Source organism: Xanthomonas sp. XNM01 (assembly GCF_014851915.1).
GTDB lineage: Bacteria > Pseudomonadota > Gammaproteobacteria > Xanthomonadales > Xanthomonadaceae > Pseudoxanthomonas.
The window spans coordinates 447516-505186 of record NZ_JACVAP010000002.1; the positions used below are offsets into that span (position 1 = coordinate 447516).

Consider the following 57671-nt stretch of genomic DNA (forward strand, 5'->3'; position numbering starts at 1 on the left):
GCCCATCGTGCCGCCCTCGTACATGCCGGAATCGACCGTGGCGGTGACTTCGACATGCGGGCGCGGGTTGCGCTTGTAGTTGTAGATCTCGTCGCGGATCGGCCAGGACGCGCCGCTGCGCCGGCCGTCGCGCTCGGGCCGTATCACGGTGGACTGCAGGCCCGGTGGATGCTTGTGGAACCATGCGCCGACCAGCTCGCCGTACCACGGCCAGCCATGTTCGGTATCGGCCGCCGAATGCACGCCGACGAAGCCGCCACCGCCCCGGATGAAGTCCTGCAGCGCCTGCTGCTGGGCCTCGTCGAGCACGTCGCCGGTGGTGTTGGCGAACACCACCGCCCGATAGCCGGCCAGGCGCCCGGCCTCGAACACGCCGGCATCCTCGCTGGCATCGGCCTGCATCCCCTGTTCGTGGGCCACGCGGACCAGCGTCTCCACCGCTACCGGGATCGAGTCGTGCCGGAACTTGGCGGTCTTGCTGAAGACCAGCACGCGCGCGTGGTCCTGGTGGGCGACCGGCGCTGCGATGGTCTGGGACGAGGGCGCCAGCACCAGGGCGGCGGCGAGGAGAAGGGAAAGCGGGGCGATTGTCATCCGGCGATGATGCCAGCCGCGCATGGCGATCGCGCCCTGCATCGCAGCATCGTCGCGGTCAACGCGTGCGTTCGGCGAGAAAGGCGTGCAGGTCGTCGATGTCTTCGCGCAGCAGTTCCGGCAGCGTCGGCAGTGCGGGAGGCGGACGCAGCTGCAGCCAGGCCAGCGCGAGCGCCCGCAGCGGACCCGCGGCACCGGCGATGGCGCCCGGGTCCGGACGCGCGCGCGACGGGCCCGGCATGCCGGCCGGATCGCGTTCGGCATCCCAGCAGGCGGCCAGCACGCGATACGCCAGGCGCTGGCAGGTGGCGACCGCCGGCCACCACGTGGCCGCATCGCGGCGTTCGCCTGCCGAGCCGGCCACCGCATCGTCGACCGCCTGCGCCAGCTGGAAACAGCGATGCTGGAGGTCGCGGCGCGCCTGGCGCGCGGGCGGCCGGGTGACGTCGCCATCGGCCAGCATCAGGCAGGCCTGGCGGATCGCCAGCAGGCAGTGGCCGATGCCGGCGCTGAGCGTGCGCGCGTCGTTGCGCGGCCGCAGCCAGCGGAAGGCGAGCAGCGCGCAGGCGCAGCCGAGCAACGTATCCACGCCGCGCTCCAGCAGCAGTCCGCCGAGGTCGTCCACCGCGTGGCCGCCGCTGGCGATGGTCAGGGCGATGCCGGTGATGAACACCACCGCGATCGCGTAGTTGCGGACCACGGCGATCTCGATCGCGAACTGCAGCGCCATGATCGTCACCACCAGCCAGAGGCCGTCCGGATGCAGCCACAGGATCGCGCCGGCCAGCAGCAGCCCGACCCAGGTGCCCAGCGTGCGTTCCAGGCTGCGCTGCAGCGTGCGCGGCCAGTCCAGGCCCTGGTGCAGCATCAGCAGCGCGGCGGCGATCGCCCAGTACGCGCGGTGCAGGTCCAGCAGGCCGGCCAGCACACCGGCCAGCAGCGTGGCCAGCCCGACGCGCAGCACGGTGCGCAGCGCGTTCGAGCCCCACGCCAGCCCTTCGCGCAGCCGCGTCCACGAATGCGGGTAGCCGTGGGGAATGGCCGAGGCCGGCAGGTCCGGTGGCCGCTGCACAGGCGGTTGCGTGGCCGCCGCGATCAGCGCGCCGGCCTGCGCGCGCCACTGTGCGAGGGTGGTGGCATCGGGCGTGGCGTCGATCGTCGCGGCGAACAGCAGATGCAGGTCGCGGTTCAGCCCGCGCAGCCGCGCCAGTTCGCCCCGTGGCCGGGCCGGGATCGGCTGGAAGCCGACCAGGGTCTGCCAGCTCTCGTGCAGCGCCTGCGCGGCGGTGCGCCTGGCGCTGTCGGCATCGGGCGAGGCGAGGGCGTCGATGCAGGCGATGACGGCCCGTCCTGCGCGCACCACCGCGCTGCGCTCCGGCCCACGCGGCCACAGCAGCGCGCCGGCCATGTGCAGCAGCCAGGCGAAGCCGCCGCCGGCCAGCACCAGCAGGCCGGCGTGCCAGGCGGAAAGATGCTGCGCGGGCATCGCGGTGCCCGCGGCGCAGGCCAGCACGAACAGATAGGCGCCGGGCGGGCCGAGGCGGCAGGCGTTGCTGAGCCAGGTCGCGGTCATCGCCACCAGCGCCAGGGCCGGCACCACCAGCCAGGGCAGCCGTTCCAGCCACAGGCCGAGGATCACCGCCGCCGCCAGCGCGACGGCGATGGCGGCCAGGACCAGGCCGCGCGACGGGTAAGGGCGGCTGCCCGCGTACAGCGCGGTGAATCCGCCGATCGTGGCCATCATGCCGGCGGGCAGGTCGCCGGCCAGCCACCCGCACAGTACGGGCACCCCCATGGCCAGCGCCGCGCGCAGGGCGAAGGCCCAGCGCAGCGGCGGCGCCTGGCCGATCCGGCCGATCTCGGTCAGCAGCCGGCGTGGCGAGGAGGGAGGCGGGGACGGCGGCGCGGGCGGCAGCGATCGGACCATCGCCGCATGGTAGGCGACCGCAGGTCGCCGGCGCCTTCATGCCGCTCATGCGGGATGACCGAACTGCTAGGCTGCGCGCTCCGCAGACAAGGAGCACGTCGCATGACGATCGAACTGCAGTACCTCGCCTGGGCCGTCGTGCTCGGGTTCGCCCAGTTGCTGCTGGCCGACCTGCTGATGACCCGGCAGCGCGGCATGGCCTGGAACACCAGCGCACGCGATGGCGAACCCAAGCCGCTGACCGGCGCGGCCGGGCGCGCCGACCGCGCGTTCCGCAACTTCCTCGAGACCTTCCCGTTCTTCGCCGCCGTGGTCCTGGCCGCGGTCGTGGCCGACCGTACCGACGCGCTGACCGCGCTCGGCGTGCAGCTCTACCTGTGGGCCCGCGTGGTCTACGTGCCGCTGTATGTAGCCGGCATCCCGTACCTGCGCTCGCTGGCATGGATGGTGGCGGTGGTCGGCGGCGGACTGGTGCTGCAGGCGCTGTTCTAGGAGCGTGCGCCGCAGGCGCTGGCGCCCACGTTCATTCGACATTGATCCAGCCGGCGGCACAGGCCCTAGACTGGGGACGCCCCCGTCACCGCGCCCTGCCCAGGGTTTCCGAGTCGATGCTGCGTTCCCTGCTGATCCCGCTCTGCCTTGTCGTGTCGCTGGCCGCCTGCCAGCGTGATCCGGCGACCACACTGACGGTCATCGAGACCCAGGAAGTCGCCAGTCCCGAGGAGGGCGGCGCGGTCAGTACCGCGCCGGTGCAGCCGGCGCCGGCACCGCCCCAGGCCGCGCCGGCGCCCGTGCCGGCCGCACCGGACTGGTCGCCGCTGGAGCTCGCGGCGGACCACGCCTGGCTGGGCTGCACGCTGGACTATGTCGACGGCGACGGCGAACCGTTGACCGACCTGGGGCGCGAGTCGCTGCAGTCCGCGCTCGCACCCTGCGTCGCCGCCGACGTGGTCCGGCTGCGTTACCGCGGCAAGATCAACAGCGACCTGGTGGCGCTGGTCGAGCGGGTGACCCGGACCGCCGACGCGCTGGGCATCGACAGCCGCGTGCTGGACATCGATTCGGCCGGCGGCCAGGTCGAGGATGCGATCCGCGTCGGCGACTGGATCGGCGGCTCGCACTGGACGATCTGGATCCGCGAGGACTCGGTCTGCCACAGCGCCTGCGTGTTCGTGCTCGGCGCCGGCGACGTGCGCGTGGTAGGTGGCCGGGTCGGCATCCACCGCATCATCCGCCTCAGTTCCACCGCCACCACCCGCGCCCAGCTCAATGCCGAGCTGACCGCCGTCTACGGGCGCGTGCGCGAGTATCTGGAGCGCAACGGCGTCTCCACGGTGCTGGCCGACCTGATGAAGTCCGTGCCCAACCGCAGCCTGCGCCTGCTGACCCACGACGAGCTGCGCCAGTACGGGCTCGATGGCGTCAATCCGGCGCAGGACGACCTGGACCGCGTGCGCCTGCTGGCCAAGTGCGGCGACGACTTCATGCGTCGGCGCGACGCCTACGTGCGTGCGTTCGACGACCGCTGCCGCGCGCCGGGGCGCGAGGTCGCGGCCCTGAACACCTGTGGGCTGGAACTGCGCGGCAGCTTCGGCTTCCCGGATGAGACATGCCCGATCGAGAGCCCGTTGTCCGAGTTCAATGCGCTGGCCGCGGCCGGCAAGGACGCCGGGGACGATGCCGCGGACGCCGGCGCCGACGCGGCCACCGGGGCGTCGGGCAGCGGCGGCGACCGCAGCCTGGCCCAGGACCGCGCCCGCACGCCGCGGCCCGATGATGGCGGCTGAGCCCGTCGCGGCCGCGGACGGCCCCGTCGCCGCCGACTGCGGCGCCGCGCTGGACGCGTTGCGCGGATTCGTCGCTGCGCATCGCCGCCTGTTCGTACTGACCGGCGCCGGCTGCAGCACCGGCTCGGGCATCCCCGACTACCGCGACGAGGCCGGCGCCTGGAAGCGGCCGCAGCCGGTGACCTTCCAGGCCTTCACCGGCGAGGACGCGGTGCGTCGCCGCTACTGGGCGCGCAGCCTGGTCGGCTGGCCGCGTTTCGCTGCCGCCCTGCCCAACGACACCCACCACGCGCTGGCGGCACTGGAAGCGCAGGGCAGGGTCGAACTGCTGCTGACCCAGAACGTCGACCGCCTGCACCAGGCCGCCGGCAGCCGCGCGGTGATCGACCTGCATGGCCGCCTGGACCGGGTCCGCTGCCTGGCCTGCGGCGACGACAGCGCCCGCGCCGACCTGCAGCAGCGGCTGCTGGCCGCCAATCCCGGCTGGGCGGAACTGCCGGCCGGCGTCGCCCCGGACGGCGATGCCGATCTGGAGGGCGTGGACTTCTCCGGGTTCGCGGTGCCGGCCTGCCTGCGCTGCGGCGGCATGCTCAAGCCAGACGTGGTGTTCTTCGGCGAGAGCGTGCCGCGCGATCGGGTGCAGCAGGCGCTGGACCGCCTGCAGGCGGCCGATGCGGTCCTGGTGGTCGGCTCCTCGCTGATGGTGTGGTCCGGCTACCGGTTCGTGCGCCAGGCCGCGCTGGCCGGGCTGCCGGTGGCGGCGGTCAATCTCGGCCGCACCCGCGCCGACGCGCTGCTCGCGCTGAAGGTTGCATGGCCGTGCGGGCCGGCGCTGGCGGCGCTGCTGCCGGCCCCCGGGCGGGCGGTCCCGGCTCCGGCCGGCGGCGCGTGAAGCGGGCGCGGGGCTGAATCGCGGCTACGCGCGTGCCGGCGGAAGGCGCGACAAGCGGCCCGCAACAGCGCACAATACGCGATTCTTCCGCCGCGCCGTCCTGGCGCGCGCCGCCGGAGCACCGGATGTCCGCCCCAGATCAAACTCCCCCCGCCGCGCCGCGTTTCGGCGATCTCGGCCTGCCCGAACCGTTGCTCGCCGCCCTGAGCGCGGTCGGCTACGAATCCCCGTCGCCGATCCAGGCGGCCACCATCCCGGCGCTGCTGTCGGGCCGCGACGTGCTGGGCACCGCCCAGACCGGCACCGGCAAGACCGCTGCGTTCGCGCTGCCGGTGCTGGCACGGCTGCAGACCAACCGGACCAAGCCGCAGGCGCTGGTATTGGCGCCCACGCGCGAACTGGCCATCCAGGTCGCCGAGGCGTTCCAGCGCTATGCGGTCAACATTCCCGGCTTCCACGTGCTGCCGATCTACGGCGGCCAGGGCTATGGTCCGCAGCTGGCGGCGCTGCGCCGCGGCGTGCACGTCGTGGTCGGTACCCCGGGCCGTGTCATCGACCATCTGAACCGCGGCACCCTGGACCTGTCCGAACTGGACTGCCTGGTCCTGGACGAGGCCGACGAGATGCTGCGCATGGGCTTCATCGACGACGTCGAGGCCGTGCTGAAGAAGCTGCCGGAGAAGCGTCAGGTGGCGCTGTTCTCGGCGACGATGCCGCCGCCGATCCGGCGCATCGCCCAGACCTACCTGAACGACCCGGCCGAAGTCACCATCGCGGCCAAGACCACCACGTCGGCCAACATCCGCCAGCGCTACTGGTTCGTCAGCGGCATGCACAAGCTGGACGCGCTGACCCGGATCATCGAGGCCGAGCCGTTCGACGCGATGATCGTGTTCGCGCGGACCAAGGCCGGCACCGAGGAACTGGCGCAGAAGCTGCAGGCCCGTGGCCAGGCAGCCGCCGCGATCAACGGCGACATCCAGCAGCAGCAGCGCGAGCGCACCATCCAGCAGCTGAAGGACGGCAAGCTGGACGTGCTGGTGGCCACCGACGTGGCCGCCCGCGGCCTGGACGTGGAGCGGATCAGCCACGTGCTGAACTACGACATCCCGTACGACACCGAGAGCTACGTGCACCGGATCGGCCGTACCGGCCGTGCCGGCCGCAGCGGCGAGGCGATCCTGTTCGTCACCCCGCGCGAGAAGGGCATGCTGCGCGCGATCGAGCGCGCCACCCGGCAGCCGATCGAGGAGATGCGCCTGCCGTCGGTCGAGGCGGTCAACGACCGTCGCGTCGCCCGCTTCTTCGAGAAGATCTCCGGCGCGCTGGAAGCCGGCGGCCTGGAGCCGTACCGCGACCTGGTCGCCCGCTACGCCGGCGAGCATGGTCTGCCCGAGTCCGAGGTGGCCGCCGCGCTGGCCAGGCTGCTGCAGGGCGACACGCCGCTGTTCCTGGAAGCCAACGATCCGCCGCCGCGTGCGCCGCGCTTCGAGCGCGAGGCGCGTGAACCGCGTGAGGGTGGTCGCGAGCGCGACGAGCGCCGTGGTCCGCGCCCGCCGCGCGAGCACGACGACGGCTTCGCCCCGCGTCCGCCGCGTGCGCCCAAGCCGCCGCGCGAGGCGCCGTCCGCCGGCATGGAGACCTACCGGGTCGAGGTCGGCCACATGCATGGCGTGAAGCCGGGCAACATCGTCGGCGCGATCGCCAACGAGGCCGGGCTGGAGAGCCGCTTCATCGGCCGCATCGACATCCACGACGACCACTCGATCCTGGACCTGCCTGAAGGCATGCCGCAGGAGATCATGTCGCACCTGCAGAAGGCCTGGGTGGTCGGCCAGCAGCTGCGGATCAGCCGCTGGGACGGCACCACGCCGCCGCCGTCCAATGCGGGCCCGCGCCCGCCACGTCCGCCGCGCCCGGGTGGCTTCGCCGGCCGTGGTCCGGGCAAGCCGCCGCACCGGAAGGGACCGCCGCGCTGAATGCGGCCGACCCCGCCCGTTCCGTCGCCGGAACGCTGCGGGGTCCGTGACCGGCGTCGCTGGCACGGTACTTGCAGAGCGTCATGGAGATGCGGCCGCCACGCGGCCGCACCGGTGGTTCCGTGACGGAGTGCGAGGGCGTGATCGGGTCGGTCTGGAAACAGTGGAAAGCCGTATTGCTGCTGGGCCTTCTGGGTCTGGCCGCTGACGCGTCCGCGCACCATGGTGACCGCGACCACGCCTATCTGGTGACCGGCGAGGCGACCACCGAGCAGACGCCCGCGCGCCGCTGCGCACCGGAGATGCTGGCCGGGCTCGACCAGCACGCGCAGATCCCGGCACCGGCCGAGGGCTGGTCCGGTGCGCCGCAGGCGGTGGACGTGTTCAACGTCTTCGCCGGCGAAGTGATGCTGCGCCAGGGCGACCGCCAGATCTGCGGGCGGATGCACGACGCGCGCACCCGCGATTCGCGGTTCCGCGCCGGCATCGGCCTGGTGGTGGTGCCCGAGGCGGGCAGCCGTGAGCCGATCCATGTCGCGTGGCGCACGCCGCTGCGCGAGCGCTGGATCCCGACCCTCCGCCTGGGCGGGCCGAGCCCGGTCCAGCAGGCCGATACGTTCCGGCTGATCGTGCGCACCGCCTGCATGGCGATCGCGCTGGCGCTGGCGTTCTCCGCGCTGATGGGCTTCGTCGGCGCGCGCGACCGCGCCTTCCTCAACCACACCGTGATCTGCCTGATGCTGCTGCTGTGGCAGGCGGTGCTCAGTGGCCTGTCCGGCTATCCCGAGCCCTGGCTGCCGGTGGGCGATGCCGAAGCCTGGTGGCTGCTGGGCCTGTCCTTCACCGGCAGCGCCGCGTTGCTGTACGGCCTGTGGGCGCTCTCCGGCGGCGTGCAGCTGTGGCCCAGGCTGCGCCATCTGTCGCGCTGGGTCACCCGGGTGCTGCTCGCGCTGGCGGTGGTGACGCCGCTGCTGCCCTATGCGTATCTGCCGTTCATGGCGGCGTTGCTGGACCTGGGCTTCGCCATCGCCTGCGTCGCGATCCTCGTGGTGGCCTGCGTGGCGCTATGGCGCCGCGATTCCGGCGCGCTGCGCGTGGTGGTCGCGCTGGTACCGTTCCTGGCGATGACGGTCGGCGATCTGTGCGACAGCCATCTGCTGCTCGAATACCGGGTCGAGGCGATCCAGCTGTCGATCACCTGGTTCCTGATCGTGATGGCCTATGCGCTCAAGCGCCGCTACGGGCAACTGCGCGAGCAGCGCGACGCGATGCAGCTGCTGGCCGACACCGATGCGCTGACCGGGCTGCCCAACCGGCGTGCCGGCCTGGCCCGGCTCGAGCGCCTGCTGCGTCAGGCCCGCAGCAGCCAGCGCGAGCTGGCGGTGGGTTTCGTCGACATCGACCTGTTCAAGCGGATCAACGACGTCTACGGGCATGCGGTCGGCGACCGGGTGCTGGTGGCGGTGGCCGACGCGCTGGGCGCGTCGGTGCGCGAACGCCGCGATGTGGTCCGGATGGGCGGCGAGGAGTTCCTGGTGCTGCTGCCGGGCATCGGCGGCGCCACCGCGCAGGCGCGCCTGGAATCGATGCGCCGGCGCGTGGGCGAGGCGGGCGCGCGGCTGGGCGTGGCCGGCCTGGACGTCACCGCGAGCATCGGCCTGGCCACCCTGCGCGCCGAGGACGCGGACAGCGCCGCGCTGCTGCGCCGTGCCGACGAGGCGATGTACCGCGCCAAGCAGGCCGGACGCGACCGCGTCGTCGACGCCGCTGCCGCCACCGCTGAGCGGTCCCCGGCGGCGTGAGCCGCACGTCGGGGCGGGCCGGTGCGCCCGCGTTGCCCGCTGGCTGCGGCGATCGCGGATAATCGCCGCCATGACGACCCGACTGAACAAACACATCGCCGAAACCGGCTTCTGCTCCCGCCGCGAGGCCGATCGCCTGATCGGCGAACGCCGGGTCACCGTCAACGGCATCGTCGCCGGCACCGGCGCGGTGGTCGGCGAGGACGACACCGTGCTGGTCGACGGCCAGCCGCTGCGCACGCGCGTGGCGAAGAAGCCCGGCGCGCGCCGCCATGTCTACATCGCGCTGAACAAGCCGGTCGGGATCACCTGCACCACCGAGAGCTCGGTCAAGGGCAACATCGTCGACTTCGTCGGCCACGAGCAGCGGATCTTTCCGGTCGGGCGCCTGGACAAGGATTCCGAAGGGCTGATCCTGATGACCAGCAACGGCGACATCGTCAACCAGATCCTGCGCGCGGAGAACCGGCACCAGAAGGAGTACCTGGTGGCGGTGAACAAGCCGGTGACCGACGAGTTCCTGCGCGGCATGGCCCGCGGCGTGCGCATCCACAACGAGACCACGCTGCCGTGCCGGACCTCGCGGATCGCCAAGCTCGGCTTCCGGATCGTGCTCGAGCAGGGCCTGAACCGGCAGATCCGCCTGATGGCCGCCGCGTTCGACTACCGCGTGACCCAGCTGCGCCGCGTGCGCATCGACAACATCAAGCTCGGCGCGCTCAAGCCCGGCCAGTGGCGCAACCTGACCGACGCCGAGCTGCGCGGCCTGCTGCCGGGGCGCGAGGACTGGTAAGTCCGCGGTCTTGATCGGGATCATGCCGGCGACTGGAGCCGGCGCTACCATCGGGGCGTGATGACCCCGATGGAGGCGTGGCGATGAGGATCCTGCTTGCGGTGGACGACAGTGCGGTCGGCGAGGCCGTGGTCAAGCGCGTGGCCAAGCTGGCGAAGAAGCTCAGGGACGCACCCGAACTGCACGTGCTCAGCGCGGTGCCGCGGCTGTCGAAGGCGGCCGAGAAGGAGTTCGGCAAGGCCGGCCCGGTGCGCTATTACGACGGCCAGTTCGAGGCGGCGCTGGCGCCGTTGCGGCCGCTGCTGGCGCGCACGAAGCTGAGCGTGGTCGAGCGCAAGGCGATCGGCGACATCGTGCCGACGATCCTGGACGAGGCGAAGAAGGCCAGGGCCGACATGATCGTGATCGGCAGCCACGGCAAGGGCGCGCTGAAGAGCCTGCTGGTCGGTTCGGTCACGCAGAAGGTGATCGCTCTGAGCCCGCTGCCGGTGCTGGTGGTGCGCTGAGGGCGCCACCGGTCACAGGACGGCGCATGACGCGCGGATGCCGGGCGTGCGCGCGACGCCTGGCGTCTGGCATCGCGCTTCGAAGGGACACCTAAGGAACGCCGGGGTGCGCTGCGCGAAGCGGACGCGTCGGATGAGGTCTTCCGCAGCGATGTCCAGCAGCATCCGGTGTCGGACGCGGTGTGCATGCCCTTGACGACGACGGTCGCTCCAGGGCGCGGCAGGCATCGCGCCGCCGGATGCCTCAATCCACCAGCTGCTTGGCTTCCGAGGTGCCGAGCACCTCCGGGTGCTGCACCGGCGTGCCGCGCCGGCGGCGCTGCAGCAGCGGATCCAGGCAGACCGCGGCCAGCAGGATAGCCACGCCGAGGTAGAACAGCGGCGTGAGTTCGCGCTGCTCACCCAGCAGCACGATCGCCAGCACGATCGCGTAGACCGGTTCCAGATTGGTCGCCAGCTGCACCGTGTAGGCGCTGATGTGGCGCAGCGCGACCAGCGACAGGGCGAACGGCAGCAGGGTGCAGGCCAGGGCGAGGGTGAGCAGCAGGACGCCGTCGCGCAGGTCCGGCAGCACGAACAGCGCACCGCCGAACGCGGGAAACAGCAGCGGCATCAGCGGCGCAAGCGCGGTCAGGGCCAGCGTGCCGGCGCCCAGCTCGACCGCGGTCACGGTCAGCGGGTCGGCGTGCTCGACCATGCGCTTGTTGAACGAGCCGAAGATCGCGACCAGGAAGGCCGACAGGGCGCCGACCGCGACGCCGATCCGCATGCCGTCCGGCACGCCACCCACGACCAGCGCCACGCCGGGCAGTGCGGCCAGGCCGAACACCAGCTCGCGCGGGCGGAACGGCCGCCGGGCGACCAGCGGTTCGATCAACGCGGTGAACACCGGCGCCAGCGCGATGCAGGTCGCCGCCACCGACGCGTTGGCCAGTTTGATCGCGCCATAGAAGGTTAGCCAGTGCAGGGCGACCACCACGCCGATGCCGGCGTAGGCGGCGGTCAGCCGCGGCGGCAGCGCACGCAGTCCGCGCCAGACCGCCGGCACCAGCGCCAGTGCCGCGACCACCAGCAGCATCCGCCACCACACCAGCGGCAGCGCCGCCAGCGTGATCAGCTTGCCGAGGATCGCGGTGATGCCCCAGAGCAGCACGCAGAAGTGGATTTGCAGGTGCGCCTTCGCGCTCGGGGTCATGGCCATGGCGCGGATTATCGCTGGCGCCATGGCTGCTCCGATAGCGGTCGGCCACGCATTCGGCCGCGCCGCCGGCATTGGCTCAGGCGGGGCTGCCGAGCCGTTCGATCAGCGCCATCGCCGCGGCCGGGTTGCGCTCCTTGGCCGCGGAAATGAAGAACACGAACACCTCGCGCTCCTTCGCCGGCACCGCGTCGCTCCGGCCGGCATGCGGCAGTGCGTCCGGGTCCTCGCCGCGCGCCCATGCCTGTGCGAGCGCGGCCCAGCGGTCCAGCGCCTGCGGCGCATATCCGGTCGCCCGCTCCGCCTGCGAGCGCATCAGCCGCGCATAGACGAAATCGGCGGTGAGGTCGGCGAACGACGGGTGTTCGTCCGAATCGGTGAACACGGTGGCCACGCCGTGGCGGCGGGCGAGGGCGAGCAGGTCCTCGCCGACCACGTCCGGGTCGCGGATCTCCAGCGCATGGCGCAGCCGGCGCCCGCGCACCGCATGCGGCAGCAGGGCAAGGAAATCGTCCAGTTCGGCCAGGTCCAGCCGCCGGGTGCGGTCGAACTGCCAGGACAGCACGGCCAGGCGGTCGCCCAGCTCGGTGATGCCGCCGACGAAGTCCTCGACCTGGTGGCCGGTGCCGGCCAGCCGGCGCGCGCCGACGATCCGCTTCGGCGCCTTGGCGGTGAACACGAAGCCCTCGGGTGTTTCGTCGCGCCACTTCGCGTAGGTCGCCGGCGACTGGGTGCCGTAGTAGGTGCCGTTGATCTCGATCGCGGTCAGCTGGCGACTGGCGTATTCCAGCTCACGGCGCTGGACCAGGCCGGCCGGATAGAAGTTGCTGCGCCAGGGCGCGTAGGTCCAGCCTCCAACGCCGACATGGATCGGGCTGGTGGCGGCGCGGGTGGCGAACAGGTCGGACATGCGGCGGAAGACGGAGCGGGCGTGATCACGATCATAGCGAGGCGCGGTGCAGGCCGGGTCCACGTCCGCACGCGCACCCGGCCGGCCGCATTGCCTACAATCGGCGCTCCTTCCGTTCCAGCAGGCCATCGCGCATGCCTCCGCGCCCGCTCCGTTCCTTCATGCAGGGCCTGGCCCTCAGCGGCCTGTGCGCGCTCGCGCCGGCCCATGCCGATGCCGGCAACGACGCGCCGCTGGACATCGCCGCGCTCGACGCGCATGTCGAGCGGGTCCGCGAACGCTTCGAGGTGCCGGGCATCGCGGTGGCGGTGATCCAGGACGGCAAGGTGGTGGTCGAGCGCGGCTGGGGCGTGCGCGAACTCGGCAAGCCCGAACCGGTGGACGCGCACACGCTGTTCGCGATCGCCTCCAACACCAAGGCCTTCACCGCGGCCGCGCTGTCGATGCTCGCCGACGAAGGCAGGCTGAAGATGGACGACCGGGTGATCGACCATCTGCCCTGGTTCCGGATGTCGGACGCCTACGTCACCCGCGAGATGCGCATCCGCGACCTGCTGACCCACCGCAGCGGCCTGGGCCTGGGCGCCGGCGACCTGCTGTTCTGGCCCGGCAGCGACTACAGCACCACCGAGGTCGTGCAGCGGCTGAAGGACGTGCCGCTGGCGCGCGGCTTCCGCGACAGCTACGCCTACGACAACATCCTGTATGCGGCCGCGACGCTGGTGATCGAGCAGGTCTCGGGCCAGTCCTACGCGCAGTTCGTGCAGCAGCGCATCCTCGACCCGCTGGGCATGGACGGCACCCGCGCCAACGCCGATGCGCTGCGCGCCGGCGACGCGGTCGCCATCGGCCATGCCAGGGCCGACTTCACCACGCTGCAGCCGACCTTCCCGCTGACCTGGCACAACGCGTCCGGCGCCGGCGGGATCTACTCCAGCGTGCACGACATGGGGCTGTGGGTCGCCGCGCAGCTGGCCAAAGGCGCCTACACCGACCGCGACGGACGCCTGCAGCGCCTGTTCTCGCCGGCGCGGCAGAAGGCGATGTGGTCGCTGCTGTCGCCGATGAACATCGCCGAGCCCGCGGTGCCGTCGCTGGCCGCCGCGCGCCCCGATTTCCAGGGCTACGGCGAGGGCTGGATCGTGTCGTCCTACCGCGGCGAGAAGCTGGTCTGGCACACCGGCGGCTGGCCGGGCATGGTCTCGCGCGTGACCCTGGTGCCGGGGCGCAACCTGGGCGTCGTGGTGCTGACCAACCAGGAATCGGGCGCGGCGTTCAACGCCATCACGATGGAACTGCTGGACAGCGTGCTGCGCCCGGCCGAGCGCACCGACTGGATCGGCGCGTACGCCGCCGCCAGCGACAAGGCCCGCGGCCAGGCCGAGCGCCACTGGCGCGAGCGCGAGCAGGCGCGCGCCACCGGCAGCCGGCCCTCGCTGCCCCTGGCCGGCTACGCAGGCACCTACCGCGATGCGTGGTACGGCGACGTCGAGGTCCGCGAGCAGCGCGGCCGGCTGGTGCTGCGCTTCACCCGTACGCCGTTGCTGGTCGGCGAGCTGCAGCACTGGCAGCACGACACCTTCCTGGTGAAGTGGAACGACCGTACCCTCAACGGCGATGCCTTCGTCAGCTTCGCGCTCGACCCGGACGGCGCCGTGCGCGAGGCGCGGATGGAGGCGGCCTCGGAGATGACCGATTTCAGCTTCGATTTCCAGGACCTGCTGCTGAAGCGGCAGTAGGAGCGGGCTCGACCGCGACCGTCGTGCCTGGTGACGTATTGGCCAGAACAGACGGATGGTGGTCGGCTTCGCGCGGCCTGCTGCATGCGGATCGTCTGCTGATGCAGGAGCGGGCTCGACCGCGACCGCCATGCCCGGTGACGCATCGGCCAGGACGGGTGGATGGCGGTCGGCCTCAAGCGGCCTCCTGCAGGCGGGGCCGTCGTTGTAGGAGCGGGCTCGACCGCGACCGCCATGACCCGGTGACGCATCGGCCAGGACGGGTGGATGGCGGTCGGCCTCGAGCGGCCTCCTACAGGCGGTGCCGTCGTTGCAGGAGCGGACTCGACCGCGACCGCCATGCCGGGCGCCGCATCGGCCAGAACGGATGGATGGTGGTTGGCCTCGAGCGGCCTCCTGCAGGCGGATCGTCCGCCGATGTAGGAGCGGACTCGACCGCGACCGCCATGCCGGGTGACGCATCGGCCAGGACGGATGGATGGCGGTCGGCCTCGCGCGGCCTTCTACAGGCGGTGCCGTCGTTGTAGGAGCGGGCTCGACCGCGAGCGCCATGCCCGGTGACGCATTGGCCAGGACGGATGGACGGCGGTCGGCCTCGAGCGGCCTCCTGCAGGTGGTGCCGTCGCTGTAGGACCGGGCTCGACCGCGAGCGCCATGCCCGGTGACGCATCGGCCAGGACGGATGGATGGCGGTCGGCCTCGCGCGGCCTTCTACAGGCGGTGCCGTCGTTGTAGGAGCGGGCTCGACCGCGAGCGCCATGCCCGGTGACGCATTGGCCAGGACGGATGGATGGCGGTCGGCCTCGCGCGGCCTCCTGCAGGCGGTGCCGTCGCTGCAGGAGCGGGCTCGACCGCGACCGCCATGCCGGTGATGCATCGGCCAGGACGGATGGATGGCGGTCGGCCTCAAGCGGCCTCCTACAGGCGGATCGTCTGCCGATGTAGGAGCGGTCGGCCTCAAGCGGCCTCCTGCAGGCGGATCGTCCGCCAATGTAGGAGCGGGCTCGACCGCGACCGCCATGCCGGGCGCCGCATCGGCCAGGACGGATGGATGGCGGTCGGCCTCGCGCGGCCTCCTGCAGGCGGATCGTCCGCCGATGTAGGAGCGGGCTCGACCGCGACCGCCATGCCGGGCGCCGCATCGGCCAGAACGGATGGATGGTGGTCGGCCTCAAGCGGCCTCCTACAGGCGGATCGTCCGCTGATGTAGGAGCGGACTCGACCGCGACCGCCATGCCGAGTGACGCATCGGCCAGGACGGATGAGTGGCGGTCGGCCTCAAGCGGCCTCCTGCAGGCGGGGCCGTCGCCACGACGGCCCCGCGCCGGCCTCACTCGATCGGCTGGTCCAGCATCAGCTGGCGCACGAAGCGCACCGGCGGTGCGCCGTAGGACAGGACCTGGTCGTGATAGGTCTTCAGGTCGAAGGCCTCGCCGCGTGCTTCCTCGACCGCCTTGCGCATGTCGAAGTGTTCCTGCACACCGACGAAGTAGGTCGGCAGCTGGGCGGAGCTGAGCTGGGCGCGGATCCACTTGCCCGACGCCTCGCTCTCCTGCTGGAAGGTGTCGTGGGTCATCAGCCGCATCGCCTGCTCGCGGCTCCAGCCGTCCACGTGCACGCCCTGGTCGAGGATCGCGTTGGCCACGCTGCGCAGATAGAACTTCAGCTGGACCAGGCGGAACAGCGGGTCGTTGTCGAGGTAACCGGCGTCGGCCATCATCTTCTCGGTGTAGACCGCCCAGCCCTCGGCGAACATGCCCGAGCGCAGCACCGCACGCAGCGTCGACGGGAACTTGCCCGAATGCCAGCCTTCCAGGTAATGGCCCGGCGTGCCCTCGTGGATGCTCAGCAGGTGGATCATCCGGCTGTTGTACTCGCGCAGGAACGAATCGACCTGCTGCTGGTTCCAGTCCTCCGGAATCGGCGAGACCGCGTAGAAGGTCTTCAGGTGCTTGTCCAGCGGGCCGGGCGAGTCGCAGTAGGCGACCGCGACGCCGCGCTGGAATTCCGGCATCAGGATGATCTCGACCTGGGTGTCGGGCAGGGTCATCAGGTCGTGCTGGCGGACGAACGCCGTCGCGTGGTCGAGCGCGACCTTTGCGTCCTCGACCACCTTGTCGCGCGCCGGGCGCTCGGCATACGCCAGTTCCAGCGCCGCTTCGATCGCGGCCTGGCGCTGGTCGTCGCTGGGGCTGTCGGGCAGCGCCGGCGCATCGGCGCGGTCCTTCAGCACGGTACGGGCGATGCCGTACATCTCGTCGCGCACCCGGGCCAGCTCGGCACGGGCGCGTTCGCCGATCTGCGCGCGCGACAGCGAGGAGTTCAGCGCGAACTGCAGCTTCTGGTCGTACAGCGTCGCGCCGATGCGAAAGTCGCCCTTCGCGTTCGGCACCAGGGTGCCGTCCAGCCAGGCCTGGTGCTCGTCGACCGCGGCCTTGAGGCCGTCGATCGCCGCCCGCAGCCGCTGCTGGCCGTCGGCCGGCAGTTCGCCGATGTGCGGGACGATGAAGCTGTCGACGATGCTCAGGATGCCGCGGTTCTGCCGGGCGACGGTCTCGGCGTGGATCTTCGGCACTCGGGCCGGATCGAGGTTGGCGCGGGCCTGCGCCAGCAGCGCCGGCAGCTTCTCCATGCGCGAGGTGGCCGACACCAGACGCTCGGGCAGCGGCGCGAAGTCGCGCGAGACCAGGTCGTACAGCGAGCCGCCGGCCATGCTGTTGTAGGACAGCGGATCCCAGGCCCAGGACTGCAGCACCTCGGCCGACCAGATGTCGGCTTCCAGCTTGTTGCGCAGGATCGATGCGTCGACCTGGTTCTCGCGCGACAGTGCCGCCACGTCGATCGCCTGCAGATCGGTCAGCAGGCCGCGGCGCGCATCGAGCGCACGCTGCCGGCCTTCGGCGCTGAGGTCGTCCAGCTCGGCGTCGAAGCGGTGGTCGCCGATGCCGGTGGCCCAGATCGGCGAGAGCTGGATCCAGGTGTCGACCGCGCGTGCGGACAGCGCGGAGAACGCCGCATCCGCTGCCGCGTCGCCGGCCTGGGCGGTGTCGGCGGTGCCGCCAGGCGCGGGCGGTGTGGACGGCTGGCAGGCGGCCAGGCCGGCAGCGAGCGAGAGGGCGAGCAGGGTGCGGCGCATGCGGTCATCCGGGAGCGAGGGAACAGCCGCGCAGGATAGGACGGAAGCGCGTGTGCCGCACCCGCTGGCGTGCGCCGCGTCGCATCCGTGCGGGCCGACGCGCCTGCGCGCGTGCCGGAAGTCATTTGACCGCGCCGCGGGCGGCTGGCATCAATGCGGTCCGCCCGGTGCATCCATCGCACCTGCTGCCGCCTGCGTCCATCGCCCCGCGCATGGCCGCCCGGATCCGGAGAATGCCGTGCACAGACGTGATTTCCTTGCCCTCGGCGGTGTCGCTGCCGGCGGCCTCCTGCTGCCGGCCTGGTTCGGCCGCGCGATCGCCGCCGAACAGCTGCAGTCCACGCTGGACATCGGGTTCAAGAAACGTCTGGCCGATGCGGCGCTGGCCGCGGCGACGGGCGCGGGCGCCAGCTACTGCGACGTGCGCATCGGCCGCTACCTGCGCCAGTTCATCAACACGCGCGAGGACAAGGTCCAGAACGTCGTCAACGCCGAGTCCACCGGCGCCGGCGTCCGCGTGATCGTCGGTGGCGCCTGGGGCTTCGCCGCGACCAACCAGCTGGACGAGGCCGGCATCGTCCGTGCCGCGCGCCAGGCCGCGGCGATCGCCCGCGCCAATGCGCGCCTGCAGCAGGTGCCGGTACAGCTGGCCGCAGTGAAGGGCGTCGGCGAGGTCAGCTGGAAGACGCCGATCCGGGTCAACGGCATGGCCGTGCCGGTCAAGGACAAGATCGACCTGCTGCTGGGCGTCAACGCGGCGGCGATCGAGGCCGGCGCCGATTTCGCTGCGTCCAACCTGTTCCTGGTCAACGAACAGAAATACTTCGCCAGCACCGATGGCTCCTACATCGACCAGGACGTGCACCGGATCTGGGCGCCGTTCACCGTCACCGCGATCGACAAGAGCAGCGGCAGGTTCCGCACCCGCGATGGCCTGTCCGCGCCGACGGGCATGGGCTACGAGTATCTCGACGGCGACCGTGCAGGGCGGTACGAGCTTCCGGGCGGCGTGGTCGCCTACGGCAGCTCCTACGACATGCGCGAGGACGTGGTCGCCGCGGCGAAGCAGGCGCGGGCCAAGCTGTCGGCGCCGTCGGTGAAACCCGGAAAGTACGATCTGGTGCTGGATCCGTCCAACCTGTTCCTGACCATCCACGAGAACGTCGGCCACCCGCTGGAGCTGGACCGCGTGCTCGGCTACGAGGCCAACTACGCCGGTACCAGCTTCGCCACGCTGGACAAGCGCGAGAGCGGCTACCGCTGGGGCAGCGACATCGTCAACTTCGTCGCCGAACGCACCCGGCCGGGCAGTCTCGGCGCGGTCGGCTACGACGATGAGGGCGTGAAGACGAAGGAATGGAACCTGGTCGAGAACGGCGTGCTGGTCGACTACCAGACCATCCGCGACCAGGCCCACATCCTCGGCAAGTCGGCATCCGATGGCTGCTGCTATGCAGACTCGTGGGACAGCGTGCAGTTTCAGCGCATGCCCAACGTATCGCTGGCCGCGGGCAAGGCGCCGCTGACGGTCGAGCAGATGATCGCCGGCGTGGACAACGGCATCTACATCCATGGCCGCGGCTCGTATTCGATCGACCAGCAGCGCTACAACGCGCAGTTCGGCGGCCAGCTGTACTACGAGATCAGGAACGGCAGGATCACCCTCCAGATCGAGGACGTGGCCTACCAGATCCGCACGCCGGAATTCTGGAATGCCTGCTCTGCGATCTGCGACGAGCGCGACTTCCGCCTCGGCGGTTCGTTCTTCGACGGCAAGGGCCAGCCCAGCCAGGTGTCGGCGGTATCGCATGGCTCGGCGACCACGCGCTTCGACGGCATCAACGTGATCAATACCGCGCGCAGCCTGGGATGACGGGCGCAATGCGATGCACCGCACCGGTGCTGCGGCGCCACAAAGCGGGGCGGCGATCGGGGTTCGGCGGATTTCTTCGCCACCCATGCCGAAAGTCATTTGACGCTCGCTCCGGGCGACGGCAAGAATCGGGCGGTTGCCTGTTCACCAGCACGTAACGCCCCATCCAACCCGCAGCAAGGGTCCACGTCCGCGCGTGGCCCGCATCCGGAGAACTGCCTTGCATAGACGCGACTTCCTGATCCTTGGCGGCCTTGGTCTCGGCGGTGCCGTGCTTCCGTCCTTCCTGGGGCGCGCGATCGCGGCCGAGCAGCTGCAGTCGGTGATCGACGTGGCCTTCAAGAAGCGCCTGGCCGATGTGGCGCTGAACGCGGCCACCGGCGCCGGCGCCAGCTACTGCGACGTGCGCATCGGCCGCTACCTGCGCCAGTTCGTGATGACGCGCGAGGACAAGGTCCAGAACGTGGTCAACGCCGAGTCCACCGGCGTCGGCGTGCGCGTGATCGTCAACGGTGCCTGGGGCTTCGCCGCCAGCAACCAGCTCGATGAGGCCAGCGTCGCCAAAGCCGCGCAGCAGGCCGCCGCGATCGCCCGCGCCAACGCGAAGATCCAGACCACGCCGGTGCAACTGGCGCCGGTGAAGGGCGTCGGCGAGGTCAGCTGGAAGACGCCGATCCGGACCAACGGCATGGCCGTGCCGATCAAGGACAAGGTCGACCTGCTGCTGGGCGTGAACGCCGCGGCAATCGAGGCCGGCGCGGACTTCGTCAATTCCACCCTGTTCCTGGTCAACGAACAGAAGTATTTCGCCAGCACCGACGGTTCCTACATCGACCAGGACGTGCACCGGATCTGGGCGCCGATGTCGGTGACCGCGATCGACAAGGCCAGTGGCAAGTTCCGCACCCGCGACGGCCTGTCCGCACCGATGGGCCTGGGCTACGAGTACCTGGAGGGCGACAGCCGGCAGAAGTTCGTCAGCCCGAACGGTGTGGTCAACTACGGCCTGTCCTACGACATGCGCGAGGACGCCATCGCCGCGGCGAAGCAGGCGCGCGCCAAGCTGTCTGCGCCGTCGGTCAAGCCGGGCAAGTACGACCTGGTGCTCGATCCCTCGCACACCTGGCTGACCATCCACGAGGCCATCGGCCATCCGCTGGAACTGGACCGCGTGCTCGGCTACGAGGCCAACTACGCCGGCACCAGCTTCGCCACGCTGGACAAGCGCGAGCAGCGTTTCCAGTACGGCAGCGACAAGGTCCAGGTGTTCGCCGACAAGATCCAGCCGGGCAGCCTGGGTGCGGTCGGTTACGACGACGAAGGCGTCAAGTGCAAGCGCTGGGACCTGATCAGCGACGGCAAGCTGGTCGACTACCAGACCATCCGCGACCAGGCCCACATCCTCGGCAAGACCGAGTCCGATGGCTGCTGCTATGCCGACTCGTGGTCGAAGGTGCAGTTCCAGCGCATGCCGAACGTGTCGCTGGCGGCGGGCAAGGACCCGCTGTCGGTCGAGCAGCTGATCGGCGGCGTCGAGAACGGCATCTACATCATCGGCGATGGTTCGTTCTCGATCGACCAGCAGCGCTACAACGCGCAGTTCGGCGGTCAGCTGTTCTACGAGATCAAGAACGGCAAGATCACGCGCCAGATCGAGGACGTGGCCTACCAGATCCGCACCCCGGAATTCTGGAACGCCTGCTCGGCCATCTGCGACCAGAGCGACTACCGCCTGGGCGGTTCGTTCTTCGACGGCAAGGGCCAGCCCAGCCAGGTTTCGGCCGTGTCGCACGGCTCGGCCACCGCCCGCTTCGACGGCATCAACGTCATCAACACCGCCCGTTCGCTCGGCTGATCCGGAGACACCATCGACATGAGCATCTTCACCGAAGCGCAGGCCAAGGCCATCCTCGACAAGGTCATCGCGCTGTCGACCGCCGACGAATGCACCGCCACGCTCACCGGCGCCATCGACGGCAACATCCGGTTCGCGCTGAACAACGTCTCCACCAGCGGCATCGTCGAGAACACCGAGCTGGGCGTGCAGGTCGCGTTCGGCAGGCGGGTCGGCACCGCGACCACCAACGCGTTCGACGACGCGGCGCTGGAGCGGGTGGTACGCCGCGCCGAGGAACTGGCGAAGCTAGCGCCGGAGAACCCCGAGTTCGTGCCGGCCATCGGCAAGCAGGAGTACCGCGCCAGCCCGACCTTCAGCGATTCGACCGCGGCGATCGATCCGGACTACCGCGCTACCGTGGCGGCCGACTCGATCCTGCCGTGCCGCGAGGGCGGGCTGATCGCGGCCGGCTTCCTGCGCGATGGCCAGAGCTTCGTCGCGATGGCCAACAGCAACGGCAACTTCGCCTACCAGCAGGCGACCAACTTCAACTACACCTGCACCGTGCGCACCGAGGACGGCCGCGGTTCGGGCTGGGTTGGCCGCAGCCTGCAGCACGCGAAGGACTTCAAGGCCGGCAGCGACATCCGCACCGCGATCCAGAAGGCCAGCGATTCGGCCGAAGCGCGCGCGCTGGAGCCGGGCAAGTACACGGTGATCCTGGAGCCGGCCGCAGCGGCGGGCCTGATCTCCTTCATGATGCGTTTCTTCGATGCGCGCACGGCGGACGAGGGGCGCAGCTTCCTGTCGAAGAAAGGCGGCGGCAACAAGCTGGGCGAGCAGGTCTACGACCCGCGCGTGAACATCGTCGCCGATCCCTGGCATCCGGACGCGGCGGTGCTGCCCTGGGACGGCGACGGCCTGCCGCGCGAGAAGATGGCCATCGTCGAGAACGGCAAGGTCGCCAACCTCAACTACTCGCGGTTCTGGGCGCAGAAGAACGGCAAGCGCGCGTCCGGCCAGCCCGGCAACCTGCTGATGGCCGGCGGCGACAAGTCCACCGCCGAGCTGGTACGCGGCACCCAGCGCGGCATCCTGGTCACCCGGACCTGGTACATCCGCATGGTCGACCCGCAGACCGTGCTGCTGACCGGCCTGACCCGCGACGGCACGTTCTACATCGAGAACGGCCAGATCAAGTACCCGGTGAAGAACTTCCGCTTCAACGAGTCGCCGGTGATCATGCTCAACAACATCGACGAGCTCGGCAGGCCCGAGCGCGTCGCCGGCGACGAGTCCAGCCTGGTGATGATGATCCCGCCGATGCGTCTGCGCGATTTCACCTTCACCTCGCTCTCGGACGCCGTCTGACCGCACGGGAGGGACGGTGCGGCGCATCCTCGTCGCGTCGCACCGTCCTTCCCGCTGCTTCGCCCGTCGTTCCCCCGTGCCGGACCTTCGATGATGAAACGCCGTGGCTTCCTGCAGCTCGGGCTCGGTGCCGCCGGCATCTCGCTGCTGCCGGAGCCGCTGCGCGCCGCGCCCGGCTACGACTTCTGGTTCACCCGGATCCGCTACGCCTCGGGCAACTGGGACGTGGACGCGCGGATGCCGTCCAACCTGATCACCTCGCTGATCGATTACACCAGCCTGCGGGTCGACCCGAAGGAGCATGTGATCGACCTGGCCGATCCGGCGATCCTGATGGCGCCGTTCTGTTACCTGTCCGGGCACAAGTTGGTCGAGTTCTCGCCCGATGAGCGCCGCAATTTCGAGCGTTACGTGCGCAACGGCGGCTTCGTCTTCGTCGACGACTGCAACCACGACATCGACGGCCTGTTCGCGAAATCCTTCGAGGCGCAGATGGCGGCGATCTTCGGCCGCAGCGCGCTGAAGAAGCTGCCCAACACGCATCCGCTTTACAGCAGCTTCTTCCGTTTTCCCGACGGCCCGCCGGCGACCAGCTTCGAGCTCAACGGCTGGGGCGACGATCTGGTCCACGATTACCTCAAGGGCATCGAGATCGACGGCCGCCTCGGCGTGCTCTACAGCAACAAGGATTACGGCTGCGAGTGGGATTACGACTGGCGCAACAAGCGCTTTCTCGCCGAGGACAACACGAAGTTCGGCGTCAACATCGTGATGTACGCGCTCAACGGCTAGCTTCTTCCCATCGACAGGTCACTGCCCCACGCATGGACACCATCACCGAAAGCGAGATCCAGTCGCGCATCGCGCGCCTGACCCAGTTGCGCCAGGCCATCGGCCAGGCCGTGGTCGGCCAGAATGCCGTGGTCGAACAACTGCTGGTCGCGCTGCTGGCCGGAGGCCACTGTCTTCTGGAGGGCGCGCCCGGCCTGGGCAAGACCCTGCTGGTGCGCTCGCTCGGGCAGGCGCTGGAACTGCCGTTCCGGCGCGTGCAGTTCACGCCCGACCTGATGCCCAGCGACATCCTCGGCACCGAGCTGCTGGAAGAGGACCACGGCACCGGCCGGCGTCACTTCCGCTTCCAGCCCGGGCCGGTGTTCACCAGCCTGCTGCTGGCCGACGAGCTCAACCGCACGCCGCCCAAGACCCAGGCCGCGCTGCTGGAGGCGATGCAGGAGCGCACCGTCAGCTACGCCGGCACCACCCATCCGCTGCCGGCGCCGTTCTTCGTGCTGGCCACCCAGAACCCGGTCGAACAGGCCGGCACCTATCCGCTGCCCGAGGCGCAGCTGGACCGCTTCCTGCTGCACGTGCGGGTCGACTACCCGGACGAGGCCGAGGAGCGCGCGATCCTGGTCCAGACCACCGGCCGTGGCGATGCCAGCGTGCCGGTGGTGATGCAGGGCGAGGATCTGCTGGCGCTGCAGGCGCTGGTGCGCGACGTGCATCTGGGCGACGACCTGCTGACCTGGATCACGCGGCTGGTGCGCGCCAGCCGCCCCGGCCCGGACGCGCCCGAGGTCGTGCGCCAGTACGTGCGCTGGGGCGCGGGGCCGCGCGCCGGCCAGTCGCTGGTGCTGGCGTCCAAGGCGCGTGCGTTGCTGCATGGCCGGCTCGCCGCCACCCGCGAGGATGTGCTGGCGCTCGCCGCGCCGGTGATGCGTCACCGGCTGCTGCTGTCGTTCGCCGCCGAAGCCGACCAGAAGAGCACCGACGACGTGATCGAGGCGCTGCTGCGCGCCGTGCCGCACACCGCCTGATCCGCATGGACGTGTCCGCCGACCCGCGCGTGGCCGAGCTCGTCGCGCGCCTGCGCGACCTGCGCCTGACGCCGCGCCGCGAGGCCGGCGGGCTCGGCGTCGGCCAGCACGCCAGCCGCAGCCGCGGCGCCGGGCTGGAGTTCTCGCAGTACCGCGCCTACGAGCAGGGCGACGAGCCGCGCCGGATCGACTGGCGCCTGTACGCGCGCAGCGACCGCTTCTTCGTCCGCGAGTCCGAGCGCGAGAGCCCGTTGACGCTGTGGCTGCTGCTCGACGCCAGCGCCTCGATGGCGCAGGCCGACGACGCGCGTCCGGGCTGGCGCCGCTTCGATGCGGCGCGGACCATCGCCGCGGCGCTGGCGGACCATGTGCAGCGGCAGGGCGACCGGGTCGGCCTGGCCGTGCTGCACGACGCGGGCCTGCGCCTGGTCGCGGCCGGGCAGGGGCCGCGCCAGCGCGACCGGATCCGCCTCGCACTACGCGCGCTGCAGGCCGGCGGTGGCGTTCCCGCCGAGCGCCAGCTGCTGCCGTTGTGGGAGCGGATCGGCCCGCGCGACATGGTGCTGCTGCTCAGCGACTGCTTCGATCCGCAACTGGTGGCGCTGGTCGAACGCCTGGCCCGGGCCGGGCGCGATGCGCTGGTGCTGCAGCTGCTGACCGTGGCCGAGCGCGATTTTCCGTTCGATGGCGGCCATGAGTTCCACGATCCGGAGAGTGGGCAGCGCCTGCTCGGCGACGGCGCGACGCTGCGCGACGACTACCTGCGCCGCTTCGGCGACGCCCAGCAGGCGCTGCGCTCGCGTCTGGCCGGCGCGGGCGCGCGCTACGCCTGCTGCTGCCTGGAAGAACCGCTGGACCGCGCCCTGCGGCGGTTGTTCGATCCCCGTGCGCTGGCGGGTGGCCGATGAACCTGGTGCTGCTGGCGCCGCTGGGACTGGCCGCGCTCGCTGCGCTGCTGGTGCCGTTGCTGCTGCACCTGCGCCGCCGCGACGAGCGCCGTCCGGTCGACTTCGCCGCGCTGCGCTGGCTGCGCCAGCACCCGCGGCCGCGCTTCCGCCTGCGCATGGAGGAGTGGCCGTTGCTGCTGCTGCGCCTGCTGCTGCTGGCCCTGCTGGCGCTGTGGCTGGCGCGGCCGGCGACGACGGCAGTGGAGGCGTCGCGGCACTGGACGCTGCTGGTGCCGGGCGTCGATCCCGCGCCGCTGCTGCCGCCACGCGAAGGCGAACAGCGGCGCTGGCTGGCGCCCGGGTTTCCGCCGCTGCAGCAGGCGCCCGCGCCGGCCGACGGACACGCCTCCCTTCCCAGCCTGCTGCGCCAGCTCGATGCCGATCTGCCTGCCGGCGATACCGTCAGCGTGTTGGTGCCCGCGCGGTTCGCCGCCGATGGCGGCCCGCTGCAGCTCTCGCGCGAGGTCGACTGGCGCGTCGTGCGCACGCCGGCGGTCCTGCCTGCCGCGGACCCGGCTGGTCCGGCCTCTGGACCCGCGCTGCGATTGGCCGTACGCCATGCCGGTGGAGTGCCCGGTGCGCACTATCTGCATGCCGCGGCGGCGGCCTGGTCGGATGAGGCCGCGTTGCCTGCCGCCACCGATGCGCCACCGACTGGAGCGGCGGTCAACGACGCGCAGTCCCCGTGGCCGGCCGATGCGCAGGTCCGCGCCTGGCTGGGCGAGGGGGCGATGCCGTCCGCACTACAGGACTGGGTCGCGCAGGGCGGGACAGCGCTGCTGGCCTCCGGTGTGGACCTGCCGTCGACCGATGCCGTGCCGCTGGTGCGCTGGCAGGACGCCGACGGCCTGCCGCTGATCGAGGAGCTGCCGACCGGCCGCGGCCGGATCCTGCGCTTCACCCGCGCGTTGACCGCGCAGGCGATGCCGGCACTGCTCGAAGCCGATTTCCCGCAGCACCTGCATGAGGCACTGGCACCGGCATCGCCTGCGGCGTCCATCGCCGATGCCGGGGCCTATCGGCCTGCCGCGGGTGCATCGGCGTTCGTGCCGCCGCCACGCGATCTGCGGCCGTGGTGGGCGCTGGCCATCGCCGCGATGTTCCTGCTCGAACGCTGGTTCGCCAGCACACGCCGGCGCGGAGGCGTGGCATGAGCACGCCACTGCATCGGCTCGCGGCACAGGCGCGCGCGCGTGCGTTGACCGGCGTCCTGCTGGCCGGCGTGCCCTGGGCGGCCGCATTGGCCGTGCTGGCCTGGCGGCTGCGCGGCATGCCGGCAGCGCTGCTGGTGGCCGCGGTCTGCGTGCCGGTGCTGCTGGTACTGGCGGCAGTGCGCGCCCGCCGCTTCGATCCGGCCTGGGCGGTGCGTCGCCTGGATGCGGCGCGGGCCGACCTGGAAGACAGCAGTGGCCTGCTGCTCGTGCCGGAGACGGACCTCGGCCCGCTGCAGCGGCTGCAGCAGGCACGCCTGCGCGAGCGGGTGCGGGTGCGGCCCGTGCAGGGGCTGGCGCCGGCGCTGCCGTGGCGACGGCTGCTGGCCGCCGGCGCCGCTGCGATGGCGCTGGGCGTGATCGTGCTGCTGTGGCCGGCACGGCCACCGGCGCCACGGCAACCCACGGCACAGCAGCGCAGCGCGCCGGTCGAGCGCGCACCGGGCGTGGTGGACCAGCGCCTGGCTTACCAGCCTCCGGCCTATACCCGCGTCGCCGCCGGCGAACAGGACGGCCTGGATGCCCGGCTGCCCGAGGGAACGCAACTGGACTGGCGGTTCCGGTTCGACCCTGCGCCCGCGTCGGCCGCGCTGGTGTTCGTCGACGGCAGCCGCCTGGAGCTGCAGCGCGGGGACGACGGCTGGCGCGCGCGCCATGCGCTGCGCGCGTCGGCGCTGTACCGGCTGGAGATCGATGGCGCCATCGCCGATCCGGCGGCCGCGCCGCATCGGCTGGAGGCCATCGCCGACGCGCCGCCGCAGGTGCAGGTGATCGAACCCGAGCGCAGCCCGGTCCTGGTCGAGGCCGGACAGCGGCGCTGGGCGCCGGTGTTCGAGGCCAGCGACGACTACGGCCTGGTCGGCAACGCGCGGCTGCGGATCACCCTGGCCCAGGGCAGCGGCGAAAACGTGACCTTCCACGAACGCAGCCTGGAGCTGGCCGGGCAGGGCGATGCGACGCGCCGCCGTTACCGCGCCGACCTCGACCTGGCCGCATTGGGCATGGGCGCCGGCGACGACCTGGTCGTGCAGCTGGAGGTGCGCGACAACCGCAGCCCGCAGCCGCAGTCCACGCGCAGCGCCAGCGTGATCCTGCGCTGGCCGGCGCATCTGGACGCGGCCGCCGAAGGCCTGGAGCTGCTCCAGCGCAGCGTGCTGCCGGCCTATTTCCGCAGCCAGCGCCAGATCATCATCGATGCCGAGGCGCTGCAGGCGCAGAAGCCGCGGCTGGAGGCGGAGCGCTTCGTCGCCCGCTCCGATGCGATCGGCGTCGACCAGCGCATCCTGCGGCTGCGCTACGGTCAGTTCCTCGGCGAGGAGGCGGAAGGCGCACCGAAGCCGCCGCCGCGCGCGGCCGATGCGGACGCCGACGCGCACGAGGCGCACGCCGGCCACGACGGCCATGACGACCATGCGCAGGGCGGCGCGCGTCCGTCCGCCGACGTCGCCGCGGCACCGGAGGCGCACGACCACGCGCACGCCGACGCGCCCGGGCAGGACGCCGCCGGCTTCGGCCGGGAAAGCGACGTGCTGGCCGAGTACGGCCACACCCACGACCACGCCGAGGCGGCGACCCTGCTCGACCCGGAAACGCGGGCCACGCTGAAGCAGGCGCTGGACCAGATGTGGCAGTCGGAGCTGCAGCTGCGCCAGGGACGTCCGGATGCGGCGCTGCCGTTCGCGCACCGCGCCCTGGCGTTCATCAAGCAGGTGCAGCAGGCCGAACGGGTGTTCCTGCCGCGGCTCGGTGCCGAGCTGCCACCGATCGACGAAAGCCGCCGCCTCGGCGGCAAGCGCGACGGCATCGCCCGCGCGGCCTGGAGGGTGCCCGCGCGCGATGACGCCGATGGCGCCGTGCTGCTCGCGGCCTGGCAGGCGCTGGCCACCGATGCGCCGCGCGAGGCGCTGGACCTGGAGGCGCTGCAGCGCTGGATCGACACGCACCGCGACCGCATCGAGCGCCCGCTGGACCTGCTCGCCGCGCTGGACAGCGTGCGTCTGCAGCCGGCCTGCGATCCGTGCCGGCGCGACCTGCGCGCGCGCCTGTGGAGCGTGCTGCAGCGTCCACCGGCGGGTGCCGCGGTGCGCGCCCCGCTCGATGCGCAGGGCGGGCGTTATCTGCGTGCACTGCAGGAGCAGGCACGATGAGCGCGGCGACGTGGACTCCCGATCTCTGGCTGGCCGGCGCGCTCGCCCTGGCGGCGCTGCTCGCGCTGCTGCGCCTGTGCCTCCGCCACCGGCGCGCGGTAGCGGGCACGCGTCTGCCGGCCTGGCGCCTGGGCCTGCTGCTGGCATTGCAGCCGCTGGCCGCCGGCCTGCTGTGGTTGACGCTGTCGCCGCCGCGCGTCGCGGTGCCGGCGGCCACGCTGACGGTGCTGACCGCGGGTGCCGACGCCGCTGCGGCCGCCGCGGAAGGCCTCGTCGTCGCCCTGCCGGGCGTCGATGCGGTCCCTGAACATGCCGAACGCGTGCCCGATCTCGGCACGGCGCTGCGCCGCCACCCGCAGGTACGGCAGCTGCAGGTGATCGGCCACGGGCTGGAGGCGCGCGACCGTGATGCGGTGCAGGGGCGGGCGCTGGCCTTCGTCCCGGCCGCGCTGCCCGTCGGCCTGGTCGAGCTGCACCTGCCGGACAGCGTGGTCGCCGGTGGCAGCCTGCGCATCGCCGGCCGCGGCCACGCGCTCGATGGCGGGCGTGCGCTGCTGCTCGATCCGGCCGGGCAGGTACAGGACGTCCGCCCGCTGGACGGGGACGGACGCTTCGCGCTGGCCACCAGCCTGCGCTTGCCGGGCGAGGCGCCGTTCGCGCTGCGGCTCGAGGATGCCGATGGCAACATGCGCGATACCGTGCAGCTGCCGCTGTGGGTCGAAGCGGCATCGCCGCTGCGGCTGGAGCTGCGCGCCGGCGCGCCGTCGCCCGAGGTGAAGCATCTGCGGCGCTGGGCGCAGGACGCCGGTCTGCGCATGCAGGCGCAGATCGCCACCGGCGCCGGCATGCAGTTCGGCGATGCGGTGATCCCGCTGGACGCGACGCGTCTGGCCGAGGTCGATCTGCTGATCGCCGACGAACGCAGCTGGGCCGGCTGGACCGCCGGGCAACGCCAGGCCGTGCTCGACGCGGTCGAACAGGGCATGGGCCTGCTGCTGCGGATGACCGCGCCACCGCCGGCAGCGGTGCGCACGCAGTGGCGCGCGCTGGGCTTCTCGCTCGACGGCAGCGGCGCGGCGGTCACCCTGCGCCTGCCCGCGCCGGCCGGCGTCGCCCGGAACGGGCAGGATGCCGGCACGGCCGACGCCGATGCGCTCGCGCTGCCCGCGCTGGGCCGCATCGGCGTGCGGGTCGACGCTGGCGATGCGCCGGCGCTGGCGCGCGATGCCGACGGCGCTCCGCTGGGCTGGTGGCAGGCGCGCGGTCTCGGCCGGATCGGGCTATGGCTGCCGGCCGACAGCTTCCGCCTGGTCCTCACCGGGCATGCCGACGTGCATGGCGCGCTGTGGGCGGACCTGGTGCAGCGGCTGGCGCGCGCGCCGGCCGACGCATCGCTGCCACGTCCGGACGCCGGCGATGCGCGCGTCGGCCAGCGGATGCAGTGGTGCGCGGCCGGCGAGGCGGTGCGCGTACTCGATCCGGCCGGCAACGCCTCGCCGCTGCTGGTCGATCCGGCCACCGGCGCGCGCCGCTGCGCGGGCTACTGGCCGACCGGCGCCGGCTGGCACCGTGTGGTCGATGCCGACGAGAACACGCGTCGCTTCCATGTCCGCGCGGCCGACGATGCGCCGCTGCTGGAGCTGGCCGGACGCCAGCGGGCGACGCAGGCCCTGGTCGGCCCCGGCACCGGCGCGGCGGCCGGCGATGCGCAGCGCGACGTCCCCGGTTCGCCGTGGCCGTGGGCGCTGGCCTGGTTGCTGGCGATGGCGGCCAGCTGGTGGCTGGAGCGGCGGCGTTCTCCGGCTGCGCCACGCGCCTGAACGCTTTTCCGGGCGCAGGCTCCAGCGACGCCGGGCCGACGAAGAGGTCGAAGTGGTGCAGTCGCGCGTGGCCGGTCACCACGACCGTGGCGAGCCGTGATGATGGATCGCCGTAAAAACAGGTGGTTACAGCGCCCGCGCTGCCGCGATGCGCAGGCGCGGCTGATCCGGCGGCGGTCACCGATTAAGCTGTGCGCCCCCAAGGATTGGACCAGAACCCATGCAGCAGCCCACCGACGACATCGTGCGCACCCCGCGCGGCTGGATGCCGCGGATCCCCGGATCGCTGGCCGTCGCCGCGTTGCTGGCGCTGCTGGCGGGCTGCGCGCCCGGGCCGGGCAGCGGTGTTGCGTCGGCCGGCGCAGGTGGCGCATCGCGCGGGGCGTTCCTCGCCTACGAGCACGATGTCCGGATCGAGCTGGAGGCGCAGGCCATTCCCGCGCGGCTGGCCGCCGCGCGCCAGGCCTGCGAACAGGGCAGCCACGGTCCCTGCGAGGTCCTGCAGGTGGAGCAGGCCGGAGGTGACCATCCGTCCGCGCTGCTCACGGTGCGCATCGTGCCCGACGGCGTCGAGCCGTTGATCGCGCTGGCCGGCGAGGACGCCAGGATCGGCAGCCGCAACACGCAGGCCGAGGATCTGGCGGCGGCGGTGCACGACACCGCGCGGCTGCAGGCGCGGCTGCAGCGCGAGCAGGCCAGGCTGCAGGAGTTCCAGCAGCGGCGCGACCTGTCGGTGGCCGACATGATCGCCCTGTCGCAGCAGCTGGCCCAGGTCGAGGCGCAGCTGGAAGAGGCCGCGCAGGTGTCGGCCCAGCAGCAGCGGCGGATCGACACCCAGAAGCTGACCCTGCGGTTCCGCGTGCCGGAGCGGGTCGGTGGCGGCGAGATCGGCCAGGCCGTGCGCGATTTCATCGGCACGCTGGCGATCGGCACCGCCTGGACCATCCGTGCGGTCGCCTTCGTGCTGCCGCTGGCGGGGCTGGTCGTGGCGGCGCTATGGCTGCGTCGCCGCCTGCGCCGGCGGCAGCGGGCCTGAGCCCGGCGGCTTACTCGTCCTCGGCCTCGAACTCGACCACCAGACCGAGCCGGATCGCCAGTTCCTCGACCGCCGCGCGCACCCGCCCGGCGGTGTAGTCGTTGGGGGCGTCCACTTCCAGCTCATGGGTGCCGGGGCCGATGTCGTCGGACAGGCCGGCCGAGCTGGAATCCTCGTCGTCCATGCGCGGCATCAGGTCGGCGACTTCTTCGACGTGCTCGATGCCTTCCACGCTCTGCAGCAGGTCGGCCACCGCACGCAGGTCGTCGCTGCTGCCGATGATGCGGATACGGAGCTGGGGCATGGCGTGGTCTCGTTCGGGAACAGGCATCCAGACTGGCCGCTGGCCGATCAACGAGGGGTGAGGGCGCGCGCGGCGTCGACGCCGGCGCACTCGCGATGCGCGTTGTTGCGTGGCAACATCGATCCCGCCTTCGCCCCCGCCGACCCCGCCACGCCGTGCCGCGCATCCTGCTGGTCAACGACACCGACAAGCCGATCGGGCAGCTGCGCGAAGCGCTGGCCGCTGCCGGGCACGAGGTGCTGGAAGAGGTGGTGGCCGCCCGCGACCTGCTGCGCGCAGTGCAGACCCGGCAGCCGGACGTGGTCATCGTCGACGTCGACTCGCCCTCGCGCGACACGCTCGAACAGCTCGCGCTGATCCACCAGCACGCACCGCGCCCGGTGGTGATGTTTTCCGGCGACGGCGACGACCAGCTGATCCGCTCGGCGGTGGGTGCCGGCGTCACCGCCTACGTGGTCGACGGCCTGGCGCCGACGCGGCTGGCGCCGATCATCCAGGTCGCGCTGGCGCGCTTCGAGCGGCAGAACGACGTGCAGCGCCAGCTCGATGCCGTGCAGCAGCAACTGAGCGAGCGCAAGCTGGTCGACCGCGCCAAGGGCGTGCTGATGGACAAGCGCGGCATGAGCGAGGCCGAGGCCTACGCCGCGCTGCGCCAGCAGGCGATGAAGCAGGGCCGGCGCCTGGCCGACGTGGCCCGCCAGATCATCGCGATGGCCGATCTGCTCGACCGGGGGACCCCATGACCGAGACGCTGCGCACGCTGGACGTGGGCTTCATGCCGCTGATCGACTGCGCGCCGCTGGTGGTGGCCGCCGAACTCGACCTCGGCCGCCGCCATGGCCTGGCGCTGCGCCTGCACCGGCAGGCCTCGTGGGCCGCCGTGCGCGACCGCCTGCTCAGCGGCCAGCTCGATGCAGTGCACGCGCTGGCCGGTATGGTCTACGGCATCGATGCCGGCATCGCCGGGCCGCAGGCCGACCTGGCGATCCTGCTCACCCTCAACCAGAACGGGCAGGCGATCACGCTGGCGCCCGCGCTGGCCGACGCGCTCGCCGCCGGCACCCCGTTGCCGGCGCTGCTGGACGCGCTGCCGCGGATGCCGGTGTTCGCCCAGACCTTTCCCACCGGCACCCACGCGCTGTGGCTGTACCACTGGCTGGCCGCGCAGGGCGTCGACCCGATGCGCGGCATCGTCTCGGTGACCCTGCCGCCTTCGCAGATGCCCGAGGCGCTGGCCTGCGGCGAACTGGACGGCTACTGCGCCGGCGAGCCGTGGGCCGCGCATGCCGAAGCGCTCGGCATCGGCCGGCGGGTGATCCGCAGCGGCGCCATCTGGCCCGGGCATCCGGAGAAGGTGCTGGCCTGCCGCCGCGACATGGCGGCGCTGGAGCCGGAGCTGGCGACCGCACTGACCGCGACCGTGCTCGAGGCCTGCCGCTGGCTCGATGCGCCGGCCCACCGTGCCGAGGCGGCGGCCTGGCTGGCGCGCCCCGAGGTGATCGGGCTGCCCGAGGCGCGCATCGCCGCCTGTCTGCTGCCCGACCCGTCGGTCCCCGAGGAACAGTGGCTGCGCTTCCACGATGCGGGCCGGGTCAACCTGCCGTGGCTGTCGGACGGGCACTGGTTCCTGCAGCAGTTCCGGCGCTGGGGCTGGCTGGAGGCCGCCGATGCCGGCGACGACGAACGTCGGCTGCGCAACCTGCACCGGCTCGATACCTTCCGTGCCGCCGCCACGCGGATCGGGGTGGCCGCGCCCGACGAGGACGTCAGGGAGATCCGGCTGTTCGATGCCCAGGGGCTGGCCGCCCCGTAACCCGGTGCACCGCCGCGGCGCCTGCGCTCGTCGGACATCGGGGGGATGCGGACATGTCTGCATCGCCGGATCGCGGATGCGCCGCGGCAGACGCGGCGCTGCAATGCGGTCAGGCCGGAACCTGCCCTGGACGCAGGCGGCGATGTGATGGATCCCGTCGGGTGCCTTGCCGGCGACCGCGCCCTGATGGCCCGCGGCTGCGCGGCGCCGTCGTGACGCCATCGGGCGCGTCCGCGTGCCGCGTCTGCGCTTCGCTCCTCACTCCGCTGCGGCCTGCGCGGTCGGTGGCAGGTAGAACGCGGCGATGTGGGGCAGGAAGCGCTGCGGATTGGCGCCGGCCAGGTTGGTCAGGACGATGATCGCCAGCCCGTCGTCGGGATAGATGACGAAGGCGGCGCGTGCGCCGCCGATGCCGGCCACCTGCCGGTGCGCGCCCGTCGCCAGCACCGGCCAGCCGGCCGACCAGGCGCCGGCGCTGCCGTCGGCCAGCTCCGCCGGCGTCCACATCGCGCGCAGCGCGTCCTTCGGCAGCAGACGGCCGTCGGTCAGCGCGATGATCCAGCGCGACAGTTCCTCCGCGTTGGTCTGGATGCCGCCGCCGGCCCACAGGCTGTAGGGGATCGCGTAGATCCAGCGCGACATGCGCTGGCCGTCGTCCGGCGCCAGGCTGCGGCGCGGCGAGTGGCTGTAGATCGTCGCCGCGCCGGGCACCAGGTCGTAGCTGTCGCCGAACCGCGTGGCGGGCATGCCGGCCACCGCGAACTGGTGCGTGGCCATGTACCGGTCGTACGGCATCCCGGACTGGCGGGCGATGATCCGCGCGAGCAGACCGTAGTTGGTCTGGTTGTAGGCGAAGCGGGTGCCGGCCGGCGCGTCGGGCGCGTGCGCCTCGGTCGCGGCCCAGGCCGCGCGCTCGTCCGCGTCGATCAGATCCCCCTGCGGGTCGACGATGTCGGGCAGACCGGAGGTGTGGGCGAGCAGTTCGCGCACCCGCACCCACCGCCACGCGGGCGGCAGGTCGTCCAGATAGCGGCCGACCGGTGCGTCCAGCGCGACCCGGCCCTCGGCGGCCAGCTGCGCCATCGCCACGCCGGTGAGGGGCTTGGTGGCCGAGTTGAGTGGAAACAGTGTGCTGGCGGTGACCGGCACCTGGTTCTCGACATTGGCCAGGCCCAGGCTCTCGGACAGCACCACGCGGCCGTCCCGGATGACCGCGATCTGCAGGCCGGGAATCCGCTCCTGCGCCATGGTCCGGCGGATGTAGTCGCGGGTCAGCGCGTTGGCGTGCTCCAGCGCGTCCGTGGCGCGGGCGATGCCGGAGCACGCCAGCAGCGCGACGCTGGTGGCCAGGGCGAATCGGTGCAGTCCAGCCAGCATGCAGGTCTCCGGGATGATCGGTTGGCGGATCGATGGACGGGCTCTGCCCGTCATGTGGTCAGCTCAGAACCGGCTTGGATGCGGACCACGCGTGGAAGGTTGGGGGCGGGTGGGGCGCACCCCGCCAAGCAGGCGACACGGCTGGCGCAATCCTGCGCGTGCATGAAGGCGCGGCCCGGGCGGGAGCCGTGCACGCCGCCATGGCCGGGCCCGGCCTCGCGCCGTCGCGATGGTGCGGTGCACACATGCGGTGCGAGCGCCTGCACGGAATCGGTGCGTCGTGTGGCCACGTGCCGCCGCAGCAGGACGCCGCGCGCCCGCGGATCGTCCACGGAGGCAGGCAGGGCGGACGTTCCGGCCCTCCGCGCAAAGCTGGCACGGCGTTTGCGATGGACTCTGCGTGGACGCAACGGCGCGTCCGCGACAACACGAATGCGGTACGGCGCGCCAACGGCGGTGTGCGGTACCTGGACAACGGCGTCCTCCGGTCACTTCCGGTGGACGCCGTTTTTGTTTTCCCAAGCCCCTTCCTCCAGCCGCCGCTGCATGCCACTGGAACCGTGCATCGCATTGCGGCCACCACGCGGAGATCTGCGGATGAACCGTTCCTTCTGGCGGGCCGGGCACACGCCCACGCTGTTGTCGGCGTTCCTCTACTTCGACCTGAGCTTCATGGTCTGGTACCTGCTCGGCCCGATGCAGGTGCAGATCGCGCAGGCGCTGGCGCTGGATACGCAGCAGCGTGCGCTGATGGTCGCCATCCCGATCCTGTGCGGTGCAGTGCTGCGGTTGTTCCTGGGCCTGCTGGCCGACCGCATCGGCGCCAGGCACGCGGGCCTGCTGGCGCAGGTGCTGGTGATCGTCGCGCTGGCCGTGGCCTGGCGCGTCGGCGTGCACAGCTTCGCCCAGGTGCTGCTGCTGGGCCTGATGCTGGGCGTGGCCGGCGCGTCGTTCGCGGTGGCGCTGCCGCTGGCCTCGCGCTGGTATCCGCCGGAGCACCAGGGCACGGCGATGGGCATCGCCGGCGCCGGCAACTCGGGCACGGTGTTCGCCGCGCTGTTCGCGCCGCTGCTGGCGGCCGCGTTCGGCTTCCAGAACGTGTTCGGCCTGGCCTGCATCCCGCTGCTGCTGGTGCTGGCCGTGTTCGCCGTCTGCGCGAAGGACGCGCCGGTGCCGGTCGCGCGCAAGACCCTGCGCGACTACGCGCAGGTACTGGTCGGCAACCGCGACTCGTGGTGGTTCATGTTCTTCTACGCGATCACCTTCGGCGGCTTCGCCGGCTTCGCCAGTGCCCTGCCGGGCTACTTCCACGACCAGTTCGGGTTCGATCCGAAGATCGCCGGCTGGGCCACCGCCGCCTGCGTGCTGGCCGGCTCGGTGATGCGTCCGGTCGGCGGGGTCATCGCCGACCGCATCGGCGGCACCCGCACCCTGCTGACGGTGTACCTGTCGGTGGCGCTGCTGGTGGCCGCGGCGGGTCTCGGCCTCGGCGGCGCGGCCGGCGTGGTGTGCCTGTTCGTGCTGACCCTGCTGTGCCTGGGCGCCGGCAACGGCGCGGTGTTCCAGCTGGTGCCGCAGCGCTTCGGCCGCGACATCGGCCTGATGACCGGGTTGATCGGCATGGCCGGCGGCGTCGGCGGCTTCCTGCTCGCGGCCGGGCTGGGCGTGGTCAAGCAGCACAGCGGCGGTTACGGCATCGGCCTGTGGGCGTTCGCCGGCGTCGCGCTGCTGGCCTGGGGACTGCTGTCGGGCGTGAAGCAGCAGTGGCGCAACCAGTGGACGGCGCTCGGCGCCGCCCGCGTCTGATCACGGGAACGAAACGATGAAGAAGCCACGCCTGGTGGTGGTCGGCAACGGCATGGCCGGCATCCGCACGCTCGAGGAGCTGCTGAAGCTGGTGCCGGACATGTACGAGATCACCGTGTTCGGCGCCGAGCCGCACCCGAACTACAACCGCATCCTGCTCTCGCCGGTGCTGGCCGGCGAGCAGGCGTTCGAGGAGATCGTGCTCAATCCGCTGTCCTGGTACGCGGACAACGGCATCACCCTGCATCTCGGCAAGGAGGTCACGCAGATCGACCGCGTGCGCCGCCGGGTGATCGCCGCCGACGGGACCGAGGCCGGCTACGACCGCCTGTTGCTGGCGACCGGCTCGGTGCCCTTCATCCTGCCGATCCCGGGCAAGACGCTGAAGGGCGTCATCGGCTACCGCGACATCCACGACACGCAGACGATGATCGACACCGCGAAGGTGAAACGGCACGCGGTGGTGATCGGTGGCGGCCTGCTCGGGCTGGAGGCCGCCAACGGGCTGAAGCTGCGCGGCATGCAGGTCACCGTGGTGCACCTGGCCGGCTGGCTGCTGGAACGCCAGCTCGACCCGGTCGCCGGCGGGCTGCTGGAGAAGTCGCTGGCCGAGCGCGGCCTGGACTTCCGCCTGGAAACTTCGACCACCGAACTGGTCGGCAACGCCGCCGGCGAGGTCGCCGCAGTGCGCTTCTCCGACGGCAGCGAGATCCCGGCCGACCTGGTGGTGATGGCCGCCGGCATCCGCCCGAACACGACCCTGGCCCAGGCCGCGGGCATCCACTGCGACCGCGGCGTGGTGGTCAACGACACCCTGCAGACCTACGATCCGCGCGTGTACGCGGTGGGCGAATGCGCCAGCCACCGCGGCGTCGCCTACGGCCTGGTCGCGCCGCTGTTCGAACAGGCGAAGATCTGCGCCAACCACCTGGCCAGCTACGGCATCGGCATCTACCGCGGCTCGGTCGCCTCGACCAAGCTGAAGGTGACCGGGATCGACCTGTTCTCGGCCGGCGACTTCATGGGCGGCGAGGGCACCGAGGAGATCGTGCTGTCCGACCCGGCCGGCGGGCTCTACAAGAAGCTGGTGATCCGCGACGACCGGCTGGTCGGCGCCTGCCTGTACGGGGACACCGGCGATGGCGGCTGGTACTTCCGCCAGATCAAGGACGGCACGCCGATCGACGCGCGCCGCGACACGCTGGTGTTCGGCGAGACCGCACTGGGCGATGCCGGCACCGGCGGCCAGGACCGCGCCGCGGCGATGGCCGACGGCGACGAGGTCTGCGGCTGCAACGGCGTGTGCAAGGGCACCATCGTCAAGGCGGTGCGCGAGCAGGGCCTGTTCACCGTCGACGAGGTCAAGAAGCACACCAAGGCGGCCAGTTCCTGCGGCTCGTGCACCGGGCTGGTCGAGCAGATCCTGATGAACTGCCTGGGCTCGAACTTCCAGGAAACGCCGAAGACCAAGGCCGTGTGCGGCTGCACCAGCCTGAGCCATGGCGAGGTCCGGCAGGCGATCCGCGAGCATCGCCTGGTCAGCCACGCGCAGGCCTACGCCTTCATGGAATGGCGCACGCCCAACGGCTGCGCGACCTGCCGGCCGGCGATCAACTACTACATGCTGTCGAGCTGGCCGCGCGAGGCGGTGGACGACCCGCAGAGCCGGTTCATCAACGAGCGCGCGCACGCCAACATCCAGAAGGACGGCACGTTTTCGGTGATCCCGCAGATGAAGGGCGGGGTGACCAACGCCGCCGAACTGCGCCGGATCGCCGACGTGGCCGACAGGTACGCGGTGCCGATGGTCAAGGTGACCGGCGGCCAGCGCATCGACCTGCTCGGCGTGCGCAAGGAGGACCTGGTCGACGTCTGGCGCGAGCTGGGCATGAAGTCCGGCCACGCCTACGGCAAGTCGATCCGCACGGTGAAGACCTGCGTGGGCAGCGAGTTCTGCCGCTTCGGCACGCAGAACAGCACCCAGATGGGCATCGACCTGGAAACGATGCTGGCCAACATGTGGAGCCCGCACAAGGTGAAGCTGGCGGTGTCCGGCTGCCCGCGCAACTGCGCCGAGTCCGGGATCAAGGACGTGGGCATCATCGCGGTCGACTCGGGCTGGGAGCTGCATGTGGGCGGCAACGGCGGCATCAGGACCGAGGTCGCCCGCTTCCTGGTCAAGGTCAGGACCGCCGACGAGGTGAAGGAGTACACCGGCGCCTTCCTGCAGCTGTACCGCGAGGAGGCCTATTACCTGGACCGCACGGTGCACTACATCGAGCGGGTCGGGCTGGACTACATCCGGCAGAAGGTGGTCGAGGACGCCGACAGCCGCCGCGCGCTGTACGAGCGGCTGCTGTTCGCGCTCGAAGGCCTGCCCGACCCGTGGGCGGCGCGGATCGCCGGGGCGCAGCAGCGCGAGTACGCGCCGTTGAAGCTGGAACGGCAGATCCCGGTGCTGCTGGAGGATCCGGCATGAGCGGCTGGATCCGGATCTGCATGATCGACGACATCCCGCTGCTTGGCGCGCGCGTGCTGCGCCGCGACGGCGCCGACGACATCGCGGTGTTCCGCCCGGCGCCGGACCGCGTGTTCGCACTGGCCGACCGCTGCCCGCACAAGGGCGGTCCGCTGTCGCAGGGCATCGTCTCCGGCGACACCGTGACCTGTCCGCTGCACGGCTGGAACATCCAGCTCGACAGCGGCCAGGCCTGCGCCCCGGACGTCGGCTGCGCGCGCCGCTATCCGGTGCAGCTGCGCGATGGCGAGGTCTGGCTGGCGCTGGAGGTGGCGTCGTCGCCGGCACCGGCGGGCGCCACCGACGCGGTGCCGGCCTGATGGACGGCGGCGGCCCGGATCCGGCCGTGCAGCGGCGCACCACGCGCTCGACCTGCTGCTACTGCGGGGTCGGCTGCGGCGTGCTGATCCACAGCGAGCACGACGCGCAGGGCGCGCGCATCGTCGGCGTGGAGGGCGACCCGCAGCATCCGGCCAACCATGGCCGGCTCTGCGGCAAGGGCCGCAGCCTGGCCGAGACCGCGCGCAGCACGCAGGGCCGCGTGCTGCAGCCGGAACTGCGTGCGCGCCGCCAGGATCCGCGCCGGCCGGTCGACTGGGGGCGCGCGCTGGACACCGTGGCCGAGCGGCTGGCCGGCATCGTCGAGCGGCACGGGCCGGATGCAGTCGCCTTCTACCTGTCCGGCCAGCTGCTGACCGAGGACTACTACGTCTTCAACAAGCTGGCCAAGGGCCTGCTGCGCACCAACAACATCGACACCAATTCCCGGTTGTGCATGTCCAGCGCGGTCACCGGCTACAAGCTCGCGCTCGGTGCGGACGGCCCGCCGACCTGCTACGACGATCTCGAGCACGCCAGGACCGTGCTGTTCGCCGGCAGCAACGCGGCCTGGGCGCATCCGGTGCTGTTCCGCCGCCTGGAGGACGCGAAGGCGCGCGATCCGCAGGTGCGCTGGATCGTGGTCGATCCGCGCCGCACCGACACCGCGGCCATGGCCGACCTGCATCTGCAGATCCAGCCGGGCACAGACGTGGCGCTGTTCAACGGCATGCTCCACCACCTGGTCTGGGAAGGGCTGCTGGACCGCGAGTTCATCGCTGCGCATACCAGCGGCTTCGACGCGCTCAAGCAGCTGCTGCGCGACTACACGCCACGGATGTCGGCCGAGATCTGCGGGATCGCCGCCGCCGACCTGGTCGCCGCCGCCGAGTGGTTCGGGCGCAGCCCGGCCGCGCTGTCGCTGTACTGCATGGGCCTGAACCAGTCCGCGCACGGCACCGACAAGAACCTCGCCCTGATCCACCTGCACCTGGCCACGCGCCAGATCGGGCGGCCGGGCGCCGGCCCGTTCTCGCTGACCGGGCAACCCAACGCGATGGGTGGACGCGAGGTCGGCGGCATGGCCACGATGCTGGCCGCGCACCGCGAGATCGGCGACGACGGCCACCGCGCCGAGCTGGAAACGCTGTGGCGCCTCGCGCCGGGCAGCCTGTCGCCGCGTCCCGGGCTGGCCGCGGTGGACCTGTTCGACGGCCTGCACAGTGGCAAGGTCAAGGCGGTGTGGATCGCCTGCACCAATCCCGCGCACTCGATGCCGGACATCGCCCGCGTGCGCGAGGCGCTGCAGCGCGCCGAGTACGTGGTGGTGCAGGAAGCCTTCGCCGGCACCGACACCGTGCCGTTCGCCGATGCGCTGCTGCCGGCCAGCAGCTGGGGCGAGAAGGACGGCAGCGTGACCAACTCCGAACGCCGGATCTCGCGCGTGCGGGCGGCGGTGCCGCCGCCAGGCCAGGCACGTGCGGACTGGTGGATCGCACGCGAGGTCGCGCGCCGGATCGAGGCGCGGCTGGCCGCCCCGGGCGCATCGCCGCTGTTCGAGGCCGACTCGCCGCGGGCGATCTTCGACGAACACCGCGACCTCACCATCGGCCGCGACCTCGACATCGGTGGGCTGGACCATGCGCGCCTGGACGCCGACGGCCCGCAGCAGTGGCCGTTCCCGGCCGGCAGCGCGCAGGGACAGGCGCGCCGCTATGTCGATGGCGTGTTCGCCACCGCCGACGGGCGCGCGCGTTTCCACGTGACGCCCTACACGCCGGTGGCCGAGCAGACCTCGGCGCGCTTCCCGCTGCGCCTGCTCAGCGGCCGTCTGCGCGACCAGTGGCACGGAATGTCGCGCAGCGGCCGGGTGCCGGCGGCGTTCGCGCACAGCCCGGAACCGGCGCTGCAGATGCATCCGGACGACGCGGCCCGGCGCGGCCTGCGTGCCGGCACGCTGGTGCGCGTGGCGAGCAAGCGCGGCGCGCTGGTGCTGCCGCTGGAGCTGTCCGACGAACTCGCCTCCGGCACCGTGTTCGCGGCGATGCACTGGAGCGGTCAGCATCTGTCCAGCGGCGGCATCAACGAACTCAGCCAGCCGGCGGTCGACGCACGCTCGCGCCAGCCCGAACTCAAGCACGCCGCGGTGCGGGTGGAGCCGGCGGCGTTCGGCTGGCACCTGCTGGCCGCGCGCCGTGGCGATGCGCTGGCGCTGCAGGCCGCGGTGCAGCCGCTGCTGAAGGCCTGCGGCTATGCCGGCGTGTCGCTGCACGCGGATGCCACCGACACCACCCAGGCCTGGCTGGTGCTGCGCGCAGCGGCGGACGCGGCGATGCAGCCCGACTGGCTGGCTGCGCTGGACGACGCCCTGCACCTGCACCCGGGTGCGGACACGCTGGAGTACCGCGACGCACGCCGCGGGCTGCTCAAGCGCGTGGCCTGGCGCGCAGGGCAGGGCGGCAGCCGCGTCGACGGCCTGCTGTGGGCCGGCGGCGAACCCGGCGGGCAGCCGCTGCTGCAGACGGCGCTGGCCGGCATGCCGTGGCAGGGCCCGCGCCTGGCAGCGTTCGCGTCGCTGCCCACCGTCGCCCGCGATCCGGTGGTGTGCAGCTGCCGCCAGGTCACCGCATCGGCGATCCGCGGCGCGCTCGATGCCGGCGACGACCTGCCCGGACTCAAGCAGCGGCTGGGTTGCGGCACGGTCTGCGGTTCCTGCCTGCCGCAGCTGGCGCGGATGGCGCGCGAGGGCGCCAGCGCATGAGTCCGCACGCGCCGGGCTCGCCACCGCGCAGCCAGCACCGCTTCGACCGCATCCATCCCCACGGGACGACCGCCATGCACACCGCCGCTGATTCCGGCCCGCGCCGCATTCCGTCCGAGGTCGTGCTGCTGTCGGCCGGACCGGGCGATCTCGACCTGCTGACGCTCAAGGCGGTGCGTGCGCTGCAGGCGGCGCAGGTGCTGCTGCTGGACGAACTGGTCGATCCGGGCATCGTCGAGCTGGCGCCGCAGGCGCGCGTGATCCGGGTCGGCAAGCGCGGTGGCTGCCGCTCGACGCCGCAGGCCTTCATCTGCCGGCTGATGCGGCGCTACGCGCTGCAGGGCCTGCGGGTGGTGCGGGTCAAGGGCGGCGATGCGCTGCTGTTCGGGCGGGCGGGCGAGGAGATCGCCTTCCTGCAGGCGGCCAGCGTGCCGGTCCGCATCATCAACGGGATCAGCGCCGCGTTCGCCGCCGCGGCGGCGCTGGGCGTTTCGCTGACCCATCGCGAGCACTGCCACGGTGTCACCTTCGTCACCGCGCACACCGCCGACCATGGCGAGCCGGACTGGGCGGCGCTCGCCCGCGGCGGCACCACCCTGGCCATCTACATGGGCATGGGCCGGCTGGCGTCGCTGGCGGCCGGACTGCTGCGCGCGCTGCCGGGCGACACGCCGGTCGCGATCGTGCAGGCGGCCAGCCAGGCCGGCGAGCGGCGCCTGCTGACCCGGCTGGATCGCCTGGCGCAGGTGGCCGCGGAGGTCGCTGACGGCAGCCCCGGCGTCGTCCTGGTCGGGCGTGCGCTGGCCGAGGCACGGGAGTACGTGTCCGCGCGCGAACACGGTGTCGGTCAGGTGGTCGTCCGGACCGCGGCGGCCGCGGGCTGACACGCCGCTGCTGTGACGCAGCGCCCGCTTCGTGCATGGCGAGCGGCGATGCGCGGTGGATTGATCAGGATCAAGGACGCGCCGCGCCGGCGGGGGCACGATACGCCCACTCCCGGACACGAGGGTCCGCCCCATGTACCACCACATCCTGATTCCGACCGACGGTTCGTCGCTCTCGGCGCATGCGGTGGAGCAGGCGCTGACCCTGGCCAAGAGTGTGCAGGCCACCACCACGGTGCTGACCGTGCTCAACCCGTTCCATGCGTTCGCGATGACGCCGGAACTGATCGCCGATACCCGCGAGCAGTACGAGCGTCAGGTGCGGGACCAGGGGGCGCGCTGCCTGGCGGCGGCCGAGGTCGTGGCCCGTGCGATGGGCGTGCCCTGCGACACGGCGATGGTCGAGCACGAACTGCCGTACGAGGCGATCATCGAAACCGCGCGCGAGCGTGGTGCCGATCTGATCGCGATGGCCTCGCACGGGCGTCGCGGACTGAGCGCGCTGGTGCTCGGCAGCGAGACCCTGAAGGTGCTGACCCACTCCAACATCCCGGTGCTGGTGTTCAGGAAATGACTTCGCGTTGACGTGGTCGCGGCGGAGGGCGGACGGGGCCCGCTCCCGCCGCGGCCACATCACGTCGCGGTACCCCCTCCGGTACCGCGACCCTCTTCCGCCGCCCGGCATCCGCGTGATGCCGGGCGGTTTTTTCATGGGCCGCCGTCTGTGCCGCCGCCACTGGATGGGCGTGGAAAGCGTGGCCGCACCGGCGCACCGGAGGTAGCCGATCCGCGGATGGATGCGGCGCCCGGCGGTGACATGCATGCTCCCGCTGCCACGCGTCCGCACCCATCCGGCGAGGATCGCGACCCGCACTCCGTGTCGTGAGCCTCGCGCTACTGCAGGCGTGGCAAGGCTGAAAGCCGGGCCGGCCCGTGGCTGCTAACGCGGCGTGCGCCTGCGCGTCGCCTGGCCGCGTGCAGGCCGCGGCGGCGTACCCTTCGCTGCCGGCAGGCCGACGAGCGCGGCCGGCAGCTCCGGCATCGGCGTGCGCTCGTCCAGCGCCTCGCGTTTGAGCCAGTCGATGAACAGCGCCGCGGCCGGGCTCGGCGCGCGGTGCGTCGGGTAGACGATGTAATAGGCATGGCGCGCCTTGAGCGCCGGCCCGGGCAGCCGCACCAGTTCATGGCGCTGCAGGTAGGGCTCGGCGATGCGGGCCCGCGCCAGCGCGGCGCCGATGCCGTACACCGCCGCCCGCATCACGTCGGTGCTGTCGTTGAAGGTGTGCATCGGCGGCAGGGCCACGCCGCGCGCATCGGCGGCGCGGAACCAGTCGCGCCAGCTCTGCGGCGACAGGTCGGTCAGCAGCGGCAGGCCGGCGATGTCGCGTGCGGACTGGATCCGGGCCAGCTGCGGCAGTGCCGGGGAGGCCACCGGAAACAACTCTTCGTCCATCAGGTGGTGCGCCTGCAGCCCCGGCCACTGGCCCTCGCCGTAGCGCACGCCCAGGTCCGGGCCGCCCTCCTCGAAGCGCGAGAACGCGCTGTCGGTCTGGATTTCCAGCCGCACGTGCGGATGCGCGGCGCAGAACCCGGGCAGTCGCGGCAGCAGCCAGCAGTAGGACAGCGAACGCAGCGTGGTGATCCGCAGCGGCGCGGCGTCCGGATCCGGATGCAGGTTGCCGGCGACCGCGGCGATGTCGTCCAGCGCGGCGCCGGCTGCATCGGCCAGCTGGCGCCCCTCGGCGGTGAGCTTGACGCCGCGCGCATGGCGTTGGAACAGCGTCGTGCCGAGCAGCGCCTCGAGCTTGCGGATGTGGTGGCTGACCGCGCTGGCGGTCAGGTGCAGCTCGTCCGCGGCATGCGCGAAGTTCTGATGGCGCGCCGCGGCGACGAACACGCCGAGGGCAGGCAGGAGGGCGGGGCGCAGCTTCATCGCGAGACATGAACCAGATTTGTGGCTTGCCGCGATACTACGCGCTTGTCGGCATCGCGCCGCAGGCGGATGCTCGCCTCCCGTCACCAGGATGCCTTCCGCGATGCGCGCCGCCACCACCGCACCCGATCCCTTCGCCTGCCGGACACGGTCGATCTGCGGAGGCGGGGCATGAGCGCGCCGCAGGCCGAAGCGATCGCGGTCGGCGACGGCGCCAGCCGCGACCTGCGCACGCCGCTGGAGTTGCTGTTCCTGGGCGTGGTCTGGGGGTGCTCGTTCCTGTTCATGCGCGTGGCCGCGCCGACATTCGGTGCGGTGGCGCTGGTGGAACTGCGTCTGGCCCTGGGCGCGGCGGTGCTGCTGCCATTCCTGTGGGTGGCACGCCGCCATTTCCCGCTGCGGCGCTGGCCGATGCTCGCCGCCATCGGCGTGCTCAATTCCGCGTTGCCGTTCCTGCTGTTCGCCTGGGCAGCGGCGCGTGCGCCGGCGGCGATCGGCGCGATCTGCAACGCGATGACGGTGCTGTTCACCGCGCTGATCGCGTTCCTGTTCTTCGGCGAGAAGATCGGCAGCCGGCGTGCCGCCGCCCTGATGATCGGCTTCGTCGGCGTCCTGGTGCTGGCGGCGGGCAAGGCCGGTGGCCTCAGCGTCGGTCCGGCCGCGCTTGCGGGCGCCACGGCCTCGCTGCTGTACGGCATCGGCTACAACCTGGTGAAGCGGCACATGGCCGATCTGCCGCCGGCGGCGTCGGCAGCGGCGACCCTGGGCAGCAGTGCGCTGCTGCTGGCGCCGCTGGCCTGGTTCCACTGGCCGGCCACGCCGGTGCCGCTGCAGGCCTGGGCCTGCGCCGCCACGCTGGGCGTGCTCTGCACCGGGCTCGCCTTCCTGATGTATTACCGGCTGATCCAGCGCATCGGCCCGGCACGCGCGTCGACGGTGACCTACCTGGTGCCGGTGTTCGGCGCATTGCTGGCCTGGGCGATCCTGGACGAACCGCTGACCTGGACGATGGCGCTGGCGGCCGCGCTGATCCTGGGCAGCGTGGCCTTCAGCCAGCGCGCCCGCTGAGGCGACGGCGCGCGTCGCCGACGCATCAGGCGAACAGCCCCTGCGTCATCGACAGCGGCGCATGGCGGCGGGCGAGGCCTTCCACCGCCATTCGCAGCATCGCCGGGGCGACATAGCGCCGGTGCACCGCACTGATCGCGGCCATGTAGAACCTGCCGAACGCGTTGCGGCAGCGCACGCGCGTACCGAGCGTGACCTCGACGCCGTCGGAGGTGATCCGCACGCCGACGCACGAGCGGAACACCAGGTGGCGGTCGTCCGCACCCAGCAGCACCTGCGCACCGCGGCCATCGGCATCGATCCGCTGGTCGAGCACCGGATGGCGTCCGGCGAACAGCCGCTCGCGCTCCGGCGACAGCAGCGAGGACACCGGACAGCCGAGCGGCGAGGTCCGCAGCCGCAACGGCCGGACCAGCAGGTTGCGCAGCTGCATCAGCCGGGTGACGCCTGCGGGGCGATGCTGCACGAAACCGTCCAGCACGTCGGCCAGCAGCGCCTGCGCGTGGGTGCCATCGGCGACGCCGCCCTGCAGGCGCAGGACGAACGTGTCCTGGTGATGGAATCCTGGCAGCTGCGCCAGCAGCAGCGAGTCCGGCGGCGGCGCCGGCAACGCGCGGACACCCTGCGTGCGGCCCTCGACGAAACCCTCGCCCGGCGAGAAGCGTGCCCGCAGCCTGCCAATCGGACCGCGCAGCGCCGCGCACAACCGCTGACGCCAGCTGCCCGGCGGCGCGTGCAGCGCCAGCCGCACGGTCGGCACCGCCTGGCGTTCCAGCGGATGCCGTGCGATCCAGGCCTGTACGGCGTGCGGCAGGGTCTCGGTCAGGCTGGCGATGGTCGCGTCGCCGGCGAGCACCTGCTGCTGCACCGCACCGGCGGCCAGCCCGCCGAGTTCATCGGTGTGGCAGGACAGCGCGAACAGCACCGGATGCGGCGTGCCGGGCTGCAGCGGCGCGAACTGGTGCCAGGTGCCGCCGCCGAAGCGCACGGTGAACATGCAGTCCGGCGGAATGTCGACGTGATGCAGCGCGGCGGCGAAGTGGGCCGGGTCGCGCGCCAGCTGCGCATCGGAGGCGGTGGAGAACCGCAGCCGTGCGCCGCCGCTGCCGCTGACCGCGGTGAACACGCGATGCCCGGCGTGACGGTGGAACGGATGGCCGGCCGGACCGACGCCGAAGGTGAACAGGGCGCTGCGCTCGCCGGCGTCGAAATCGGGTGCGGCGATCCGGACCGAGGGCTCGTCGAGTTCATCGACGAAGCCGCTGTGGCTGGCCTGCCGCGCACCGGCATCGCGATGCATCCGGTCGCCGGCGCCATGGCCGAGCTGCGCGACCAGCACCACCTCGACCGGCAGACCGCCGGAGTACGAACGGATGCGGGCCCTGGGGAATCCTGCAACGACGTCGGCATGGCGGCGCATGACGCGGCTCCTTCTGTCAGCGGGTCTTCGGCGGGGGCGTGCGAGCACCGGTCTGTCGGGCCCGCGCCTTGGCCTCGCGCCTGAGCGGCCCGGCGGTCGGGCAGACCTCGAACGCGAAGCCGGTCAGCGTGTTGACCAGGTTGTCCGGCACCAGGCGGTAGAACACGTACTGGCCGCGCTTGTCGCTGGCGACCAGGCCGGCCGCCTCCAGCACGGACAGATGGCGCGAGATCGCCGGTGCGCTCATCTCGAACCGCGCGGCGATCTCGCCGGCGGTCAGTTCCTGTGCGGACAGGTAGGCAAGGATCTCGCGCCGGGGGCGCGAGGCGAGGGCGTCAAAGATGCGGTCCACGGCCATGGATCCACCGTTTAGATAATTAACGTAATTGCTAAATATCTAACTGCTGGCGCGATGTCAATCAGGTGTCTGGAAAGCAACTGGATGCGTCTGGCCTCGCGTTGTCGCTTCCGGCCAGCTGCTCCACTGCGTGTCTCTTTCGCGCACCCCCATGCATCTGCTGCGGATCCGGTTGGCGAGGCGACCCGACCGCCGCCTGCACCTGGTGACCGCCTCATCGCTTCAGGCGATGACCGCGTGCTGGTCGATCGGTCTTACTCCACACCGTCTGCGCTCGCCGCGTGTCAAGCGACACCGGTGTCGGATCCGGCGTCTTCACGCTGTCTCCACGTCTTCCAACTAGAGCTGAAAGTGGGGGAATGACACGGCTGAAAAGGCCGCTATATTCCAGTCTCCCCAGACGAAGGAGGAGTCCAAATGCTCCTGAACAAGCAACATCTGAAGGCGGCACGCATGCTCGGCGTGGCCATTGTCGTGACCGCGAGCCTGAGCGCGTGCAACACCTACAAGGAAGAATTCGCAACCATCAACTCGCGCCTCGACACGCTCGATACGCGGGTACAGGGTGCCGCCCAGAGCGCCGAGTCCGCCAACCAGTCCGCGCGCCAGGCCAACCAGCGCCTGGATCAGATCGAAGGTCGCGTCCAGCAGCTCGAGCAGGCCCCGCGCCGCACGCCGCGCGGCTGATGCGACCCGGCAACCAGTGACTCCTGCGGGGGTCACTGGTTGCCTGAAGCACGCATTGGTTTTTTGAGGAATCGATCATCCGTACGTACTCATGCTCCGCACTTGGCGCCCTCTATGGCGCGCTGGTGATCGCACTGGCCGTTGCGAGTGTCGACGTCGCCAGTGCGAAGGACGCGCCCGCGCAACCGGTCGCCGCCGTCGATGAGCTTCCGCAGGGGCAGGAGGTGTCCGACACGGTCATCGAACTGGCCGGCTGGGTCGTCGCAAGCGAGGACGCGCAGGGCTATCCGTTCGCGATCATGGACAAGGCCGCTGCGCAGATCCTTGTGTTCGGTGGCGATGGTCGCCTGCGTGGCGCGGCGCCCGCGCTGTTCGGCTCGGCGATCGGCGACCACACCGCACCCGGCGTGGCCGGACTGGCGCTGCGCGAGATTCCCGGGCGGGACCGCACGACGCCGGCGGGCCGCTTCATCGGTGGTTACGGCCCCTCCATCGACGCCGGACGCGTGTTGTGGGTGGACTACGAGTCCGCCGTCTCCATCCATCCGATGCCGCCGGGTAGCCCGGCCGAGAAGCGCGCCGAGCGGCTCGCGTCTCCCTCGCCCGACGACAACCGCGTGACCCACGGCTGCATCAACGTCTCGCCTGCGTTCTACGAAGGGATCGTCCAGGCGACGTTCGAACGCGGCGGCGTGTTCTACGTGCTGCCGGACAACGACGCGCTGGAGGACACCTTCCCGGAGTTCGCGCAGAGCCGCGCGGCCACGCAGGAGGGTGATCGGAAGCGTGGGCGCGCCGCCAGCAGGTGAGGCCTGAGGCCACGCCGCGCCGCGGTGCGGCTGAAACCTCGACATGCCGCCGGCGCTCATGCCGTTCGACGCGCGCGTCCGGCGCCGTTGCCTGATCCGTCGAGTTTGAGTGTGCTGTCGGTGGCCATTGCCCGGCCACCGCCTCGCCGTCCATTCGAACGACGCGCGCTGCGCTCGTCCGCGTTTCGCGGGCGTCGTTATCCGTTTCCTTCCTTCCTGTTGTCCTGTTCTTCCTTTTTCTTCTTCTTGCCCTGGTCGTAATGCCACTTGATGGCGAAGAACATGCCGATGCCCAGCACGAGCACCTTGAACACGATGAAGACGACAGGGAACCAATCCACCATTTCAGTTACTTCCAAGCGATGACGTCATCGAGCGTCGAGAGGGAGTGCCGTCGCGGACCGCCGCGCGGCAGTTTCGCGTTCCGGTCGTAGCGACGCGGAACGCGCGGGCCGGCTTTCAGCGCTTCGGCGCGCGCACCGGCAGCGGCACGTTGCACAGGTCGATATGGCCGGCCGGGCGCTTGTAGAAGCTGTCGCGGCGGTTGCGGCGGGCTTCGACGATCTCGCTGAAGGTGGCGGTATCGGTGCGCAGCAGTTCCAGCGGTGTGCGCTCGGCGGCCGGCACCTCGCTCGCCAGCCGGATCGCGCGGATCGGGGTGCGCAGCGCGGCGTCCGCGTAGAAGCCCATCGGCTCCGGTCCCCGCCGGATCGTGCTGAGCAGCTCCATGCCCTGGACCACGCGGCCGACGGTGGTGATGTTGCGGTCCAGCTGGCGTGGCGACTGGCCCGTCACCACGTACAGCTCGGCGCCGATGCTGCTGTCGGCCGCCTCGTTGCGCCCGGCGCCCAGCGTGCCGTAGCAGTGCGCCAGCCAGGCCTTGCCGGTGGCCGGATCGCGGCCGGCGGGGAAGCCATCGGCGAAGCCGACCTCCGGCGCCCAGCCGTCGACATCGGGCAGGCGATCGAAGGCCAGACCGGCGGCGCTGCGCTCGAACTCGGCCGGCAGCTGGCGCTTCGCGCTGCCGAGATCCTTCGCCTTGGCCGCGTCGTCCGCATCGGCATCGCCGAACTGGACCACGAAGTTGTCCTGCGAGCGGTAGATGCTGGTGCCGTTCCAGAACCCTTCGCCAGCCAGGGTGCGGATGTTGGCGACGTGCTCGGGCGCGAAGTCCGGTGCCAGTTCGATCACGACGCGGCCGGCGTCCAGTTCCAGGTACAGCGTGCTGGCCGGGTCCAGCGTGCGCCAGGCCGAGGCTGGCGAGGCGTCGAGGATCTGCTGCGGGCTGCGATAGGGCGTGTCGGCCGCGGTGGCCGTGGCCGGGAGGCCGCAGGCGAGGGCGGCCGCCAGGGCGATCACGCGGGGCGGGGCGATGGGGCGCATGGACGGTCCTCGGGGCGAGACTGCGATTCTCGCCGCGTGCCGGACATCCGCCAATGGGGCGGAACGCCCCACGACAGTCGAGGTCATGACTACCGGCACATCCGCTATACCAGACTTAATACTAGTCTGACCTCCAGATTAGCGGAGGTGGACATGGACACTTCGGACACCGCGGATGCCCAGCTCAGGAAGTTCCAGAAGGAGCTCAGCGCGGGGACCGTGTCGCTGGCCCTGCTGGCGGTGCTGGCCCAGGCCGCCGAGCCGCTGTACGGCTACCTGATCGCCAAGCGCCTGGAGCAGGTCGGCGACGGCGTGCTCAGCGGCAAGCAGAGCGCGCTGTATCCGGTGCTGCGCAACCTGGAGGGGGCCGGCCTGCTCGACAGTCACGTCGAGCCGTCCGTGGCCGGGCCGCCGCGCCGCTACTACCGCATCACCGACGTGGGGCGACAGACCCTGCGTCACTGGATGGCCGCCTGGCGCGCCACCCGCGATTCCGTCGATTCCGTCCTGGAGGGGGTACCCGCATGAACATCGAACACGCCGGCCGGCCGTTGCCGACCACGATCCCCGAGTACCTCGACCAGCTGCGCACGGCCCTGTCCGATGCCGACCCGGCGATGGTGCGCGACGCCCTGTACGACGCCGAGGAGTACCTGCGCTCGGAACTGGCCGAACAGGCCGGCAGGAGCGAGGCCGAGGTGATCGCCTCGGTGGCCGGCAGCTACGGCGCTCCCGAAGAGGTGGCCGAGATCTATCGCGAGACCGAGGTCACCGTGAGCCGTGCGCTGCGCCCGCCGCAGCCGCCGAAGCAGCGCTCGCTGGCCGGTCGCTTCTTCGGCGTGGTGGCCGACCCCTACACCTACGGCTCGCTGTTCTACATGCTGCTGTCGCTGGCCACCGGCATCTTCTACTTCACCTGGGTGGTGACCGGCGCGGCGCTGTCGGCCAGCCTGCTGATCCTGATCATCGGCGTGCCGCTGCTGCTGGTGTTCCTGCTGTCGGTGCGGGTGCTGTCGCTGGTGGAAGGGCGCATGGTCGAGACCCTGCTCGGCGTGCGCATGCCGCGCCGGCCGCTGTACACCCAGCGCGACAAGCCGTGGCTGAGCCGGATCGGCGAGATGTTCACCGACCTGCGCACTTGGAGCACGATGCTGTACCTGCTCCTGATGCTGCCGCTGGGCATCGTCTACTTCACGGTCTTCTTTACCGCGTTGTCGCTGTCGTTGTCGTTCATCACCGCACCGCTGCTGGTCTGGACCGGCCTGGCGGACTCGGCGATCTCGGTGGACGGCTGGCTGATCCTGAGCGTGCACGACGGCATCGTCGGGACCTCGGCGCCGTTCTGGATGCTGCCGGCGATCTTCCTGGGCGGGGTGCTGCTGCTGTTCACGAGTCTGCACCTGGCCCGCGGCCTCGGTCGCGTGCACGGCTGGCTGGCCAAGCACCTGCTGGTGCGCGAGCCGGTGGTCTGACGCCTGCGCAAGCGCGACCTGGAAAGAGAAAAGCCCCGCAGTGCGGGGCTTTTTTTGTGTGGAGCGGTGGGCTCAACCGTCGTGGCGGGCGAAGAACGCGCGAACCTGCGGATAGACCGTCTCGCGCCAGCGGCGGCCGCTGAAGATGCCGTAATGCCCCGCGCCCTCGACCGTCAGGTGCTCGTGCTTGGCCTTGGGGATGCCGGTGCACAGATCGTGCGCGGCTTCGGTCTGGCCCAGGCCCGAGATGTCGTCCAGCTCGCCCTCGATGGTCATCAGCGCGGTGGTCTTGATCGCCGCCGGCTTGACCGGCTTGCCGTCGATCTTCCACTTGCCGCGCGGCAGCAGGAACTCCTGGAACACGGTGCGGATGGTGTCCAGATAGTAGTCGGCCGGCATGTCCAGCACCGCGTTGTACTCGTCGTAGAACTTGCGGTGCGAATCGGCGTCCTGCATGTCGCCCTTGACCAGGTCCGAATAGAAATCCCAGTGCGACATGAAGTGGCGGCTGGGATTCATCGCGATGAAGCCAGCGTGCTGCAGGAAGCCCGGATACACCTCGCGGCCCTCGCCCGGGTAGGGCTGCGGCACGGTGTGGATCACGTTGTTCTCGAACCACGACAGCGGATTGCGCGTGGCGAGGTTGTTGACCGCGGTCGGGCTGCGGCGCGCGTCGATCGGGCCGCCCATCATCACCAGCGAGCGCGGGGTCGGCTCGCCGGCGGCGGCCATCAGCGACACCGCGGCCAGCACCGGCACGGTCGGCTGGCACACGCTCATCACGTGGATGTCGGCCGCGCCGATCTGGCGGATGAAGTCCTGCACGTAGGCGACGTAGTCGTCCAGGCCGAAGCTGCCGTCGGTCAGCGGCACCATGCGCGCGTCGACCCAGTCGGTCACGTAGACCTTGTGGTCGCGCAGCAGGGTGCGCACGGTATCGCGCAGCAGGGTGGCGTGGTGGCCGGACAGCGGCGCGACCACGAGGACCGCCGGGTCGTCCTTAAGCGCGGCGATGGTCGTCGCGTCGTCGCTGTAGCGCTTGAAGCGGACCAGCCGGCAGAACGGCTTGCGCGCCACTTCCTGCTCCAGCACCGGCACCTTGCGGCCTTCGACGTCGACCTCGTGGATGTTCCACGGCGGCTTCTCGTAGTCCTTGCCGAGCCGGTGCATCAGCTCGTTGCCGGCGGCCACGCGTTCGGCGCCCGGCAGCGACGAGGCCCAGCTGCTCGGATCGGAAAAGATCCGCGCGTTGGCCTCGGCCAGATGGATCCAGGGGGCCATCATCGCCCGGTTCAGTTCATGCAGCTGATACAGCATGGTGTGTCCGTGTTTCCGGTCAGGCGGCTGTTGCATCGCAGCATCTTACCGGAATCGACCGCCACGCAAGGGCTGGGTCGCAGCCCCGGCTGAGACGTTCAGCCGTGGCCCGGCGACGCTTCAGGAAGTGCAGGGGCGATCCGCGATCCGTGCGCGGGCTGCACCGGATGAAGCGCGAAGGCCGCAAGCGGCGATGGCCCGTCAGCGCTGGGGCAAGGGGATGAACTCGTTCTCGCCCTCGATCCGGCCGAAGCGGCCGTCCAGCCAGTCCTGCTTGGCCTGCTCGATCCGCTCCTTCGAGCTGGATACGAAGTTCCACCACAGGTGGCGGTGCCCGTCCAGCGGCTCGCCGCCGAGGAACATCGCCTTCAGCGGCGTCTTCGCGCGCAGGACCGGGCGGGTGCCGCGCTCGGGCACGACCAGGTGGCGGGCGGGGATGTCCACGCCATCGAGCTGGGCCTCGCCATCGAGGATGTAGATCGCGCGCTCCACGTGCTGGCCGTCGAGCGCGAGTTCGGCATCGGGCTGCAGATCCACCGCGACGTTGAAGGTGTCGGCGAACACCTGCACCGGCGACTCCTCGCCGTAGGCGCGCCCGGCGATCACCCGCAGCCACACGCCATCGCGCTGCTGCTGGGGCAGGCTGGCGGCGCCGTGGTGGAAGAACGCCGGCGCCGTCTCCTCATGTTGCTTCGGCAGCGCGACCCAGGTCTGCATGCCGTGCGCGGTGCTGCCGCTGGCGCGTTCGATCACCGGGGTGCGTTCGGAATGCGAGATGCCGCGGCCGGCGGTCATCCAGTTGACGTCGCCCGGCCGGATCACCTGGTCCGAGCCGAGCGAGTCGCGGTGGTGGATCGCGCCCTCCCACAGGAAGGTGACGGTGGCCAGGCCGATGTGCGGATGCGGACGCACGTCCATGCCGCGGCCGCCTTCGAACACCACCGGGCCCATGTGGTCCACGAACACGAACGGGCCGACGCTGCGCGCCTGGATCGACGGCACCGCGCGGCGCACGACGAAACCGTCGCCGAGGTCGTGGGTGCGCGGTTCGATGATGGTGGTCATGGCCTGGCTCCGGAGGCTGGGCGCACAGGATGGCACGGCCTCGCGGCCGGGCCGACGCGCTGTCCGCGATGGAGCGTTGCAGCGACGGTGCCGCCGTGCCCGGGGCGATGCGGTGGGGAGCGACGGCGCGGCCGTCGCGTCAGAGCAGCCGGTCGCCGCCGCCGGCGTTGCGGTCGCGACGCGAGGCCAGGCGATCGGCCAGCCGGGTCGGCTCGGGCAGGCGGTAGCCGGCGAGGAAGCGCTCGCTCAACGTCACCGCCGATGCCAGCGAGACCTTGTGGCCGGGCGAGACGATCAGCGGATTGCAGCGGCGCTTGCTGCGCAGCGCATGACCGACGACCTCGCCGCGATGGACGATGGCGCTGCGGTCGCCCGGCATGTCGCCCACCGGTTCGAACCGTCCTGCCAGCAGCGTCTTGGCCACGCCCAGCGCGGGCAATCCGGTGGCGACACCGAAATGCGCGGCGATGCCGAGCCGGCGCGGATGGGCGATGCCCTGGCCGTCGACCATCACCAGGTCCGGCCTGCGTTCGAGCATGTCCAGCGCCAACAGCAGCGCGGGCAGTTCGCGGAAGCTGAGCAGGCCGGGCACGTAGGGCATCGAAGTCGGCAGCCGGGCGACATGCGATGCCAGCGGCTGCAGGCTGACGGCATCGAGCAGCACGACCGCGGCGCGGGTGGTGTCGCCGTCGTCCTCGAAACCGACGTCGAAGCCGGCCACGGTGCGCAGCGGTTCGACGAATCCATCCTCGAGCAGGACGCGCGAGGCGAGTTCGGCCTGCAGCAGGCGCGCGCCGGGAATGCTGCCATCCCACCCTGGGAACGGGTCGCCGATGGAGGTGGCGATGGAGCGGGCTTGGCTGGACATGCGGCCGATTATCCGCCGTGGCGGTGAACGGGCGGCGAGGGCGCGGCGTGTCGTCGGGACAGTGCGGGACAGCCGGTCCGCCGGGCGGAACGCCGGCGCTTGCCGCTACAATCGGGACCCGTTTCGCCCCCATCCCGGAGACCGACACAGTGACCCGCAAGCTTGTCCTGCTGCGCCACGGCCAGAGCCAGTGGAACCTCGAGAACCGTTTCACCGGCTGGGTCGACGTCGACCTGACCGAGCAGGGCCGCGCCGAGGCCGCCGCCGGTGGCCGCCAGATGCGCGAGGACGGCCTGCGCTTCGATGTCGCCTTCACCTCCACGCTCAAGCGCGCGATCCGCACGCTGAACCTGGCGCTGGGCGAGCTGGACCAGGACTGGCTGCCGGTGCACAAGAGCTGGCGCCTCAACGAGCGCCACTACGGCGCGCTGCAGGGCCTGGACAAGGCCGAGACGGCGGCCAAGCACGGCGAGGACCAGGTCAAGATCTGGCGCCGCTCCTACGACATCCCGCCGCCGCCGATGCCGCTTGACGATGCCGGCCACCCGGCCAACGACCCGCGCTACGCCGGCCTGGACCGCAACGCGCTGCCGTCGACCGAGTCGCTGGCGACCACGCTGGACCGCGTGCTGCCTTACTGGCACGACGCGATCGCCCCGCAGCTGAAGGCCGGCAAGACCGTGCTGGTCGCCGCCCACGGCAACTCGCTGCGCGCGCTGTACAAGTACCTCAACAACGTGTCGCAGGAAGAGATCCTCGAGCTCAACATCCCGACCGGCATCCCGCTGCTGTTCGAACTGGACGACGAGCTCAACGTGATCTCGCACCGCTACCTGGGCGACCCGGAGGCGGCCAGGCGCGCCGCCGAGGCGGTGGCCAACCAGGGCAAGGCGAAGTAAGCCGGCGATCGGATTGCTCCGACCATCGCCCGCGTGCCGGTCCGGCCGGCACGCGGTGCGGCCCGGTTGCCGCGTCGCCGCCTCGCGCCGTGGCCGAGGGAAGCGGCAAGGCCGGTCGCACATCGTAGCGGCGACGGCCCGCGTGCCCGGTCGTGCGGCCGATGCTCGAGCACGCCATGACGCGGGCGTGCTGATTCCGCCGGCTACATGAATGCGACAGCGTTGCCGCATGGAACGCGGCTGCCGGGACGAGCGGCATGGCATGATCGTTCCGGGCCGTCGGGGGGCGGCCGGGAGTGCATGTGTGGCGATCAAGACGATTCCCGTCGAGGATCTGGTGGCCGGCGCCTACGTCGTCCGCCTGCATGGTCCCTGGCTGCACCATCCGTTCTGGCGGACGCGGTTCATCGTCGACGACGACGATGTCGCCACATTGAAGGCCAGCCCGGTGCGGCAGGTCGACATCGACGCGGACCTGGGGGCGGTGATCGCACCTGCGTCGGCCGGCACGCCGCCGGTCCCTTCGCCGACGGCGGCCACGGAAGCGGAACCGGCGTCGCTGCCGGGACGATCCGCCGCAGGTCTGGAGCCAGGCACCAGCGACACCGCACCGTCCAGTTTCGCCGACGAACTGGCCAGGGCCCGGGTGATCTGCCGCGAAGGCTACGACGTGGTGGCGGCGATGTTCGGCGAGGCGCGGATGGGGCGCACCCTCGCACTGGCTCCACTGCAGCGGCTCGCCTCGCGGATCGAAGGCTCGGTGTCCCGCAATCCGACCGCCCTGGTCAGCCTGGCGCGGCTCAAGACCGCGGACAGCTACACCTATCTGCACAGCGTGGCGGTCGCCGGCCTGATGGTCGCGGTCGCGCGCGAACTGCGCCTGCCCGCTGCCGAGCAGGAGAGGGCGGCCCTGGCCGGCCTGCTGCACGACGTGGGCAAGGCGCTGGTGCCGCTGGAGATCCTCAACAAGCCGGGCAAGCTGCTGGATGCCGAGTTCGACCTCATGCGCGGTCATCCCGCGCACGGCGAGCGGCTGCTGCGCGACGCCGGGATCGACGATCCCGACGTGCTCGACGTGGTGCGGCACCACCATGAGCGCATCGATGGCGCGGGCTATCCGGACCGGCTGGCGGACGCGGGCCTGTCGTTGCTGACGCGGGCCAGCGCGGTCTGCGACGTGTACGACGCGATCACCTCCAACCGGCCGTACAAGGCCGGCTGGGATCCGGCCGAGTCGCTGCGCAGGATGGCGTCCTGGGAAGGGCACTTCGATCCCGACGTGCTGAAGG

At 71.5% G+C, this 57671-nt stretch carries 48 protein-coding genes (2 of these 48 cut by a window edge); 33 read left to right on the forward strand and 15 right to left on the reverse strand.

All coding sequences use genetic code 11. The features are described 5' to 3' along the window. A protein-coding gene (locus tag IB242_RS09700; RefSeq protein WP_192278577.1) for a ThuA domain-containing protein crosses the window boundary here: on the reverse strand, positions 1-594 show its 5' portion. 156 nt of this gene lie to the left of the window's left edge; the window shows 594 of its 750 coding nt (coding positions 1-594); it begins with the start codon at positions 592-594; the stop codon falls past the left edge of the window. Between the two features lie 58 nt (positions 595-652). Continuing rightward, positions 653-2521: an FUSC family protein gene (locus IB242_RS09705; RefSeq protein ID WP_192278579.1), complete on the reverse strand. Its 1869-nt coding sequence runs from the start codon at positions 2519-2521 to the stop codon at positions 653-655. Positions 2522-2623: 102 nt separating this feature from the next. Here IB242_RS09705 and IB242_RS09710 point away from each other — a divergent pair, with 102 nt between their 5' ends. From IB242_RS09710 to IB242_RS09740, 7 genes are all read left to right on the forward strand, one after another. Then, positions 2624-3013: an MAPEG family protein gene (locus tag IB242_RS09710; protein WP_192278581.1), complete on the forward strand. Its 390-nt coding sequence runs from the start codon at positions 2624-2626 to the stop codon at positions 3011-3013. Positions 3014-3129: 116 nt separating this feature from the next. Further along, the gene (locus IB242_RS09715) at positions 3130-4308 is read left to right on the forward strand and encodes a hypothetical protein (protein WP_192278582.1); all 1179 of its coding nucleotides are present in this window, start codon (positions 3130-3132) and stop codon (positions 4306-4308) included. Next, the gene (locus IB242_RS09720) at positions 4298-5200 is read left to right on the forward strand and encodes an NAD-dependent protein deacetylase (protein WP_192278584.1); all 903 of its coding nucleotides are present in this window, start codon (positions 4298-4300) and stop codon (positions 5198-5200) included. Before IB242_RS09715 ends, IB242_RS09720 begins: the two co-directional genes overlap by 11 nt. Before the next feature lie 125 nt (positions 5201-5325). Next, positions 5326-7179, forward strand: coding sequence for a DEAD/DEAH box helicase (locus IB242_RS09725; RefSeq protein WP_192278586.1), 1854 nt, complete (start codon positions 5326-5328; stop codon positions 7177-7179). Between the two features lie 140 nt (positions 7180-7319). Next, positions 7320-8981: a diguanylate cyclase gene (locus IB242_RS09730; protein ID WP_343237117.1), complete on the forward strand. Its 1662-nt coding sequence runs from the start codon at positions 7320-7322 to the stop codon at positions 8979-8981. A gap of 70 nt (positions 8982-9051) precedes the next feature. After that, entirely contained in the window at positions 9052-9774 is a 723-nt protein-coding gene (locus IB242_RS09735; RefSeq protein WP_192278590.1) for a pseudouridine synthase, read from the forward strand. Between the two features lie 83 nt (positions 9775-9857). Further along, positions 9858-10280 carry a universal stress protein gene (locus IB242_RS09740; RefSeq protein WP_192278592.1) on the forward strand — a complete coding sequence of 141 codons (423 nt, stop codon included), beginning with the start codon at positions 9858-9860 and terminating at the stop codon, positions 10278-10280. A gap of 244 nt (positions 10281-10524) precedes the next feature. On the opposite strand, the gene IB242_RS09745 is transcribed toward IB242_RS09740, so the two are convergent. Together IB242_RS09745 and IB242_RS09750 are read right to left on the reverse strand one after the other, a co-directional pair. Further along, on the reverse strand, positions 10525-11481 hold the full coding sequence (locus tag IB242_RS09745) for a DMT family transporter (protein ID WP_192278594.1): 957 nt from the start codon (positions 11479-11481) through the stop codon (positions 10525-10527). 76 nt (positions 11482-11557) lie between these two features. Further along, positions 11558-12388: a DUF72 domain-containing protein gene (locus tag IB242_RS09750; RefSeq protein ID WP_192278596.1), complete on the reverse strand. Its 831-nt coding sequence runs from the start codon at positions 12386-12388 to the stop codon at positions 11558-11560. 161 nt (positions 12389-12549) lie between these two features. Here IB242_RS09750 and IB242_RS09755 point away from each other — a divergent pair, with 161 nt between their 5' ends. Then, positions 12550-14127, forward strand: coding sequence for a serine hydrolase (locus IB242_RS09755; protein WP_225540375.1), 1578 nt, complete (start codon positions 12550-12552; stop codon positions 14125-14127). Between the two features lie 1330 nt (positions 14128-15457). Here the strand turns inward: IB242_RS09755 and IB242_RS09760 are convergent. Continuing rightward, complete coding sequence (locus IB242_RS09760) at positions 15458-17263, reverse strand: DUF885 domain-containing protein (RefSeq protein ID WP_192278600.1); 1806 nt, start codon at positions 17261-17263, stop codon at positions 15458-15460. Between the two features lie 238 nt (positions 17264-17501). On the opposite strand from IB242_RS09760, the gene IB242_RS09765 reads away from it, so the two are divergent. From IB242_RS09765 to IB242_RS09810, 10 genes are all read left to right on the forward strand, one after another. After that, on the forward strand, positions 17502-19136 hold the full coding sequence (locus IB242_RS09765; RefSeq protein WP_192278601.1) for a TldD/PmbA family protein: 1635 nt from the start codon (positions 17502-17504) through the stop codon (positions 19134-19136). A 220-nt stretch (positions 19137-19356) separates the two neighbouring features. Beyond that, positions 19357-20991, forward strand: a complete 1635-nt coding sequence (locus tag IB242_RS09770) for a TldD/PmbA family protein (protein WP_192278603.1) — start codon at positions 19357-19359, stop codon at positions 20989-20991. A gap of 18 nt (positions 20992-21009) precedes the next feature. After that, positions 21010-22344, forward strand: a complete 1335-nt coding sequence (locus IB242_RS09775; RefSeq protein ID WP_192278605.1) for a TldD/PmbA family protein — start codon at positions 21010-21012, stop codon at positions 22342-22344. Between the two features lie 90 nt (positions 22345-22434). Continuing rightward, on the forward strand, positions 22435-23136 hold the full coding sequence (locus tag IB242_RS09780; protein WP_343237118.1) for a DUF4159 domain-containing protein: 702 nt from the start codon (positions 22435-22437) through the stop codon (positions 23134-23136). A 32-nt stretch (positions 23137-23168) separates the two neighbouring features. Beyond that, on the forward strand, positions 23169-24161 hold the full coding sequence (locus tag IB242_RS09785; RefSeq protein WP_192278607.1) for a MoxR family ATPase: 993 nt from the start codon (positions 23169-23171) through the stop codon (positions 24159-24161). An 11-nt stretch (positions 24162-24172) separates the two neighbouring features. Beyond that, the gene (locus tag IB242_RS09790) at positions 24173-25069 is read left to right on the forward strand and encodes a DUF58 domain-containing protein (RefSeq protein ID WP_343237135.1); all 897 of its coding nucleotides are present in this window, start codon (positions 24173-24175) and stop codon (positions 25067-25069) included. Then, positions 25066-26262 carry a BatA domain-containing protein gene (locus IB242_RS09795; protein ID WP_192278610.1) on the forward strand — a complete coding sequence of 399 codons (1197 nt, stop codon included), beginning with the start codon at positions 25066-25068 and terminating at the stop codon, positions 26260-26262. The genes IB242_RS09790 and IB242_RS09795 overlap by 4 nt, the downstream gene beginning before the upstream one ends. Beyond that, positions 26259-28466 carry a hypothetical protein gene (locus IB242_RS09800; RefSeq protein WP_192278612.1) on the forward strand — a complete coding sequence of 736 codons (2208 nt, stop codon included), beginning with the start codon at positions 26259-26261 and terminating at the stop codon, positions 28464-28466. Before IB242_RS09795 ends, IB242_RS09800 begins: the two co-directional genes overlap by 4 nt. After that, positions 28463-30286 carry a carboxypeptidase regulatory-like domain-containing protein gene (locus IB242_RS09805; protein WP_192278614.1) on the forward strand — a complete coding sequence of 608 codons (1824 nt, stop codon included), beginning with the start codon at positions 28463-28465 and terminating at the stop codon, positions 30284-30286. The genes IB242_RS09800 and IB242_RS09805 overlap by 4 nt, the downstream gene beginning before the upstream one ends. A gap of 220 nt (positions 30287-30506) precedes the next feature. Further along, positions 30507-31322, forward strand: a complete 816-nt coding sequence (locus tag IB242_RS09810; protein WP_192278616.1) for a DUF4349 domain-containing protein — start codon at positions 30507-30509, stop codon at positions 31320-31322. Positions 31323-31332: 10 nt separating this feature from the next. On the opposite strand, the gene IB242_RS09815 is transcribed toward IB242_RS09810, so the two are convergent. Further along, positions 31333-31626: a hypothetical protein gene (locus IB242_RS09815; protein ID WP_192278618.1), complete on the reverse strand. Its 294-nt coding sequence runs from the start codon at positions 31624-31626 to the stop codon at positions 31333-31335. Positions 31627-31781: 155 nt separating this feature from the next. On the opposite strand from IB242_RS09815, the gene IB242_RS09820 reads away from it, so the two are divergent. Continuing rightward, positions 31782-32369, forward strand: coding sequence for an ANTAR domain-containing protein (locus tag IB242_RS09820; RefSeq protein ID WP_343237119.1), 588 nt, complete (start codon positions 31782-31784; stop codon positions 32367-32369). Then, positions 32366-33439 carry a CmpA/NrtA family ABC transporter substrate-binding protein gene (locus IB242_RS09825; protein ID WP_192278622.1) on the forward strand — a complete coding sequence of 358 codons (1074 nt, stop codon included), beginning with the start codon at positions 32366-32368 and terminating at the stop codon, positions 33437-33439. Before IB242_RS09820 ends, IB242_RS09825 begins: the two co-directional genes overlap by 4 nt. A gap of 258 nt (positions 33440-33697) precedes the next feature. On the opposite strand, the gene IB242_RS09830 is transcribed toward IB242_RS09825, so the two are convergent. Next, positions 33698-34816, reverse strand: coding sequence for a serine hydrolase domain-containing protein (locus IB242_RS09830; protein WP_192278624.1), 1119 nt, complete (start codon positions 34814-34816; stop codon positions 33698-33700). Positions 34817-35452: 636 nt separating this feature from the next. Between IB242_RS09830 and IB242_RS09835 the strand changes: the two genes are divergently transcribed. The 6 genes from IB242_RS09835 to IB242_RS09860 all read left to right on the forward strand — a co-directional run bounded on the left by IB242_RS09835 (position 35453) and on the right by IB242_RS09860 (position 43677). Then, on the forward strand, positions 35453-36622 hold the full coding sequence (locus IB242_RS09835) for a nitrate/nitrite transporter (RefSeq protein ID WP_192279261.1): 1170 nt from the start codon (positions 35453-35455) through the stop codon (positions 36620-36622). Between the two features lie 16 nt (positions 36623-36638). Continuing rightward, on the forward strand, positions 36639-39101 hold the full coding sequence (gene nirB, locus IB242_RS09840) for a nitrite reductase large subunit NirB (protein ID WP_192278626.1): 2463 nt from the start codon (positions 36639-36641) through the stop codon (positions 39099-39101). Further along, positions 39098-39460 (forward strand): nitrite reductase small subunit NirD, encoded by a 363-nt coding sequence (gene nirD, locus IB242_RS09845; protein ID WP_192278628.1) that lies wholly within the window; start codon positions 39098-39100, stop codon positions 39458-39460. The genes nirB and nirD overlap by 4 nt, the downstream gene beginning before the upstream one ends. Next, the gene (locus IB242_RS09850; protein WP_192278630.1) at positions 39460-42219 is read left to right on the forward strand and encodes a nitrate reductase; all 2760 of its coding nucleotides are present in this window, start codon (positions 39460-39462) and stop codon (positions 42217-42219) included. Before nirD ends, IB242_RS09850 begins: the two co-directional genes overlap by 1 nt. Positions 42220-42293: 74 nt before the next feature. Then, positions 42294-43103 (forward strand): uroporphyrinogen-III C-methyltransferase, encoded by an 810-nt coding sequence (cobA, locus tag IB242_RS09855; protein WP_192278632.1) that lies wholly within the window; start codon positions 42294-42296, stop codon positions 43101-43103. 133 nt (positions 43104-43236) lie between these two features. Continuing rightward, positions 43237-43677, forward strand: a complete 441-nt coding sequence (locus IB242_RS09860) for a universal stress protein (protein WP_192278634.1) — start codon at positions 43237-43239, stop codon at positions 43675-43677. A 366-nt stretch (positions 43678-44043) separates the two neighbouring features. Here the strand turns inward: IB242_RS09860 and IB242_RS09865 are convergent, their stop codons facing one another. Continuing rightward, positions 44044-45036: a LysR substrate-binding domain-containing protein gene (locus tag IB242_RS09865; protein WP_192278636.1), complete on the reverse strand. Its 993-nt coding sequence runs from the start codon at positions 45034-45036 to the stop codon at positions 44044-44046. Positions 45037-45207: 171 nt separating this feature from the next. On the opposite strand from IB242_RS09865, the gene IB242_RS09870 reads away from it, so the two are divergent. After that, a complete protein-coding gene (locus tag IB242_RS09870) occupies positions 45208-46104 on the forward strand; it encodes a DMT family transporter (RefSeq protein WP_192278638.1) in 897 nt (298 codons plus the stop codon). A 25-nt stretch (positions 46105-46129) separates the two neighbouring features. On the opposite strand, the gene IB242_RS09875 is transcribed toward IB242_RS09870, so the two are convergent. Together IB242_RS09875 and IB242_RS09880 are read right to left on the reverse strand one after the other, a co-directional pair. Next, the gene (locus tag IB242_RS09875; RefSeq protein WP_192278640.1) at positions 46130-47524 is read right to left on the reverse strand and encodes a DUF2867 domain-containing protein; all 1395 of its coding nucleotides are present in this window, start codon (positions 47522-47524) and stop codon (positions 46130-46132) included. Positions 47525-47540: 16 nt separating this feature from the next. After that, entirely contained in the window at positions 47541-47882 is a 342-nt protein-coding gene (locus IB242_RS09880; protein ID WP_192278642.1) for a metalloregulator ArsR/SmtB family transcription factor, read from the reverse strand. Between the two features lie 417 nt (positions 47883-48299). Between IB242_RS09880 and IB242_RS09885 the strand changes: the two genes are divergently transcribed. Together IB242_RS09885 and IB242_RS09890 are read left to right on the forward strand one after the other, a co-directional pair. Beyond that, on the forward strand, positions 48300-48569 hold the full coding sequence (locus IB242_RS09885; RefSeq protein ID WP_192278645.1) for a hypothetical protein: 270 nt from the start codon (positions 48300-48302) through the stop codon (positions 48567-48569). A gap of 128 nt (positions 48570-48697) precedes the next feature. Beyond that, positions 48698-49378, forward strand: coding sequence for a hypothetical protein (locus IB242_RS09890; protein ID WP_192279263.1), 681 nt, complete (start codon positions 48698-48700; stop codon positions 49376-49378). 197 nt (positions 49379-49575) lie between these two features. Here IB242_RS09890 and IB242_RS09895 read toward each other — a convergent pair whose 3' ends face one another. Then, entirely contained in the window at positions 49576-49719 is a 144-nt protein-coding gene (locus tag IB242_RS09895) for a hypothetical protein (protein ID WP_192279309.1), read from the reverse strand. 118 nt (positions 49720-49837) lie between these two features. Continuing rightward, a complete protein-coding gene (locus IB242_RS09900) occupies positions 49838-50761 on the reverse strand; it encodes a peptidylprolyl isomerase (RefSeq protein ID WP_192278647.1) in 924 nt (307 codons plus the stop codon). Positions 50762-50914: 153 nt separating this feature from the next. Between IB242_RS09900 and IB242_RS09905 the strand changes: the two genes are divergently transcribed. After that, a complete protein-coding gene (locus IB242_RS09905; RefSeq protein WP_192278649.1) occupies positions 50915-51289 on the forward strand; it encodes a PadR family transcriptional regulator in 375 nt (124 codons plus the stop codon). Further along, positions 51286-52233 (forward strand): sensor domain-containing protein, encoded by a 948-nt coding sequence (locus tag IB242_RS09910; RefSeq protein WP_192278651.1) that lies wholly within the window; start codon positions 51286-51288, stop codon positions 52231-52233. The genes IB242_RS09905 and IB242_RS09910 overlap by 4 nt, the downstream gene beginning before the upstream one ends. A 72-nt stretch (positions 52234-52305) precedes the next feature. On the opposite strand, the gene phaZ is transcribed toward IB242_RS09910, so the two are convergent. The 3 genes from phaZ to nfi all read right to left on the reverse strand — a co-directional run bounded on the left by phaZ (position 52306) and on the right by nfi (position 55483). Continuing rightward, the gene (phaZ, locus tag IB242_RS09915) at positions 52306-53550 is read right to left on the reverse strand and encodes a polyhydroxyalkanoate depolymerase (RefSeq protein WP_192278653.1); all 1245 of its coding nucleotides are present in this window, start codon (positions 53548-53550) and stop codon (positions 52306-52308) included. 201 nt (positions 53551-53751) lie between these two features. Further along, entirely contained in the window at positions 53752-54615 is an 864-nt protein-coding gene (locus IB242_RS09920; protein ID WP_192278655.1) for a pirin family protein, read from the reverse strand. Between the two features lie 139 nt (positions 54616-54754). Continuing rightward, the gene (gene nfi / locus IB242_RS09925; RefSeq protein WP_192278657.1) at positions 54755-55483 is read right to left on the reverse strand and encodes a deoxyribonuclease V; all 729 of its coding nucleotides are present in this window, start codon (positions 55481-55483) and stop codon (positions 54755-54757) included. Between the two features lie 149 nt (positions 55484-55632). Between nfi and gpmA the strand changes: the two genes are divergently transcribed. Further along, on the forward strand, positions 55633-56382 hold the full coding sequence (gene gpmA / locus IB242_RS09930) for a 2,3-diphosphoglycerate-dependent phosphoglycerate mutase (RefSeq protein ID WP_192278659.1): 750 nt from the start codon (positions 55633-55635) through the stop codon (positions 56380-56382). Between the two features lie 304 nt (positions 56383-56686). Next, positions 56687-57671 carry the 5' portion of an HD-GYP domain-containing protein gene (locus tag IB242_RS09935; protein WP_343237120.1) on the forward strand. The gene runs 254 nt beyond the window's last position, so only the first 985 of its 1239 coding nucleotides appear in the window; it begins with the start codon at positions 56687-56689; the stop codon falls past the right edge of the window.

Bases quoted from the DNA above. Each gene is read 5' to 3' on its own strand.
- IB242_RS09705 (WP_192278579.1), bottom strand. From the start codon at position 2,521: ATGGTCCGATCGCTGCCGCCCGCGCCGCCGTCCCCGCCTCCCTCCTCG.
- IB242_RS09710 (WP_192278581.1), top strand. From the start codon at position 2,624: ATGACGATCGAACTGCAGTACCTCGCCTGGGCCGTCGTGCTCGGGTTC.
- IB242_RS09715 (WP_192278582.1), top strand. From the start codon at position 3,130: ATGCTGCGTTCCCTGCTGATCCCGCTCTGCCTTGTCGTGTCGCTGGCC.
- IB242_RS09720 (WP_192278584.1), top strand. From the start codon at position 4,298: ATGGCGGCTGAGCCCGTCGCGGCCGCGGACGGCCCCGTCGCCGCCGAC.
- IB242_RS09725 (WP_192278586.1), top strand. From the start codon at position 5,326: ATGTCCGCCCCAGATCAAACTCCCCCCGCCGCGCCGCGTTTCGGCGAT.
- IB242_RS09735 (WP_192278590.1), top strand. From the start codon at position 9,052: ATGACGACCCGACTGAACAAACACATCGCCGAAACCGGCTTCTGCTCC.
- IB242_RS09740 (WP_192278592.1), top strand. From the start codon at position 9,858: ATGAGGATCCTGCTTGCGGTGGACGACAGTGCGGTCGGCGAGGCCGTG.
- IB242_RS09745 (WP_192278594.1), bottom strand. From the start codon at position 11,481: ATGGCCATGACCCCGAGCGCGAAGGCGCACCTGCAAATCCACTTCTGC.
- IB242_RS09750 (WP_192278596.1), bottom strand. From the start codon at position 12,388: ATGTCCGACCTGTTCGCCACCCGCGCCGCCACCAGCCCGATCCATGTC.
- IB242_RS09755 (WP_225540375.1), top strand. From the start codon at position 12,550: ATGCAGGGCCTGGCCCTCAGCGGCCTGTGCGCGCTCGCGCCGGCCCAT.
- IB242_RS09760 (WP_192278600.1), bottom strand. From the start codon at position 17,263: ATGCGCCGCACCCTGCTCGCCCTCTCGCTCGCTGCCGGCCTGGCCGCC.
- IB242_RS09775 (WP_192278605.1), top strand. From the start codon at position 21,010: ATGAGCATCTTCACCGAAGCGCAGGCCAAGGCCATCCTCGACAAGGTC.
- IB242_RS09780 (WP_343237118.1), top strand. From the start codon at position 22,435: ATGATGAAACGCCGTGGCTTCCTGCAGCTCGGGCTCGGTGCCGCCGGC.
- IB242_RS09785 (WP_192278607.1), top strand. From the start codon at position 23,169: ATGGACACCATCACCGAAAGCGAGATCCAGTCGCGCATCGCGCGCCTG.
- IB242_RS09795 (WP_192278610.1), top strand. From the start codon at position 25,066: ATGAACCTGGTGCTGCTGGCGCCGCTGGGACTGGCCGCGCTCGCTGCG.
- IB242_RS09800 (WP_192278612.1), top strand. From the start codon at position 26,259: ATGAGCACGCCACTGCATCGGCTCGCGGCACAGGCGCGCGCGCGTGCG.
- IB242_RS09805 (WP_192278614.1), top strand. From the start codon at position 28,463: ATGAGCGCGGCGACGTGGACTCCCGATCTCTGGCTGGCCGGCGCGCTC.
- IB242_RS09810 (WP_192278616.1), top strand. From the start codon at position 30,507: ATGCAGCAGCCCACCGACGACATCGTGCGCACCCCGCGCGGCTGGATG.
- IB242_RS09815 (WP_192278618.1), bottom strand. From the start codon at position 31,626: ATGCCCCAGCTCCGTATCCGCATCATCGGCAGCAGCGACGACCTGCGT.
- IB242_RS09825 (WP_192278622.1), top strand. From the start codon at position 32,366: ATGACCGAGACGCTGCGCACGCTGGACGTGGGCTTCATGCCGCTGATC.
- IB242_RS09830 (WP_192278624.1), bottom strand. From the start codon at position 34,816: ATGCTGGCTGGACTGCACCGATTCGCCCTGGCCACCAGCGTCGCGCTG.
- nirB (WP_192278626.1), top strand. From the start codon at position 36,639: ATGAAGAAGCCACGCCTGGTGGTGGTCGGCAACGGCATGGCCGGCATC.
- nirD (WP_192278628.1), top strand. From the start codon at position 39,098: ATGAGCGGCTGGATCCGGATCTGCATGATCGACGACATCCCGCTGCTT.
- IB242_RS09850 (WP_192278630.1), top strand. From the start codon at position 39,460: ATGGACGGCGGCGGCCCGGATCCGGCCGTGCAGCGGCGCACCACGCGC.
- cobA (WP_192278632.1), top strand. From the start codon at position 42,294: ATGCACACCGCCGCTGATTCCGGCCCGCGCCGCATTCCGTCCGAGGTC.
- IB242_RS09860 (WP_192278634.1), top strand. From the start codon at position 43,237: ATGTACCACCACATCCTGATTCCGACCGACGGTTCGTCGCTCTCGGCG.
- IB242_RS09865 (WP_192278636.1), bottom strand. From the start codon at position 45,036: ATGAAGCTGCGCCCCGCCCTCCTGCCTGCCCTCGGCGTGTTCGTCGCC.
- IB242_RS09870 (WP_192278638.1), top strand. From the start codon at position 45,208: ATGAGCGCGCCGCAGGCCGAAGCGATCGCGGTCGGCGACGGCGCCAGC.
- IB242_RS09875 (WP_192278640.1), bottom strand. From the start codon at position 47,524: ATGCGCCGCCATGCCGACGTCGTTGCAGGATTCCCCAGGGCCCGCATC.
- IB242_RS09880 (WP_192278642.1), bottom strand. From the start codon at position 47,882: ATGGCCGTGGACCGCATCTTTGACGCCCTCGCCTCGCGCCCCCGGCGC.
- IB242_RS09885 (WP_192278645.1), top strand. From the start codon at position 48,300: ATGCTCCTGAACAAGCAACATCTGAAGGCGGCACGCATGCTCGGCGTG.
- IB242_RS09900 (WP_192278647.1), bottom strand. From the start codon at position 50,761: ATGCGCCCCATCGCCCCGCCCCGCGTGATCGCCCTGGCGGCCGCCCTC.
- IB242_RS09905 (WP_192278649.1), top strand. From the start codon at position 50,915: ATGGACACTTCGGACACCGCGGATGCCCAGCTCAGGAAGTTCCAGAAG.
- IB242_RS09910 (WP_192278651.1), top strand. From the start codon at position 51,286: ATGAACATCGAACACGCCGGCCGGCCGTTGCCGACCACGATCCCCGAG.
- phaZ (WP_192278653.1), bottom strand. From the start codon at position 53,550: ATGCTGTATCAGCTGCATGAACTGAACCGGGCGATGATGGCCCCCTGG.
- IB242_RS09920 (WP_192278655.1), bottom strand. From the start codon at position 54,615: ATGACCACCATCATCGAACCGCGCACCCACGACCTCGGCGACGGTTTC.
- nfi (WP_192278657.1), bottom strand. From the start codon at position 55,483: ATGTCCAGCCAAGCCCGCTCCATCGCCACCTCCATCGGCGACCCGTTC.